The sequence below is a fragment of the Algoriphagus algorifonticola genome, from assembly GCF_007655305.1.
In the GTDB taxonomy this organism is placed as follows: domain Bacteria; phylum Bacteroidota; class Bacteroidia; order Cytophagales; family Cyclobacteriaceae; genus Algoriphagus; species Algoriphagus algorifonticola.
On record NZ_VLOG01000040.1, the window covers coordinates 57,672 to 115,342 of the forward strand.

Below are 57,671 nucleotides of genomic sequence, written 5' to 3' on the forward strand. Positions count from 1 at the left end.
AAGTTCCCATTCTCTAAAAGTCGGGATAACGACTGAAAGTATTATGTAATTTTGTTTCAATTTAAAATTGAATATTTTCCAATTGATAAATTTCATAAACCCGCGCTGATGCAGTTTGAATATCAATTGGATTTTTTATTCCCCACTGTTGCTTTTTTTCTGAATATGATCTTTTAAAATCCTCCTTTAGAAAAAAATTAACACTTGATTCTTCTCCAAATTGTTGAAGGGCAAAGGCTAATTCAAATCCAGGAGGATTATAATTAAAGCTATAAGGAGACTCTTGTATTTCTTTCTTAAATCCATCAGAATTTATTATGTCAATTGTAGATTTAAAAAGTTTCGTATTAAAAATTGGTAGGTTGGGGATTATTTTATGAATAATTCCTAGTGCATATAAATTAAATCCATGGTACCCCACTGATTTGAGATAGGTATATTTTTTTTGTTTTTTTGGTAATCTTAAAAACTTATACGCTGAAATAATCCTTTCTTTTTTATTTTTCAACAAGTACCCTGTAGGATGATGCATAATAACACCATTTGAATACGTTTTCATTGTGACCGGTAAAGCAGATAAAAAATCATCGACTGAGTTCTTAATAGATTCATCTCCGTGCCTTGACAATAAGCATCCTGACGCAGCAAACCACAATTGATGATTAAATGTAGGATCAAACCCTCTAATACTCCCATCTACATTTACTGTCTTCCAAGCCTTAAGCCCTGAATCATATGGATGAATTTGAAAGACGCTCTTTGCAACATTTAATATCTTCTCTTCCTGAAAAAATTGATATGCATATTCCAAAGCCTCTATAGTCCAGGCCTGTCCCATTAATCCGTTAGAAAAATCTTTTTTCGGGTTTTTCCTATGCCAAAAAGTAGCATTCATTGGCCTAGCATCCTCAGACAATAAATAAGCTAAGGATTTTTCAGCTGCTTCTTTGAATTTCTTTTCACCAGTTAATTCATAGGTTCTTAAAAAAGAAATTAGCCAATGAGAAGTATTTCTAACTGGTGTCTCTTCGTCATTATAAGGACCATTATGACCAGGAGGCATCCCTCCGTTTGAAAGTTGCAAATCTAAAGCTGATTCTGTAGATCGTACTAATACTTCGTTTGTATTCAACATCTCTATCGAATAAAGGCTACAATATTACCAATAAACACCTTAATAGAATCTTTGGGGTCAACTTTCATCATCCTCTTTATTAGATCTAGACTTTTGCCAATTTCCTTTTCCTTAGCATATATTCTAGATAGTTTTCTTTCGATACTATAGATTCTTTTATCGATGGACCTTTGTTGTTTTTGATTTTTGAAGTACCCTTTCATCTTAAAAAAGGTATCAAGCTGCATCTCAAATTGTCGAATCTCACTTTTACCTGACCATACTCCCTGATTATGGACGCGATAACAGCCTGAATTAAAATTCAAAAAACCTGCAGGTCCGTTTTCAGTAGCAATTGCACACAAGAAATTGTCTGTATTAAAAGTTTGAGAAAAAATATTAGGAAATCCATTTTTAAACGCACTTTTCCGAAACATAGAGGTCAAAATTTTAGGCTTATAATGTTCCAGAATCATCTCATGTGTAATAACTGGAGAAAGTCTAAACCCATCCCAGATATTTTCTTTCAGTAATTTTCCATCTTGATCTACTTCAGAGTAATTAGTACAACAAATAGTAAAATCCTGGTTTTCTTCTAAAAAATCTACTTGTTTTTGAAGTTTATCAGGATCTATCCAAAAGTCATCCCCTTCACAAAAAGCAATATACTTCCCGCGGCATCTTGGAAAATTAAATCGAGGCGCAATTCCACGGACTCCTTTAGAATATTGATTTTCTTTCTGAAAGAACACATTGAATAGATCAGGATATTTATGGATATATTCTTGGATAATTTCAATTGTCCCATCAGTTGAGGCATCATCATAAACCACTATTTCAAACGGAAAATTGGTTTTTTGAGCTAAAATCCCCTCAAAACACTGGCGAATGTAATTTGCGTGGTTAAAACTCAGACAAGAGACAGATACTAAAGGGTCAGAAATCATTTACTCTTTAGTATAAAAATTGGTCTATTTCTAAATTCACCCATAGAATCATCCCTTTGAAGATTTATTTCTGATAAAGGTCGGTATACAGTTTCTTCATTATCTATTTCTGAAATTCCAATTGATTGTACATCCCAATTACTTTCACAAGTACCTTGAATAAACGTAATCATTTCTTCTTTGGTACCATTTTCAAATAGTAGTTTTGTTCGATCTCCTTTCCAACAAAATCCCATTTGAAGGACCAATAAATCACATTTATCCGAAAAATAATTGATAGCACCACTCATTTGCTGTTTGGCTTCATCCATAGAGATTTCGGAATTCCCAAAGTCATCCCCAAGATGGTGTATCACATTAAATAGTAAGACGACATCAAACTTCTCCTTCGAAAAATCAGTACTAAAGTCAAAATAACGATTATAAACTTTAAGATTTTTATTAAGGAGCCTTGCAGCTTTTTCCACAAACTCTGCATGATTCTTATTTCCTTCCACATAAACCACCTCTCTTGCACCAAGGTCTAAAGTCTCGAATGAAAAATAACCTGTATTCCCTCCTATATCTAACACCCTCATCTTTGAAAAATCGACTTGAGCTTTTAACCAATCCAAACGTTGCGTTTCATATCTAGGAATAAATTGAGTTACATCTTCTTCAATAATTGACTTCAAGGAATTCGGTAAGATTTGATAACCAGAATGTTTACTGTTCCTTTTATATAAATCAACTAATATATCTTTATCAGTTATGTTCATTTAAGTAAATTTTTATAGTATCCTCTTTTAAGTAGATATCATGAGTCGTTAACTTTTCAAAGTCTTCAAAAAATTGAGACTTAGAATAATTATAAAACTTCGGTTGTTTTTGTTGTCTTTGATTTGCAACCAATCCTCCTGACCAAAAATAAAATTCATCTGACCGATAACCATGGTTTATAATTTTGTCTTTCAGACCATTATCCACAGCAAAAGCGTCGAATAAAGTCATATTTGAATCCAAAATTAATTGCGACGGCCCCCATAATCTTGGATTCGCCTCGATCATAACGAATTTTTCTCCGTCAAATTTGACCTCAACCATGACTAAGCCCGAAAAATTAATTTTTTTCAACGCAAAAATAAACTGCTGTGCTATTTCATGCTGATGAATGGTAGACGAACGCGCTAAGATCATTGATGCACCCTCATCTTGCTGAATCAAATTCTCCTGCGAAAAACATTCAACTTTTCCATTTTTAAAGAAATAGAAAAGTAAGTAGTAGCTCTTACCATCCACATATTCCTGAAAATAATAATCAGAAGAATTTCCGATCCATCCGGCCTTATTTAAATCATTTTTGGAAAAAACTAAAACTGGTTTTTCATTAATTTTCGACAGCCCTTTGCCATAATATTTAGGCTTCATCACATAGGGATATTTTTTGGGGGGGCTATCAAAATCTTCTGGAACGGGGATATTTTGAGATTTACAATATTCAGAAAATTCATATTTATCCGAAACCAGCGAGTACGTTACCTCATCACAAAGAGCAAATTCAATCTTTTTTTCTTTTAATTTTTCTTTGTGCTGCAACAAAAATCTATTCAAAAATTCAGTTGACGGTAATATTAAAACCTCGTCAACATCATATTTTCTTTTACAGATCTCACACAGATTAATAATAGAATCAAAATCAAGTTCATTTTTTCTCCTTGTAGCTATGACTTGATTAGCATAGGAACTTTCAAAAATTGTATCCTCTTTTCCATTAGCGACAATACAAAAGAGTATCCCTTCCTGTAAAACATATCTGCAAAAAGCGATAACAGCCCTTTGATTGTTACCAGAAAAAATTAAAACGACTTTACTTTTAATATGCAAGCCTAGTTTAATTAAAAGCGGTATGCATTATCCTACAAATCAAATCCACCTCTTCAAAAGAAAGTTCATAGTAAAGTGGCAGACACAATACTCTTTGAGATATATCATCACAAATTGGCACATTGGCCTTCTTTACATATGGCAAGGTATCTAATGATGGGTAAAAATATCTCCTTGGGAAAACTTGTGACCTATTTAGTTTTTCAAGACATTTTTTCATCATATCATGACTATCAAAGAGAATAGGGTAATAACCATAATTGTAGTCAATTCCATATTTTATTTTAGGCCTCTGAAGATTTAAATCTTTTAATCTATAATTATAGTGCTCGGTTAAGCTTTTTCGCTTGGCTATGATTTCGTCTATTTTTCTTAAATTAACTAAACCCATAGCGGCATGGAATTCAGAATTCTTTCCATTTATTCCCAGCCCACTAAATACCTCTGGTCCATCATGACCGAAATTTCTATTAAGAGTCATCTCCCTAAACAGCGCATTATCCTTAGTAAATACTCCTCCCCCTTCTATGGTATGAAACAGTTTAGTAGCATGAAAACTTACAGTTGAAATATCACCAAATTCAAAAATTGACTTTTTATTGACTCTAACCCCAAAGCAATGCGCAGCATCATAGATTACTTTAAGATTATGCTTTTGAGCGATTTGTTCAATTTTTTCAAGATCACAAGGAATTCCATAAACATGGGTAGCTAGGATCGCTGTTGTATTTGAAGTTATGGCTTTTTCAATTTTGTCAGGATCAATATTAAAAGTATCTGGATGAATGTCTACAAAAACAGGCTTACAGTTTTCCCATACAATGGCACTAGTGGTAGCAACGTAGGAGAAGGGTGTGGTTATAATTTCACCTGAGACTTTTAGGGCTTTAAGAGCAATTTGTAGTGCAATTGTTCCATTCCCCAAATACAAAAAATATTTTGTATTTAAGTACTCGTTGACTTTAATTTCAAGTTCATTTACAAGTGGGCCATTATTGGTGAGCCATTGCCTTTTCCATATACTTTGGAGGTATAAATTATACTCTTCGAGAGAAGGAAGGTATGGTTTAGTTACAGGAATCATCTTTTTAAAATCACTTTTCTAAAGTCTATAAAAGGTTGGATTTGGAATATCCAAGAAAAAAAAACATAAACACTTACTCCAAATATACCACCGATTATCAACTGCATGAAATCTACCCAAGAAGAGTTTATGGCCAAGCCTTTTCCAATCCACCCTAATAATCCAGCTATAGCTCCCATTAAAAAAATCGGTGAGATATCCTTAACTTGGTTCCAAACCGGATACCCAATGAACCTGCCACTGAAATAAGAATTGATCCCAAATGCTACAACATTCAATACCACCTGAGTCCAAAGTAAAGCAAAAACCCCATGAGGGAGAGCTATTAAAACCCCAAAAATTGTCAAAGATTTTTTGATAATTTCTAATCTCAAGAATAAATCACTTCTCCCTTTTACTTTAAGAATATTTAAATTGTAAGAATGAATAGGAAACATTAAACCTACAAAACATAAAATTTGGAAATAGGGAACAGCTGGCACCCATTTCTCGGTCAATACAAAGCGGAAAAGTGGTTCAGCTAAAACGGAAGAAAGTGCCATGACAGGAGTTAACCAAAATAGTACCTGCTGCATGATTCTTTTGTATGAAACCTTTAGTTTTTCTTCATCATCTTGGATCTCTGAAAACATTGGAAATGTAACCTTAGATAAAGTAGATGAAATATTTTTTACAGGAATTTGTTTTAAAGAATCAGCTTTGGTGTAGTAACCTAGTTGAGCAATTGAGAAATACTTACCTATAATCAGATGGTAAATATTTGAAAAAATTGAATTAATTATGCCAGCTAAGGTCAATTTAGCACCGAATTTAAAATGATAATGAAATCTCTCCCAATCTAAAACCCAAGAAGGCCTCCACTTGGAATAAAACCAAAATTGAAGACTTAAAAGTAAGTTTTGGATTAAATTCATCCAGATAAGTGCCCAAACACCAAAGCCATAAAAAGCAAAGGTCAACCCAACTATACTACCAATAACAATAGAAGGAATGGTAACTTTAAGCTCAGTCTTAAAGTCCATTAGTTTGACAAGCCTAGTACGCTGTACTGCAGAAAAAGGATAGATCAGAAATGTCAAACAATAAACTTTAATTATTTTTTCTAATAACGGTTGGTTGAAAAAGTCACTAATCAATTCAGAACTTACAAACATTATCAAATAGACTACAAAACCAATTCCTAGATTTATAAAGAACACTGTAGAAAAATCAACCTGATCTGCTTTTTTTGTTCGAATTAAGCTAGAAGTCATACCAGCATCTATAAGGCTATTGCCTAAGGCCATGAAAATCGCTAGCATGCCTAGAAGACCAAAGTCAGAAGGATCAAGAATTCTTGCTAGGAAAATGGTTACCACAATTGTAGTGATTTGAACTCCAAACTGTTGAGTCAAACTCCAAAAAAATCCTACTAAGGTTTTTTGTCTAAGAGTCATCTTGCAGGAATCCCCTTAACTAATTTGTTTGACTCTTGGTGTTTGGTAACTACTGCCCCTGCCCCGACAATAACATTATTACCCAAAACTACTCCCGGAAGTACAATAGCACCAGCACCGATTCTGCAATTTTCACCAATTCTAACAGCCCCCAAAATGATTGCAGCGGGGCCAATTTCAGTAAAATCACCAATTTCACACTCATGATGTATGTGAGCTCTTGTATTTATTAGAACTCCCTTCCCTAACTTTACTCCCGGGCCACAGAAAGCAAACTCCATTAAATCTGCATTGTCACAAGCACTTTGAGCGATGACAGATTTAGCCTTTATACCTATAATTAAGCCACCTGCATCATAGAGTTTATTCATTAAATTTCTTCTATGGATGGGATTTCCTACCCCCAAACAAAATAAAGGGGTTTTCTCAAAAATTAATCTTACATCCTCCATTGATGTAATTAACTGATTGGGATATATAAAAGTAGATTTTTTGGTATCATCCATATCATAAAAAAAAATTTCAGACTCAGAATAATTTAAAACCTTTAAGGTTTCAAAAACTTCCAATCCATGCCCACCAGCACCTGCAATTACCATTTAATTAAATTTTGAAAATAAAATAAATTGATTATCCGCAATCATGCCAGTTGCCATATTTTCTTTGTTTGACCAATTTGAAGACCGATCAAAGAAGACCCAGCCACGGCTGACAAGCGAAACTTCCGGATTCTGATCCTTTCAGCAGACAATAAGCCGTATATTTGTCAATACTGGTAAGAAAGCGGATATCCATATAAAATAATATCTCCCTTATTAAAAGGGAGATATTTATTACCATAAGGAAATTATTTGGACCCAATCCCATAATGTACATAGCCCAAGCTGTCTAAATATTTTTTATCGTAAATATTTCTTCCATCAAATACGACTTTATTTTTCAACAACTTACCTACGACTTCCCAGCTTGGTATTCTGAATTCTGACCATTCTGTCACCAACAACAACGCATCAGCATCAACCAAAGCATCATAGGCATCTTTACAATAAGTTACCTTATCGAAAATGTAATGCTCTTTCGCCTCTTCCATAGCTTTAGGATCATAGGCTTTTACTTTGGCACCAGCAGAACGAAGCTCATCAATTATCACAGCCGCGGGAGATTCGCGCATATCATCGGTATTAGGCTTGAAGCTTAATCCCCACATCGCGAAGGTCATTCCAGAAAGGTCCTCTCCAAAATGAGCTTTTACTTTTTTCGAAAGCACATACTTTTGATCATCATTCACATCTTCCACAGACTGAAGAACTCTCAAATTGTAGCCATATTCTCTGGCTGTTCTAATAATAGCTTTGACGTCTTTTGGAAAACATGAACCTCCATATCCTACTCCTGGATAAATAAATTTATTCCCGATTCTAGGGTCTGAACCAATTCCTTTGCGAACCATATTGGCATTAGCTCCTACCAACTCACATAGGTTGGCAATATCATTCATAAATGAAATCTTGGTTGCAAGCATAGCATTAGCAGCATATTTCGTCATTTCAGCAGATGGAATATCCATGTAAATAATCCGTTCCCCACTCAGTTGGAATGGCTTATACAAACGCTGCATGATCTTTTCAGCCCGCTCATCATCCACTCCAATCACAATTCTATCTGGTCTTAAAAAATCCTCTACTGCAGCACCTTCTTTTAAGAACTCAGGATTAGAGGCCACAGCAAATGGAAGATCTGAACCTCTTTTATCTAAAGCTGCCTGAAGCGTAGCCCTTACTTTTTCTCCTGTTGTAACTGGAACTGTACTTTTGGTGGCCACTACGATATAATCACTCATTTTCTGACCAATCTCATCTGCAACAGCCAGTACGTATTTCAAATCAGCAGATCCATCTTCACCTGGAGGGGTACCAACGGCTATGAAAGCAACTTCAGCACCTTGAATCGCCTCTCCCAAATCAGTGCTGAAATGTAATCTGCCACTTTTATAATTTCTGACCACAATTTCCTCTAGACCTGGCTCATAGATGGGCATGATGCCATTCTTCAATTTCTCAATTTTCTTTTGATCAATATCCACGCAGGTTACTTCTATACCTACATCTGCAAAACAAGCTCCAGATACTAGGCCTACATAGCCAGTACCCACTACTGCAATCTTCATATAATAATTTATTATTAGTTAGTTAATTAATCTCTCTACGAGGATCCCCAGAGTAGCAAGACTTGAGGCGATTCCTATCCAACTTGCTGCACTCATCCTTTCTCTTATTGGTTTTCGTGGCACCACAATTTCTGCTCCCGGCTCAATTGTAGGATAGTTTTTCAATCCTAAAAAGCTTCTGGTTTGGGCAGCATCTCCATTGGCATAAATGACATAAGCCTTAGTTTTTCTCGCGTTTTCTGTAAATCCTCCAGCCTTTGAAATATAATCTTTTAAGGATTTTCCACTTATAAATCGTGTAGTAGTTGGGAGTAACACTTCCCCAACCATTCTAACAGTCTGTAATTGTTTAGGAATCTGTAGAATATCCCCTTCAAACAAAATCAAATCTGCTTCTGATCCAGGGTTTTGAATAATATACTCTAAATCTATACCCACTAGATCTTGTTCCTTGTACCTAGAGGCATTTAGAGCAGAGTCAATAGAAATACTATCAGTAGGAACCGAGACTTTGAATAATTGACTCCTTAGTCTTTGTTGTTCCTCCTTTTGCTTTTCTTCTTCTATCTGAGCCAGTTTTTTTTCTATTCTTTCAAATAAAATCTGCTCAGCCTCATTAGTGTTTCTGTTTTTCTCAGGATCCAAATTTTCCTTAATTTCTCTTAACCTTTCTTCTCTAATTTCTTCTTCAGATTTCTCCTCAAAATAAATGGTTCTCCTAATTAAACTCGCTCCTTTGGGATAAGCAAAATCTGATAATCCTCCAGCTCTTTTTACGACATCGGAAATGCGTTCATTGGAGGAAGAAATAGCAAACTGACCTGGATATCTAACTTCACCCCTCAATGTCACTAACTGCTCCTTTTCGAAACCTGGACTTCTACGGATAAACACATGATCGAAGGGACTCAAAGGCATGTTTGCTTCCTCTGCCGAAAGTTGTAAGTTGGGATCTATAGTCAAGTTGGTGATTTCAGCGATTTTTCCGCCTTGTTGATCCCGAACTCTTCTTGCAATTTCTATAGAGGAATTGGTGGCTGACTCCAATAATCCACCTGCACGAAGAATAAGGTCTCCCACAGTCATAGAAGATGCATATGGGTATGTTCCTGGCAAATTCACCTCTCCTGAAATTTTCACATAATACTCTTCCTGAATATCATATCTACTTGGCACAAATAATAGGTCTTCGTTCTTGAGTATTATATCCTCAGCTGTTCCTTCTATAATTCCTTTTAAGTTCAATGGGACCGCAGCTAAAGTCAAATCATCGCTTGTTCTGTATAAAGTAGCTCGATTCGTAAAAGCTTCAGGCCTTAAACCTTCTGCCTTTTCAATTAGCTGCTTGATTGTTAAACCCGACTCACCGAGAGCAAATTCTCCTGGTCTATTTACACTTCCAGTTACCTGAACCCTATTAGAAAATCTGTCTAAGGCTTCACCAACTAAAATTTCATCCCCATCTTTGGGAGTAAAGGTATTAAAGTCAGTTTCAGCAACATCTAAAACTTTTCTCTGATTATTTTCTATTCTTCTGACAGTAACTCTGTCTTTATAGGCCTGAGCTGTGAAGCCACCTGTGTAGACAAACAAATCTGCTAAGGCTTCATTAGGCTTTACTTCAAAAAGACCTTCTCTTCTTACAGGTCCTGTGATTTCAACTCTTGCCTGCAAAGGCGGCACTATAATCACATCATTATCTTGAAGCAAAATATTTGCACTCTGGTCTCCTTTAGATAAAAACTCATAAATATCGACAGCAGCCACTAACTTCGAATTCCTATATACTTGAATATTTCTAAATGCTCCATTTTCATTAGGCCCTCCCGCAGCATACAGGGCATTAAAAACGGTAGCAAAGGAAGGCAGAGTATAAGTCCCCGGTTTTGTCAATTCTCCTACCATGGACACTTTAATAGATCGAATATTTCCTAACCGAACTTGCAAAAACGTGTTAGGATTTGCTCCATTAAGGCCGGAATAAATTCTCCCTAGACTATTCTTTATCCTAGCTGTAGCTGCCTCAATAGAAGCTCCGCCAACTTGAACAGGCCCAACATTAGGAACGAAAATTCTCCCCTCAGGAGTAACTGTCAAATCATAGGACTGCTGACTTGCCCCATAAACATCAATTAATAATTGATCTCCAGAACCAACTATGTATGAAAGTGGAGTTGGTAGATTTAAACTAGGACTAAAATTTAATTGCCTATTATGAAACAACTTAAATCCGAATATCTTTTTTTGAGTTGGAGTAAGATCATAATATGGATCTGATTTCCTCAAAGAGTCAAAAAGGTCTATCTCTTGGTCCATCAGATTCCTTCCTCCCTCCATTTTTCCAGAAGTACTGTTTGTCTGACCGGACATCCTCAAATCATTGATTCTTTGACCTAATTTATTAGCCTCAGATGCAGGCATACCCTTCTCTCTCGCCAAGGCTACCAATTGATTTGTGGTCAATCCATTGGCTTCAGCCCTTTTGATAAGTTGCTCTAATTGAGCATCTGACAGATTATCCACCTTAAGATTTTGAATATCTGACAGGCTTTGAGCCTGTAAAAAGACACTTAACATCATAGAAAAGATGAAAAGACAACAAACCTTCCAGTTTTCGATTAGCTCAGAAATCAGTATGTTTTTCAAGTTGAAGAATTTAGGAAAGAATAAATATGCAAATTTTTCTAAGATTGGCACAGCTTCGCCCTTTCAGTCACAATTTGTGCCTAGCTATTATTTTACTTTTTTGTTGATCTCTCGGAGTTAAACCCCTATTTTATTATCAAATAAAACCAATCCATAGCCTTCATGACGCTCATTTTTAAGCGTAAAAACTACTTTTCGGTCAATCATTTTTTCAATTCTTTTCTTTAAACCTTGGATGTAATCTTGGTTCAGATTATCTCCTGTAATCAACACATCGATTTTTCCTGAATCTATTCCCCTGGAAACATCTCCAACAAGCACGACCTGACCAACTTCCCCCATTCTTTCCAGAATCTGTTCCAAAAGCATGTCTAGGCCCAGATATTTTCTGATAATGTCCCTTATGTTCGTAAAAAAGGGATGTTCCGTATTTGCGTGGTATGAAATCTTATTTTTATCAGAGTGCTTCAATAGAATACCTGCTTGAGTAAGGTTATTCAATTCCTTACGAATAGCATTCGTAGATTCGCCAAATTCATCAGCCAATCCTCTTAAATGACTTTGATTTCGGTCATTCACAAAAAACTTAACCAGAAGCCTCAGACGAGTCTTGGATGTTATTAAAGATTCAAGCATAAAAAATCATGATCAAAATGAGTAACAAAGGTACTCATTAGAACGGACTGTAAAAATTTCAAACCTTATTTTTCAGGTTATAAACCCAATAATAAGGCATATAGCTTATCCACCCCTATACAAATTATCAGGACGTTTTTTAGTTATTTTTCGAAATAAACTTCCAGTTAAAGAAGAAAATGATCCGAAAAGAAAACCTAAAAGTCCAGTAATCCCAATTAATATAGTTCCTGATCCTACCCCGAAAATTGAAGCAATTTTCTCAGGAAGTGGGCTTCCTGTTTGAATGGAAAGATACAGACTCAATCCCAACCAGGATAAACCCATTCCAAGACCTCCACCCCAAAATGCAATAGCATTTCCTGGGTTTAATAAAATAGCTAATAATGCCAATGCCAACATGACTGCCCAATAAGGGATAAAGGGATTAGCAAAAACTACTATTAAAATTGTTAAAATTAAGAATCCGAAGAATTTCATGGCTTAGGTACAAATGTGGTAATAAATAATGAGGCATCTGAATCATCAGGTTTTCTCAAATTGAAATTTAAATATTCTCCATTGGCCCATTTTGAAATAAAATTAGCGTAAAACTTACTTCCGGGATTCCCTGACTGCCCTCCAGGATAAATTCCAAATGCTTGGATATCTGAGCCTAATTCAACTACCATTCTCCAACTTGCTCCATGTCGACTTCCTGTTGCATTCAAAATCCCAGAGCCTCCACCTGTGTATACATTTTCTACAGAAAATGAGTTGAATTGAGGTACAAGATGTTGAATTTTGGTACGCTTGAAATTTGCCCAGGCATAATCTCCTTCATCTTCCTCCCATTTTTTCATTTCCTCCACCATCAACTCAAACCCTTTCTTAACATGATCTGAGGCAGTTTCTATATTGGCTGAATTTCCCCAATCAAAAATTTGGGAAGCCGGCTCTTCTTTCAATAATTTGACTGTCTGATAATTGGAGGGTCTTACAACAGGAACTCCAAACTCAGCCCACTCTTTCCAAATCTCATTATAAGTTTTAGACCACCAGGAAGAAAACAGAGTTGGTCCTTTTTGATTTGGATCTGCATAAAAATCCCAAGACTTCAGTTCTTGCATATATTTTTTTGCGGATTCGTCATTAGGCAAATAGGAGCCTAACAAATTGATCATTACAGGAAGAGCCTCTGCAGCATGTAGATAATAATCATCAAATTGGAGAGCCTTCATATCATCCACCGTGATATTTTCCATTTCCCTTAGTCTTTTGTTGAGCCTCCTATTTCTGTAATGCTCGTAACTATTGTCAAACACATAATATGGGTAGGAAGGGTCTACTGGGTGTTGGTTCGCAGATGAAACAAACCCTCTTTCGGGATTTAATGTACTTGGATTATGTGCATTCGGAATGTATTCCTTCCATTCCATTCGTGGATCCGAGCCATCCATGAAAAATTTGCCTTGCTCTTTCCACTTTACTGCAAACTTTCCCTGAATCCTCATTGCTATATCTCCCGATTTGGAGGCAAAAACAAAATTCTGTGCGGGGGCAGTATAATTATCCAAGGCAGCATTGTAATCCGCATGATTCTTAGCCTTATTCATCATCAGAAAGGTTTTTTGCTCATTGGAACCTTCATGCACTGTCCATTTCAATGCAAAATTGATATCCTGCCTTTCTGATTTAAAAGTCTCATCATACACCACAGGGCCATAATGAGTATAAACGACCGTATCTATAAAACTTTCCTGACCTTTAATTTGAATCTCTTCAATCCGAAACTCTGAGTCGCGCCAAGATTCCCCATATTTATAGGATCCCCTAGTTTCATCCTTGAAAGTGATTTTATACCAATCCCTGGCATCTTTAGTGGCATTTGTCACACCCCAAGCTATATTTTCATTAAAGCCAGAAATCACCCCCAAGGCTCCGGGCAACGTAGCTCCTTTAACTGAATGTCCTGGAGTGCTTAATTGCATGCTGTACCAAAGTGATGGCAGGTTGAGACTTAAATGCGGATCATTTGCAAGAATTGGATAGCCATTCTTTGTTTTTTTTCCTGAAACTGCCCAGTTGTTAGAACCTGTTCCTTCTTCCGGCTGTGGAAGCGGATCAATCACCCATTCATCATTTGGAAAATTAAGACTATCGGGCTTGGTAACTTGAATAGGTTCAAAATCCCACACTTTATCTGCCTCTATGACTGGATCATTATCTACAGGAAACTCAGGAAAAAGCTTATTCAATAACTCTTCTCCAAGAATCTTTCGCAGGTTTGAATATTCCAAATCACGGTCTCCCACTAACATATCGGACATATATTTCAAAAGAAGAAGGGATTTGTATCCGGACCACTTTTCAGGTCTGTAGTTCAAAATTTTATATTCGACAGGTAATTGTGCGGAAGAAATTTGATCTATATAAGCATTTACACCTTCAGCATAGGCCTCTACAAGCTTTAAGGTTTCGGGGTCTTTTTCTTTCAAATAAGCTAGCCCTAATTCTGCTCCGTAAGCCAAGCCTTTCCTCCGGGTCATTCTATCAAGTTCCAATGCAATAGGGCCTACAATTTCCGAAATTCTCCCAGCTGCCGCCATGGTTTGGAATTCCATCTGCCACAACCTATGCTGAGCAGTCACATATCCCTGAACACGATATAAGTCCTCTTCATTTTGAGCAAAAATATGGGGTATTAGATTCTCATCATATGTAACTGTAACAGTCCCCTGAAGGCCAGGAATAGCTATTTCATCCTCGGCTATTTCATCCTCGCTGTACATGTTTTGCCAAAATCCATGGTTAGGATCCATCAAGGGCCCCATCGGGGGAGCCGGACCAATTGGAACAGAAGCAAAATACCCTAAAGCAAGAGTAATTAGAAGAACAAAAATAAAACTGAAGTATTTCATTCGGGCTTTTCTTGATGATGAGCGAATTTAAATTAAACTTTGAATTTTTCTTCAAAAGCTTAGGTAATTACCCATAAAAAAAGGCCCTGAAATAAATTCCAGAACCTTTTCACTTGAACTAATTGGTTTATTGAATAATTATTGGGAGCTGTAGCTTTTCCCATCTTATTACTAAACCAGGATTTTCAATATCAATTGAGAGCCTTTCCTGTAGACTTTCTCCCCAAACTGGAGCGACCTCCACCCGTAGCACATCATTTTTTTCATCGTACTGGAAATGCCCATGTTCAAGATCCCATTCGGAATTAAAAATCACAGTCCATTTTCCTGATTCTTTAGGAATAGTAAAAAGAGAATATTTACCAGCAGGTAAGCTTTTACCTTCTACAGTCATATCTTGACTCAATTCAACATAAGTAGCCTCATTGGCACCAGTTCTCCATACCACATTGTAAGGAACCAAATCTCCCCAAATCTCCCTTCCTTTTACTGCAGGAGAGCCATAATAAACCTTGAATGCTTTTCCTGCTATTTCTCCATCTTTTACCTCCAATGGACTTGGTCTGGAGGATTCCTCGGACGATTCTTCTACACTGGAACCAAGATCAGAAGAATTTGAATCACTCTCTGTTTTGGATGAACAAGAAATTAGGATGCCTGCAAACATGGCAAATACCCATAACCTTTTGAAAGTTGTCATATAGTGGAAATTTTATTTCGAAATAAATGCATAATAACGAACCTGCAAAATCCCTGCCCGTACTATTCTGATAATTTCTTTTCCAAGAAAATACTTATTCTTCAGTAGCTTCGTTTTTAGGCTTCTCTTTTGCTTCTTTACGCAACGATAGGCTTGAAAGGTTTAAAGCAAAACAAAAAATCAATACTACAAGCTACAATTATCTGAGCATCAGCGAATGAAATTTATTACCTGGCTTACATTTATTTTGACCCTTCTGGTTTTTGGCAGTGTTTATATTTCGCCTGAAAACTTTCCTTACGTTGGATTGCTTCCTTTTTTCATCCCTGTTGCCTGGCTTTTCAATCTTTTTTTATTCATAATTCTTGCGCTTTCATGGCGAAAATTATCATTTGTTCCTCTCAGCGCCTTATTAATTGGATATAGGTTTGCTGAAATAACTTTCCAATTGAATGATCAAAAAAAGGAGTCTGAAGGCCTACATGTACTCACCTACAATGCCCACCTTTTTGATTACAAAAGAAGAATCGGGGGAGAATTTGACCCGAATGTTTTTGCATGGCTTCAGGATCATCCGGCAGAGGTTAAAGTTTTTCAGGAGTTTTACCAAGATTATACAACACCTTCAAGAAATGCTGTTCAGCTATTGGGAAAAGATTCGGGGATGGAAATATCTTATCAGATTATAGAAGGAAACCCGCAAAAAAGATCTTACGGCTTAGCTATTTTTTCCAAATACCCAATTATCAACGAAGGAAAGGTATTCGATAACAACAAAACGAATGGTGCTATTTTTGCCGATATTCTTTATAATTCCGATACACTTAGAATCTATAATTGTCATTTGGAATCAATGAAAATAAATTCTGAAGCACTAGATAATCTAGATGGGGTAAGAGAGAATTACCGGCAAACATTAGGCAAACTTAATCGGGGCAGTTTGACCAGAAATAAGCAGTTGAATGTTTTGGAAGAACATATTTTGAATAGCCCTCACCCAGTTATTTTGATGGGGGATTTCAACGAAGTTCCTTATTCAAACACTTATTTTAGGCTTAATAAAATATTAACCAATGCCTTTGAAAGTGCCGGCAGGGGGTTTGGTTTTACCTACAATAAGGTATTATTCTTCTTGAGAATTGATCACATTTTTAGCTCTAAAGAACTCAAGGCTGTCGATTTTGATACTCATAGAGAGGTAGATTATTCTGATCATTACCCTGTCTCTGCAACCTTTATTTTAGACAAGGAAACCACAGATTAATCCTGCCCATTTTTCTTTTCCCAAACCTTTTTCATAGGAAGAAGGATCACGGGTAGCAAAATAAGGTCCGCTAACAAAGCAAAGACCAGAGCAGAAGAAATCAATAATCCCGTGTAATGAGTCACTCCAAACCTGCTAAAAATCAAGACTGCAAAACCGGAAACCAAAATAAGAGTAGTTAGAACTATAGCCTTTCCTGTTTCCAAAAAAGTCCTCTTGAGTGCATATAATAGATTTTTGCCATTACTCAATTCCATTTTCAACCGGGTCATAAAGTGTATACTATCGTCAACAGCAATACCAAATGCCACTGTAAATAGGATAGCCGTAGTTAGTTTAAATTCTACTCCCAAAAAATACATCAATCCTAACATCCAAAGCAATGGGATAATATTTGGAATTAAAAGAATGAAAGAAATACGCCAGGACTTGAATAAAAATCCTGCTATTATTCCAACCAACAAGAAAGCTACTCCAAGTCCTCTAGCCATTTGAATGGTAACTGACTCATGTCCTTTATCAATTAAATAGGAAGTCCCTGTCCATCTTACTTGAATAACATCCTCATTTATCTCCTCTTCAATATATTCCCTTACTTTCTCTCTTATTTGCCTCATTTGCAGGCTCCCTAAATCCGGAATTCTAGCTGAAATCCTCCCCTCCATCAAGTCCTCCGAAAGAACTAAAGCTCCTTGATTTTTAGAAACCCGGCCTAAAAACCTTTCCATCCTTCTAAATTGCCCTGGACTGGGGAAAACAAAGGCAGCATGATCACCTTGATTTTGTGCTTGATTTAGCGTTTTCACCAAGGTTACCGGAGATAATACACTGACCTCTCCAAACTCCTTTTTCAATTTCATTTCTAGCTTATCTATTTCTTTCAAGGCCTCATAATCGAGAAGATTTGTAGATCCATTACTTGATTTCAAATAGATTTCTAAAGGATTAGACCCTCCAAATTGCTCATTAAAAAAATTAAAGTCATTTTGGATAGGATGGTCTGAAGGTAGATTATCGAGAAGATATCCATTGATATCTATTTTACTGCCTAGATAAACAGATAAAATGCTGATGAAAAAAAAGAGAACTAAAACCTCTTTGCTTTTTATAAATATTTGCCTGAGAGCCTTGTGATAAAAATCAGGAGCTATTTTTTCAGAATCACTACTTACACTCAACTTTTTCCAGCGATATAATAGAAATGGAGTAATTAAACTCACTGAAAAAAACATCATCAGAATCCCTAAACCAGTGGTCAACCCAAAGTCCTTCAACGCTGGAATACTTGTGAAATAAAGAGAAAAGAATCCTAAAGAGGTGGTCAAAATTGTCAATGTCACAGGAACCCATAACTCTTTAAAAACCTTCGAAATGGCTTCATCTTTTGACTGGGTTAATTTTAAAGCTTTGATAAGGTGTGTGAAAAAATGGATTAAAGCACTCAGTCCTACGATCAGAAAAATAGTAGGCTGCATCACTGACATGAGCGCCAGTTTTTTCCCTATCAACAAAATGACTGCGAAAGCCCAAACTACTCCGAAAATCAAAACTATAATCGGAATGACCACCCCCCACCAGCTCCTGAAAATCAAAATTAAAATCAACAGCATCAAAATGAGGGATGCCCCAAAAAACATCCCAAATTCGTTTTGCATCAAATCCACAAAATCACCTTGTGTCTGTATTTTGCCTGCCACTGCTTTGGGGGCTAGGCCTTGAGACTTCCATAAATCTTGAATCTCTCCATAAAGTAGGTCTCCATCCTCTTTGGAAAGATTATCCTCATTTTTAATCAAAACCAAGAGACTTTTCCCATCCTTGGAAATAAGGTTGCCTTGATATTTCTTCTCGTCCCCTTGAAAGCTTACTTTATCTTTCTCCAAATCCCAAGACAAGACAGCACGTTCTCTTACGCCAAATAGACTAATGATAGGTTCCTTGACTGTTAAAATCGAAAAGACTGAATCCACTCTTTCCAAACTTGTAACGGATTCCTGAAACTGATCTATCTCCGATAAAAAAGAAGCATCAAACAACTGCCCTTGTGAATTTTCAAAAGCTAGTAGCAGATAATCATTATCGCTGCCAAAAACTTCCTCATACTCCCTGTAAAAGGCCAAATTCTCATCATCTTGAGGGAAAAACTGTTCGAAATCATAATCAAAAACCGGCTTTGGCTGAAGAAAACCCAAGATCAGACAAAAAATCACTGCAATGGAAAATGAAAAATTAGCACCTGATTTAGTAAACATCCAATAGCAGTTTAAATATATCTCCGACTCCAAATGTCACACAATTATAATCAGTTTGTGTCTTCTTTGTTTGATAGCAATTCCGATATTTGTCTGAAGCTATTATCTTGTTGATTAGAAAAAAACCAAAACAACCATGGAGCAATATCATGACCTGATGAGAAAAATATTAAAAGAGGGGGTGAAAAAATCTGACAGAACAGGTACTGGAACGATCAGTATTTTTGGACATCAGATGAGGTTTAATTTGTCAGAGGGATTTCCGGTTGTGACTACCAAAAAACTTCATTTAAGGAGTATAATAATAGAACTTCTCTGGTTTTTGAACGGTGATAGCAATATCAAATGGCTGAAGGAAAATGGCGTTTCCATTTGGGATGAATGGGCAGATGAAAATGGAGACCTTGGACCTGTATATGGGTATCAATGGAGACATTGGCCTGATGGCAAAGGTGGCGAGATTGACCAGATTAAGAACTTGATCCATCAAATTAAAACCAAACCTGATAGCAGGCGCCACATCGTTAGCGCTTGGAATGTCGCCGATGTAGATCACATGGCACTTCCTCCTTGCCATACGATTTTTCAGTTTTATGTGGCAGATGGGAAATTATCCTGTCAACTGTATCAAAGAAGTGCGGATGTGTTTTTGGGTGTTCCTTTTAATATTGCGTCCTATGCCCTATTTACAATGATGGTGGCCCAGGTATGTGATCTTCAGCCGGGTGAGTTTGTACACACTTTTGGAGATGCTCACTTGTATTTAAATCATTTGGAACAAACCGAGCTGCAGCTAAGTAGAGAGTGTAGACCTTTGCCCACCATGAAAATTAATCCGGAGGTAAAAGATATTTTCAGTTTCAAATACGAGGATTTTGAATTGGTCAATTATGATCCCCATCCCCATATCAAAGCCCCAGTTGCTGTATAAAAAATTAGCCCCGAATTTCAGAAAATCCGGGGCTATTTTATTATTGACCTAATTCATATTTTAAGGTTCTTCCTTTCTCGACCGCTGGAAGACCTTCAGTCATCCAGAGCGGAGCCGGAGCACCTTTCAAATAATGATCAAAGAATTGACTGAGTCTAATTGACAAGTCCTTTCTATTTTTTCTCTGACGCAAGTTATGATCTTCACCATTGTATTGAAGCAACCAAGCTGGCTGGTTCAAACGCTTCAGAGCCATAAACATCTCAATACCTTGATACCACGGAACTGCTCCGTCTTCATCATTATGCATGATCAATACTGGGGTATTTACTCTATCCATGAAAAACAAAGGTGAGTTTTCTATGTAATAAAGTGGCTTCTCCCAAAGAGTTCCTCCTATTCTAGATTGAGTTTGCTCGTATTGGAACATACGGCTCATTCCTGTACCCCATCTGATTCCTCCATAAGCAGAAGTCATATTTACTACAGGAGCTCCAGCTCCTGCTGCTTTAAACATATTGGTTTGCGTGATCAAATATGCCACTTGATATCCACCCCAGCTTTGCCCCTGAATAGCCATATTCTCGGCATCCACAAAGCCTTTGGCTACGATCGATTGTACACCTGGGATGATACAGTTGTAGGCACTTGGTCCCGGTAATCCCAGATCATATTTTATATCTGGCACGAATACCAAATAATCATTGCTTACAAAAAACGGAATATTAATCGTTGAAGCTGAAGGTGCAGGGCTTCTGTAATTATGCAATCCGTCACTATTCCTCTCATAGAAGTAAACCATCATTGGATACTTCTTATTGGGATCAAAATATTCTGGTTTGAAGAGAAGACCTTGAAGTGGAGTTCCGTCATTAGCCAGATAACTAACCAATTCTACAGAGCCCCATTTCACATTTGCTTGCTGCGGATTGAGATTAGAAGCTTTTCTTAGATTCTTGAACTTCAAATCACCTAAATACAAATCAGGAGATTCTTTATAGGTACTTCTCTGAACCAATATTTCATCTGAATCTTCAGCTTTCGTCAATCCATAATACCTGTGAGCAGTCATCAGAATTGATTTAGGAGCAGAGCCATTCATTGAACCTTCAGCTATGCCACTTTCTTTTGACATTTCATTGAAGGCTGTAAAGTAAAGTTTTTCTTTTGGATCAATGCTTTTCTCTTCTCTATCAAGAGTAATTCTTCTGTACTCGATTTTATTTTTTCTTCCTTCTCCGGCTGTGACATTAACAGCAGCATTTGGATTTCTAGGATCAATTTTCCAGATATCATATCTATCGTTGATCAAAATTGCCTCGTCTCCAGCCAGCCAACCTGCAACTCCGTAAGAACCAGGAAGAGAAGGTGAGTCATGCAATTCTTCATAAAAGACGACGTTTCCGATTCCAGAAGTTAGGTTGATTTTCTTTTGGGCAACGATATCGTATGCAACCCAGGCACTATCGGTACTTGCATACCAGGTTACATAGTTCCCTTCAGGTGAAACGCTTGGGTACCCTGGCGCATTTTTTTCGATCAAAGTTCTTTCACCGCTTTCAAAATCAACCAAGTATAAATCCCTTCCAATCTGAATATCCCAGCTATAAGCTCTTCTATATGGTGCATCAGTCCAAGCTATTCCAAAATCTCTCTCTATTTTGTTTTCAAGAATGACATTGTTGACTTCCCTATCCTCCAACTGTGCAATGCTTCTATCAGTGAGGTCCATTGCAGCTGTGTAAGACCGCTTTTCCTCTCTGGACTTATTTCTCAACTGCATAGGCTGAATTTCAGCATCTTGCCAGCCCCAGATATCCAAGCTTACTCTTTCATCATCCAAAATAGTAGTATCGGATTCGTAAGCATAATCCACATAGTCTTCAGCTACGCCAAAAAACAATCTGTTTTCATTTTCAGAAAAACGGATAGAGCCATCATTACTGATTCTTCCATTTTCCAATATGCCCTGACTATTTCTTGTGGCAATCTCCTCTACCTTAGGATTAGATGTAGCAGTGAGGTACAGATTATAATACGGCTTTTTAGATTTGGCTGAATCATTTGTACTCAAAAATGCCAGATATCTGGATTTTGGAGAAAAAGTCACTCGCTCGTAAGCTGTATTCCCTTCATGTAAGACTGTGGATTGTCCGGAATTTAAGTTGAGTAAATGAATTGCAGCATTATCCAACGTATCCTCTTCAGCTAATACATAATGAAGGAAATCACCATTTCTGGAGAACCCGTAAGATTTCACTCTGGCGAATTCATAGGATTTGGAGCCATCAAGGGATCTTACCATCAATTTTGTACCATCCGTTTTCTTAGGCTTTTCTGCTTTTGCGGTGGAATCAGCAGGATCTTTTTTCGCTGGCTTTTCCTTTTCAAATTGAATAGCAATCCAACTTCCTCCTTTTTCAGGAATTGCAAAAGACTTAACCTCTGCCATTTTTTCCAGTTTGCCAGTTTTCATTTCATAGATGAACAAACTATCCTTAGGCATGTCTTCCTTTTTGGTCTTTTTCAACTTCAAAACGCGAATAGAATCTTCTTGTGGAACAATCTTTCCGACCGCGTAAGTATCGTCAGGTGTGAAGTTCCAACCCTGAGCTCTAGGGATCACAAACTTTTTACTGACATCTTTAAAAGGTAAAATCTCTAATCTTCCATCTCCATCCTGTGGAGAAATCATATACCCTACCCAAATTCCATTTTTTGTAATTCGATCTGATGATAGGTTCTCCCAGCCATCATAATCATCATGTGTAAGGGAACGCTTTTGCTGTGCCTGTAAACCTGAAATGGTCAACATCACAGAAAGCATCAGTATTCCGCTTATTCTTCTCAGCATAATTGATTGGTTTAGAATGTATTATTTCAATGTAAATTCCTGTACAAATAATCCTCCTCTTGTAGACGAGAGCTTAATTTTTCCTTTTACCTCTTCGGCACTATTTACTTTCACTTTAAAAATGATCGTTTTCCTCTCACCTTTTCCGGTGTGGCCCGCATAAATAGTTTTGTCATACAAGTCAGGACTGGTTATTTGAACTTTCGCGTTCTCGTATCCCTCAGTCAATGCTTTGGCAAATTCCAAGGAAACCCTGTCTTCCTGAACAATCTTTACTAGTTTGGCTTGCTCCAGTGCTACTGGAAGCCCCCCCACGTTTTCCCAAGTAAGGGAAATCTCATATTCTCCATCTTTGATTTTTTTAACAGCTGGCTTTTCTGCTTTGATCTCAGGAAGCTTTTTTGCCATTGCTAAATTGAACAAAGCCTGTTTCTTGGCCCAATTTTCCAATTGCCAAGGCGGACCGTTTTGTCCGAAAAACTTCGGATGAAATCCACCAATTTCCACTTCACCTAACTCAGGGTGATTAAATGGAGTCCAAGACTTAAAGCCTTTCCCTCCATTTTCTTCTTCATCCCAAACTAAAGCATCATAATCATCATAAATGCCATCATTATTATAATCCTTCATGGCTCCGTTGTTCCACAACTCATCACCATACCAAATACTTCCAAAATAGAAGTAGCCAAAATCAGGTCCATGTCCAAATAATGGTGATGGCTTTAAGGGATCACCTGTCATTCTATTGACTTTATATCGAGTAGAATAGGTTTCATACACATCCCCAGCCCATGGATAAGCTGTGTAAGAAAGTCCTAACTCATCCATCTCTTTATAAATAGCCAAATCTTCCGGATACATTCGCTCTTCGCTTTTAGAAGTTGAAGGAGGTCTTAAATGCATGGGAACCCTGGTATCCATAGAATTGACCACAGAAATATTGGCATGACTTAACATCCAAAGGACAGTAGATCGAGTTTCTGGCTCACTCAAAGGATACTCACCAGCACCATATTGTGTATAACCTCTTCCAGTCAAGTCACCACCTATATCAGGTCTCCAGTTTTCAGGATAATTTCTATGGAGATCTAGACCTCCTACGCCGTCTTCATTATAATCTCCATCCCCATCATTGTCGATCCCTTCTGTGTATAGTAGATAATCACCTTTGCCCGGAAAAACTCTTTTCATCAACTTCCCTGAAGGATGATCTGGATCTATGATATAATTCGCCTTTTTCTTTTCTTCGTCAGTAGTAGCCTTTTTTCGCATTTGATAGATTACTCCATCTCCGTCCAAATCTTCCTCAGGATCTTCATCTATTAGTCCATCTCTATCATTGTCGTGGGGTTTTACCGTACTTCTGTTTCTTTGCTCGGTATATAAATAAAGATTGGAGCCATCCGGATTGTTTTGAGGTCTTAAGTAGATGGCTTTGGTGTCAATCAGATGAGTAATCTCTTTGTCCTTGCCATAATTCTCCAGCAAATGTTGAGTCAACCAAAGTACTGATTCACTAGCAGTGATCTCGCCTGAATGTCTTCCCCCTTCGAAATACGCGGCTGGTTTTTCGGTGTCTTTTCCAGTCTTTTTATTGGTAAGCGTCATTTGATAGATTGGTCTTCCTTCAAATGACTCTCCTATTATATACAGGTCAACTATTTCAGGATAGAGCTCTGCCCATTTCTCATACCAATGATACATGACATTGACCGTATGGTACTTGTCAAAAGTCAGCTTCTCTCCCGGCACATATTCGACTTCAGGAAATTGGTGTTTTTTAAAAAAAGAGGGGCCATGACGCTCACCCGATACTGTATGGAATTTGGCGCTGGTATCACTTTCAGTAAAGACTTTGGCTTTTTGAAAAGTATCAATTTGGCCATAACTCATCACAGAAAGTAACATCAAACTTGATAAGCTTGCTATTTTCTTCATGATTCGGTGGTTTTTAGAATGGCTAAAAGTAAAAAAGGTGATACATCTCTGTATCACCGTTTACAAAAAAAGCCGGAAATTTCCGGCTTCTATTTTCTAATTGTCAGTTCGAATGTTTCTGGAGAATAATTTGCAAACCCAGGAACAGGTTTACATTTTGGAAGCTGTCTCACCAAATAATCAATCCTTTCTCTAAGGCCTTTATCAGTCTCAGTCAATAATTCATAGCCTGAAAGTTTTCCTTTAGAATCCACCATCAATAAAACTTTTACTTCCTCCACGTCTCTTGACTTTTTTGTTCTAAAAAGAAAAGGTGAATAGGAATCAATCATATCCAGCGTATTTTCCGGCCAAGCCCAATGGGAATCTAAATTCGAAGCCATGTTTTCTTCTGTGTTTGTCAAGGGCTTTAATTCCAAATCCTTTGAAATTGTAATCTCCTCACCGTTTGAGGATTTATTTGGAACAGACTTCAAGCTTAATCTATTGTATTTAACAATAGGGCTTTCAATTTTATCCTCCTTTGATTCATCCCCATTCATTTGTGCGGCAGCAGAAACAGAAAGCTGAACAGCTAGAAAAATCATTACTGTCGCGATAGGGCCAAAAGTCTTTATTTTGAATGAATTCATCATATTCAAAGTATTTGTAACAAAAATACACTTTAAATTTTATCAAATGCAAAAATTTGTATTTTAAATTTTAAAAAAAGCAATAAAAAAGTCTTGCCAGCAGCAAGACCCTTTTCAGAATATAAACCCAAATATAACTTTAGAGATTAAAAGTTTTCTTTTTCAACTGAATGTTTGGAGTTTAACCCTTTTTCCAATTTTAAAATTTCGCCTTTATTCTAAAAACAAAATAAACTGAAAGACATTCATTTCGATTCCAAAGTAAATGCATTTTGAATATAATTACAAATTGAAAAAATAATTTTGCAATATTTTGAACAATCTTTAATTTACATGCGATTTCATTAACAATCATCTAAATCCAATCAAAAAAAATGGATAAAATTTTAGATATCGATAACATAGACCTCAAGATTATCTCCTTGCTGAACGAAGATGCAAAAACACCTTATACTGAAATTGCCAAGAAGGTATTCGTGTCTTCCGGGACTGTCCACGTGAGAATGAAGAAATTGGAAGACATGGGCATTGTTAAAAGTGCAACTCTTAATATCGACTTCTCCAAACTAGGTTATGACATCTCTGCATTTTTAGGAATTTATTTGGAAAAAAGCTCTCTATACGATACAGTCATTGAAAAATTAAAGGCAATCTCTGAGGTAGTAAGTGCTTATTATACTACCGGTAACTATTCCATTTTTGCAAAAATCATCTGCCGAGACACCAATCACCTTAGACTTGTATTGGATAAAATTCAAAAGGTAGAGGGTATTGACAGAACAGAAACATTAATTGTTTTGGAAGAAAGTATAAACAGACCAATTCAATTTTTTGATAAAGAAAAAGGATAAAAATATCTATTTGGATCAAATCTAAATAAAGAAAAAACGATATTATCGCAAATAGCCTGGCATTGTCAGGCTTTTTTTATTTCCGAGAAAATATTCCCAAATTTGAACCTGAAGGGCATTTTTAATCGAAGAATTGTATCTCCAATAGATTTTTCGAATGTGATTGAACATAATATTTTGATTATATGTTGTACCTTCGCAGTCAAAATGTAATTAGTCTAAATAACTCACCAATAATGAGCAAAGACAACGAAATTTTAGAAGAATTCACCTCAAAAGAATACGAACATGGTTGGTCAGTCAATTATGAGGCTGATGAGGCTCCCGTAGGCTTAAATGAGGAAATCATAAAGTGGATCTCTGCAAAGAAAGAAGAGCCATCTTGGCTATTAGAGTGGAGACTCAAAGCTTTTAGAACTTGGCAGGAAATGGCTGAGCCCAATTGGGCCAACGTTACTTATCCAAAAATTGACTTTGATAAGTTAAGATATTACTCTGCACCTAAGCAATCTAATAAGCCAAAAAACTTAAACGAGGTTGATCCGGAGTTATTAGCGATCTACGAGAGACTCGGTATTTCTTTAAACGAGCAAAAAAGACTTCAAGGTATTGCTGTAGATGCAGTCCTTGATTCAGTTTCTGTTGCTACTACATTTAAAGGTACACTTAGCAAACTTGGAATCATTTTCTGCTCCTTCAGTGAAGCGGTGAAAGAGCACCCTGAATTAGTTAAAAAGTATTTGGGATCAGTGGTCCCAATGACAGATAATTATTATGCAGCTCTTAACTCGGCTGTCTTCTCTGATGGATCATTCTGCTACATTCCAAAAGGTGTAAGATGTCCTATGGAGCTTTCCACCTACTTCCGAATCAATGCTGCTAATACGGGTCAATTTGAAAGAACCTTGATCGTTGCGGAAGAAGAGTCATATGTATCTTATTTGGAAGGCTGTACAGCACCTCAAAGAGATGAAAATCAACTTCATGCGGCTGTAGTGGAAATTTACGCAGCAGCACATGCAGAGGTGAAGTACTCTACCGTTCAAAACTGGTTCCCAGGAGACAAAAACGGTAAAGGAGGGATTTACAATTTTGTGACAAAGCGAGGAATCTGCGCTGGAGATCATTCCAAGATTTCTTGGACTCAAGTGGAAACTGGATCTGCAGTGACATGGAAATATCCATCCTGTATATTAAAAGGAGACTATTCTGTAGGCGAATTCTATTCAGTAGCAGTAACCAACAATTACCAGCAAGCTGATACCGGTACTAAAATGATTCACATCGGTAAAAACACCAAATCAAGAATCGTATCCAAAGGTATCTCAGCTGGTAAATCCCAAAACTCCTACAGAGGTCAGGTACAGGTGATGAAGAGGGCAGACAATGCCAGAAATTTCTCCCAGTGCGACTCCTTATTAATGGGGGATCGATGTGGAGCTCACACTTTCCCATATATCGATATCAATAATCCAAGCGCCAAAGTAGAGCATGAAGCTACAACTTCAAAAATTGGAGAAGACCAGATTTTCTATTGCAACCAGAGAGGTATAGCCACGGAAGATGCTGTTGCTTTGATTGTCAATGGGTATGCAAAAGAAGTTCTGAACCAACTTCCAATGGAATTTGCAGTGGAAGCGCAAAAACTATTAGCCTTAACCCTAGAAGGATCTGTAGGTTAAGCGCCTGAGTTAAAATTTGAAATTGAAAATCTAGAACCATGTTATCAATAAAAAACCTACACGCATCAATTGAAGGCACTCCTATCTTGAGAGGCATCAATTTGGAAGTAAAAGCAGGTGAAGTGCACGCTATCATGGGACCTAATGGGTCCGGAAAATCTACTCTAGCCTCAGTTTTGGCTGGAAGAGAAGAATATGAAGTAACTGAAGGAGAAGTGACTTTCAAAGGCAAAGACCTCTTGGATCTTGCACCAGAAGACAGAGCTAGAGAGGGCGTATTCCTTGCATTTCAATATCCTGTAGAAATTCCTGGTGTATCTTCCACTAACTTCCTCAGAACTGCCGTGAATCAGGTAAGAGAATATAGAGGTTTGGAGCCTTTGGATGCGGTGAAGTTTCTTTCTTTGATGAAAGAAAAAATGAAATTGGTTGAGATTGACCAAAAGCTTTTGAGCAGAGCCTTAAATGAAGGTTTTTCTGGAGGGGAGAAAAAGAGAAATGAAATCTTCCAGATGGCAATGTTGGAGCCAACATTATCCATTTTGGACGAAACTGACTCCGGATTAGATATTGATGCACTTAAAATCGTATCCAACGGAGTTAATCAATTGAAATCAGCAGATAATGCTACCATAGTAGTAACTCACTATCAGCGACTTTTAGATTACATCGTACCAGATTATGTACATGTATTATATAAAGGAAGAATAGTGAAATCAGGAACCAAGGAATTGGCCTTGGAACTGGAAGAAAAAGGTTACGACTGGATCAAAGAAGAAATTGATTCGGCTGCCACTGTCTGATTTATAAAAAAACTACCATGAGTACCTTGACAAAACAAGATACCTTCTCTCCTTTATTGGAAGCAGCAACTGACAATTTTAATGAGCAGAGAACTCTGGGTAAAGAGAGTTTTCTTTCTCAAGGTCTGCCGGCTGTGAAGGAAGAGGAATATAAATTCACTCAGATATCCAGAAAACTGGAAAAAGAAATTTCAGACTTTCAATCTGCAAAACCAATTGAGTTGACCAAAGAACTTGTCGACCAATCTATTTATGAAGGTTTTGAGGGAAATGTCCTTGTATTCAACAACGGACACTTTATTCCTGAACTTTCTGACTTGCCTGAGGGTGTAGAGATTTCTTCTATTACAAAAAAGGAAGATTTGAATTTAGGAAGCATTGCCAAGCCTGAAAAGGATACTTTTGCTGCTTTAAATTTAGCTTCTTTTCAAGACGGTGCTTTTATTTCTGTTCCAAAGAAAACTCAAATAACTGCCCCAATTCTCTTACTTTCATTTTTCAAAGCCAATTTTGGACAGGTTGTACAGCCTAGAATATGGATTGAATCTGGTGATTTTGCTGAAGTAACTTTCATTGAGCAGTCTGTCCTTCTAGGAGAAGAAATTGTCTTTGCCAATAAAGTGGTTGAGATCAAAGGAGGATTGAACACTAAGATCAATTACTATAGACTTCAGAATGAAGGCAAGCAATTCATCGAAGTAAGCAATATTGAAACTGATATTCATCAAGACTCTCAGTTTTCAGCAGTTACCATATCACTTTCAGGAAATTTGGTTAGAAATAACCTCAACCTGAATATTCTGGGAAGTAATTCCGTTGGGAACATGTACGGCATTTACCTATTGAACGGTAAAACACACGTGGATAATCACACAAACGTAGATCACACTGTGCCTCATGCAGAATCTAATGAATTGTACAAAGGAATCTTGGCTGACCATTCAAGAGGGGTTTTCAATGGGAAAATCTTTGTAAGACAAGATGCCCAGAAGACCAATGCTTTTCAGCAGAACAATAACATCTTGCTTTCTGAAGATGCGGTAATCAATACCAAGCCACAATTAGAAATTTGGGCAGACGATGTGAAATGTTCTCATGGATGTACGACAGGCCAGTTGGATGAAGAGGCTTTGTTCTATTTGCAGGCGAGAGGGATAGATAAAATGCAGGCAAAAGGTTTGCTTTTGTATGCATTTGCAGGAGAAGTATTAGAACATATAGAAACCGAAAGCTTCCAAGCATACTGTACTAATTTGGTGCAGGAGAGACTTGGAAGTAAATTCTAAAATCCATTCATGAATTTTGATGTGAACCAAATCAGGGGCTTGTTTCCTGTGCTTCACCAAGAAGTACACGGCAAGCCCTTGATTTATTTTGATAATGCAGCAACTACACAAAAACCGAAGCAGGTTCTTGAGGCTTTAACCTCCTACTATGAAAAGGATAATTCTAATATTCATAGGGGTGCTCATGCTTTAGCTGACAGAGCTACTCAATATTTTGAAAATACCCGCGAGTCCGTCAGAAGATTTATCAATGCCAAAGAGAGTGCTGAAATAATCTTTACAAAAGGAACTACTGAGTCAATTAACTTGGTTGCGCAGACCTTTGGTAGGAAATTTATCGGTAAAGGTGATGAAATCATCATCTCGACCATGGAGCACCATTCTAATATTGTTCCTTGGCAAATGCTCTGCGAAGCAACGGGAGCAGTCCTGAAAATCATCCCCGTTCACGAAAATGGAGAGCTAGACTTTCAGGAATTCGAGAAACTTCTTACTTCCAAAACCAAACTTCTAAGTGTAGTTCATGCATCTAATGCACTGGGAACGATCAATCCAGTAAAGAAAATGATTGATGCAGCGCATGCTGTAGGAGCCAAGGTGTTATTGGACGGAGCCCAGTCTACCAGTCATTTGGAAATAGATGTAGTGGAGTTGGATTGCGATTTTATGGTGTTTTCTGCTCATAAATTATACGGTCCTACCGGATTGGGAGTGTTATATGGAAAAAGGGAAATCCTTGAAGCCATGCCACCATTTTTGGGTGGTGGAGAAATGATCAAGGAGGTTACCTTCGAAAAAACCACTTACAATGACATCCCTTTCAAATTCGAAGCAGGAACTCCCAATATAGCTGACGTAATTGCATTCGACGCTGCAATAGAGTTTATTGACTCCTTAGGTAAAAAGGCAATTAAGGAGCACGAAGATGAGCTTTTGAGCTATGCCAATGAATTGACGGCTGATATCAAAGGTTTTCAACCGATAGGTACGGCAAAACAAAAAGTATCTGTTCTATCTTTCAATATCAACGGCATGCACCCATTCGATGTAGGTCAAATGCTGGACGCTAGAGGTATCGCTGTGAGAACAGGTCACCATTGTACTCAGCCTTTGATGAAACGATTTGGAATAGAAGGAACTGTTAGGGCTAGCTTTGCTGTTTACAATACCAAATCTGAAATTGAGCAAATGGCAGAAGGAATTGCCAGAATAGCCAAAATCAAAAATAAATGAGCAGCATCAACGAAATTCAAGACGAAATCGTATCAGAATTTGAGATCTTGGGAGATGATAGAGAGTCCACCATTTTCTACATAATGGAACTTGGAGGAAACTTAGAGGATTTTCCCGTTGAGGAGCAAAAAGAAGATAATATCATTAAAGGATGTCAATCTAAAGTGTGGTTGATTGCAGATGAAAATGATGGTAAAGTACACTTCAAAGCTGATTCAAATACGGACATTACCAAAGGATTGATTTCGCTTTTAATTCGTGTTTTGAATGACAGAACTCCAGAGGAAATCATCCATGCTGATCTCAATTTTATTAACAGAATAGGCATGGGAAGCATCATAGGGAGTCAAAGATCCAATGGATTGGCTTCAATGATTAAGCAGATGAAGTTGTATGCCATTGCCTTCCAAACCAAGCTAAACGCCTAATTATGGAAACTGAAAATAATACAGTGGGACAGGTTACTAATTTGAAGGAAAAAGTGGTTCAGGCCATTAAGTTGGTTTATGATCCTGAAATTCCAGTAGATGTTTATGAATTAGGATTGATCTATGAGATCACTGTTTATCCTGTCAATAACGTCTATGTTTTAATGACCTTAACCTCACCGAACTGTCCATCGGCGGAATTCATACCCTCTGAGGTAAAAGATAAAATACAGCAGATTCAGGGCATTAATAATGTCGAAGTAGAAGTGACATTTGATCCTCCCTACTCTCAGGATATGATGTCCGAAGCTGCAAAACTTGAATTAGGATTTCTATAAAGAACTATAAATAATAAGACAATATGTACCCTGAAGAATTAATTGCTCCTATGAGAGCTGAACTCTCAGATGTAGGATTTGAAGAGTTTAGAACAGCAGAACAAGTTGCTACACACCTTGGACCAGACCATAAAGGGACCACTTTCGTTGTGGTGAATTCTGTTTGTGGCTGTGCTGCAGGTGCAGCAAGACCGGGCGTAAGATATGCTTTGGAGAATGCTTCGAAGAAACCGACTACTCTTGCAACAGTATTTGCCGGAAACGATCGTGAAGCTGTGGATAAAGTGAGAGAAATCGTATTACCTTATCCTCCATCCTCTCCTGCTATGGCTTTGTTCAAAGATGGAGAACTGGTTCATTTCATCGAGCGTCATCACATTGAAGGAAGAAATGCTAAAATGATCGGTGACCACTTAGTAGAGGTTTTCGAACATTTTTGTGATTAAAAAAAGCCCTTCGGGGCTTTTTTCATGAAAATTTTGTGAGAGCAATCTTTTTCGAAAAGAAATTTTAAGGATTTATTGAATTTCCAATATCCAATTTAAAATTCCCTTGCTTTTCAAACGGTAAAAAGAGCATTTTTGCAAAATTATATTACCCATCGCATAATAAAACCTTAAAAAATATGGGATTTTAGTAACTTAAGGCCATCTTTTACGGTTTTTATAAAAACGCAATCCAAAAACAAGTTATATGTCTGATTCCGCCAAGTTGTCCTACAACGGACAAGATTTTGAGTTTCCGATTATAGTCGGAACCGAACAAGAACCTGCAATCGATATTGCAAAATTAAGAGGAGCTACTGGTCTAATCACCTTAGATCCAGGTTATAAAAATACTGGATCAACCACTAGTGCAATCACATTTTTAGATGGAGAAGAAGGAATTCTTCGATATAGAGGATACAGAATTGAAGATTTGGCTGAGAAGTCAACTTTCTTGGAGGTAGCATACCTTCTTATCTACGGTGAACTTCCTACCCAGGCTGAATTTGAAAACTTCTCTAAAGAAATCACTCATCACACTTTGGTTCACGAAGACATCAAGAAGATTCTAGATGGCTTCCCTTCCAACGCCCACCCAATGGGCGTGCTATCTTCTTTGATTTGTTCTCTATCTGCTTTCTACCCTGATTCATTAAATCCAAATAGAAGCAAAGAAGAGGTGAACATGAGCATCATCCGTCTTATTGCCAAAATGCCAACTTTCGCTGCATGGGCTTATAAGAATGAAATGGGACATCCCGTGAATTATCCGGATAATACATTGGATTATTGCTCCAATTTCCTGAAGATGATGTTTGCCCTTCCGGCAGAGAAGTATGATGTAGATCCTGTAGTATCTAAAGCTTTGGATAAATTGTTGATCCTTCATGCCGATCACGAACAAAACTGTTCTACTTCTACAGTTAGAATAGTCGGGTCTTCTCAAGCAAGTATCTATGCTTCTATTTCTGCAGGTATCAATGCGCTATGGGGACCACTTCACGGAGGAGCAAACCAATCAGTGATCGAAATGCTAGAAGCTATCAAAGCTGATGGTGGAGATGCTAAGAAATACCTAGACAAAGCAAAAGACAAGAATGATCCTTTCAGATTGATGGGATTTGGACACAGAGTGTATAAAAACTTTGACCCGAGAGCAAAAATCATCAAGAAAGCAGCTGACGATGTATTGGAAAAATTAGGAGTAAATGATCCAGTATTAGAAATCGCCAAAGAATTGGAATACGCTGCATTGAATGATCAGTATTTCGTAGACAGAAAGCTATATCCAAATGTGGATTTCTACTCTGGAATTATCTACCGTGCATTGGGTATACCTACTGATATGTTCACGGTAATGTTTGCTTTGGGTCGTCTCCCAGGTTGGATCGCACAATGGAAAGAAATGCGTGAAAACGGTGAACCAATCGGTAGACCAAGACAAGTATATACTGGTGCAAATGAAAGAGATTATGTTTCTATGAATAGAAGATAATTTGATTTAAGCTAAAATATGAAAGCCAGCCTTTCTAAGGTTGGCTTTTTTATTGACATATCTCATCCAAACCGGATTTTTAGCGGATATTTGGAAACTGAAAACACCAATTAGAGTTTACATGAAACCTACCACACTGGATGAGGCAATGGCCTTAACCAAAAAATTTACAGAAAGACCCAGTAATGAAGAATTATTGAAACTTTATGGCCTTTACAAACAAGCCACTGAGGGAGATAATACAGGAGAAAGACCGGGGGGATTTGACTTCAAAGCTGCTGCTAAATATAATAGCTGGTTGAGTTTAAAGGGAAAAAGTCAGGAAGAGGCTACCCAAGAATACATCGATTTTGTCGGCAATTTGTCCGAAAAGTACATCTAAATAGAAAGAGGATAGAATTCAGCAGAGAGATCTATCCTCTTTTTGGCTTATTTTTCAACAAGTTTTTTTGACAAAAGCCTATCGTTCTTGTCTTGAAAATCGTTGGGCTAAAATAGATCCGACAATCAATTGCTGAATGTGATATAGCATCACGGGAAGTAGTACTAATCCCAGAATAGCAGGATCGGGGAATATTACTTTTCCAATTACAACTCCATGCACCAAAGATTTTTTGGAACCACAGAAAAGAGCCGTAATCCTATCTTCTACTGAAAAGGAAAGTACATTCGAAAGGAAGTATGTAATCATGCATATCAAGGCGAAGAGCCCTAACATGATCGCAGCTAACTGAAAAAGAGTAGATAAGGAATATGGCGCAAATATTTTTTGAGTAAATGACTCTGAAAAGGCCGTAAAAACAATAATCATTATAACGCTTTGATCTACATATTTCAGTCGTTGCAGATGTTCGTGGATTTTAGAAAAAAGCCATTTATGAAGAAATATTCCTAAGCAAACCGGGAGTATGACCTTATAAGTTAATTCCAAAAGAGTAGGCAAAAAGTCCACCTCTACTCCTAGGCTAGCTTCCCCTAGAACATCCATCCAGAGAGGAGTGACTACCACTCCGATCAAGCTGGAAATACTTGCGTTAAATATAGCAGCAGGAATATTCCCCCTTGCGATTGAAACCATTACCACCGATGCACTAACGGTTGAAGGCAAAGCCGATAAATAACTAATTCCCAAAACAAAATCCTGTTTGATTGAAGGAATCAATTGAAGTCCCAAAAATACTAGCAAAGGAAAAAGCAGAAACGTAGTTAATTGAATCAAAAGGTGCAATTTCCAGTTGGAAAGACCTTGTCGTAACTGATTCGGATCGAGCTTCACTCCATAAAAGAAGAAAACTAATGCAATTCCTACATTGATGACCGGTTTCCAAGGAACCGGGCTGGATGCTGCCCCCCATTCTGGAAATAGATAGCCCAAAGCAATAGCTCCAAATAGTCCTAAAAGAAAACCATTGAGACCAACTCTCTCCAGAAGACTCCAGATTTTTTTCACTTAGCCAATCAATCTTTTAAAATTATCACAAAGGACTGCAGTCGCTATCGCAACATTCAATGACTCTGCAGAGCCAAAGGCTGGAATGGTTATTTTGCTTGAAACTAATCGCTCTACCTCAGGAGAAATTCCTTTTGATTCATTCCCCATCAAAATCACCCCCGGCTTTACTTTTGACAAACCATGCAGATTTTCCCCGTCCAGAAATGCTCCATAAACCGGCAAATTCCAGGAAGAGAGGACTGTAGGTAAGTCTCCGTAAAAAAATTGAATCCTGGTAAATGACCCCATACTAGCTTGAATAACCTTGGGGTTATAGAAATCAGCCGTTTGAGAGGAAAAAAGAAGTTTTTTGATTCCATACCAATCCGCAATACGGATAATGGTGCCTAGGTTCCCGGGATCTCTTACATCATCCAGCGCAACGACAAGCTCATTTTGATCGGGTGTAAAAGCTTCATTGACTTTTTGCTTTACCACTGCTAAAGCCGAATTATTGCTTTGATATTGACCCAAGCTTTCCAATTGATTTTTTGTTGCTTGGATAATTTCGAAACTGCATTTTTTTAAAAGGGCTTCATGCCTTTCGATAAAATCAGGAGTAGCCACCAAAAAATCAATAATGAAGTCTGAGTTAATCACCTCCACAACACTTTTTTCACCTTCTACAAAGAACTTTTGATGTTCGGCACGGTATTTCTTCTGATGTAAGGATTTTATAAACTTAACCGTATTTTTGCTAAGCATTGTGATTGAATCTTTCGATTTGAAATTCTCCAAATATATACTTTTTCTTTCTCTGCTAGGGCTTGCTTCAGCTTGTTCCTTGACTAAAAATCTCCAAGAAGGGGAATATGTAGTCTATGAATCTGATATAGAAGGGGTAGAAAAAGCGAACGAAGAAGAAATAGCTGGTTTAATCCAGCAGGAACCCAATTTTAGAATTCCTGTTTTTAATTTTTCTCCAGGAGTCACTATTTACAGATTTGGGAAATCATTCTTTGACAGTGTCGCAGTCAGTGAAAAAAGAGTTGAAATTGAAAAAGAGCTAAAGCAAATAGAGCAACAGCTTGACTCTATTCCAGGGGACAGAAAACTTCAGAAAAAATCCGATAAGCTCAATACCAAAATCGAGAATCTCAAAGAGAAAGAAGAGTATGGAAATGGGTTTATGCGCACTGGCAATCCGGTAACAGTTCTGGATAGCAGCCTTTTGGAATCAACAAACAGGAATATTTCTGCTTACCTCCAGAATAATGGTTTTTTTGATTCAAGGAGCTCTTTTGAAGTTGAAACAAAAGGAAAAAAGGCATATGTAACTTATAGTATTGTAGAAAATACACCTTATAGAGTCGACTCAATTTATACCAGAACTGACAACGAGGATATCCAGATTATTCTCAATCAGAACAAATCAAAATCCAACCTAGCCAAAGGGAAAATCTATGCCCAAAATGATATCATAGCTGAAAGAAATCAAGTAGAAGAATTATTGAAAAACAATGGGTTTTACATGTTTTCCAAATCCTACTTGGAGTACAATGTGTATCAGGATACTGCTAAGAAAAATGTACAAATTGAACAAATCATCAGGAAACCCACATTTGCTGAACAGCATGAAATCTATACGATTGAAAATATTAATTTTAGAATTAATCCTCCCTCGGATGGATTTAGCGACGGCAGAGTTTCAGGTCAATATGACGGTATAAATTTCAATTTTTATAGAGATAGATATTCAGAGAAAATTCTTGCTTCGAGAATTCTATTTGATAAAAATGATCGATACAGCCGAAATAAAGTAATTGAAAGCCAAAGGCAACTAAGCAATCTGGACCTTTTCAGGTTTGTCAATATTTCCTTTGATACCTTAGGCACCTCATTAACTGCAAATATTTTTACTCAGCCAGCTCAAAAATACCAATTGACAAATCAGTTGGGTTTGAGTGTAACAGAACAGTTGCCTGGACCTTTTTTCAGTACCTCATTAAGAAATAGAAACTTTTTCAGAGCTGGAGAAATCTTGGAATTCAACTTTAGAGCCGGTCTGGAAGGTGTGGCATCTGCGACTAATCAAGGGGTGTATCAAAGTCAGGAATTAGGAGTCTCAGCTTCTATCATTTACCCTAGATTTTTGATTCCGTTTGTTCCAAATACGCTGAAAAAATACGGGAAATACAATCCCAATACACGAACCCAAATCGGTTATAACTATACTAATCGACCAGAATATACCCGAAAGGGTTTGAATGGTTTGCTAGCATATACTTGGGCTACCACGAATCAAAGACAGCAATTCACTATTAATCTTGCTGACATCAACTATATCAGGACTCCAAATATCACAGATGATTTTTTGGAAGTTTTGCAGAATTTGGCCAATCAGGGAAATAATTTGATCTGGTCCTTCCTTCCTTCTTTTGTAAGTAGCATTTCTGGCCAATCCGTCATCAACTTTAATCGGTACGGAGACTGGAAAAGAAGACCCTCTTCCCTTCTTCGATTGTTTGTAGAAAGTGGCGGTACTTCGCTCAACTTATTTAATGTACAAAGCAACAATAATGAAAACCTTCAGTTTGCTAATTTCCAGTGGCTTAAGTTTCAGGCAGATTTTAGGAGATATTATCCAGTCGATCAAAAACAGACTTTTGCCTATCGTTTAAATTTCGGAATCGCCCAACCTTATGGAGTGAGTGCTGGAATTCTTCCTTACGAAAAATATTTCTTTGCGGGTGGAGGTACGAGTATCAGAGCATGGCAAGCAAGACGATTAGGTCCTGGAAGCTCTGTACCAACCATAGGTGATGGAGGGCGCTATGATTATAATTTCGAGCAACCTTCGGAAATGATCATAGAATCCATGCTGGAATATAGAAGAAAGCTTTATGGCTACTTTGACATGGCCTTGTTCATCGATGTGGGGAATTCATGGATGATAGGCGTAGATGCCAGTAGACCCGGAGCAGATTTTAGATTTGATCGATTCTACAAAGAGTTTGCTGTAGGTTCTGGCATAGGTTTGAGAATGGATTTTGACTTTTTGATTATCAGGCTAGACTTAGCTACGAAAGCAATTGACCCATCTCAACCAGAAGGAGAACGATGGGTGTTGGACAATATTAATTTCAGAAGACCATTTGGCCTAAGAGGTCAAACTGTACTTAACTTTGGGATTGGATATCCCTTCTAAACAAATGGCTAGAGCGAGTAAAGAGGAAATAGCAGAATTATATCAAAAAATTCAGGATCATATATGCTCAGAATTAGAGCAATATGATGGGACGGGAAAATTCAAAGAGGACAAATGGGAAAGAGCTGCAGGCGGCGGAGGGAGAACCCGGATTTTTGAAAATGGCCAAGTGATAGAAAAAGGTGGCGTTGCTTTTTCAGCTGTTCATGGTCCAACACCTGAAAAAATCCTGAATAAACTGGGTTTGGAAAAAGCAGATTTCTACGCTACAGGTGTTTCGATTGTACTGCATCCTATTAACCCACATGTCCCCATTATCCATATGAATATTCGTTATTTTGAAATGGAAAATGGCGTTTATTGGTTTGGAGGCGGTATTGATTTAACCCCTCACTATATAGTACCTGACGATGCTCGGTATTTTCATCAGCAATTAAAGTCGGTTTGTGATCAATTTGACGATACTTATTATCCAAAGTTTAAAAACTGGGCCGACGATTATTTTTACCTCAAACACAGAGATGAGACAAGAGGAGTTGGAGGAATATTTTATGACCGCTTAGCCGGTAAAAATGATGAGCAATTTTCAAGCATACTTGAATTTAGTTTAGCATTAGGAAGACTATTTCCGAAAATTTACGGGCACTTCATGATGAAAAATGCCGGAAATCCAGTAACTGTGGAAGAGAAAGCCTGGCAAAATTTGAGAAGAGGAAGGTATGTGGAATTCAACTTGGTATGGGATGCAGGCACTAAGTTTGGTCTGGACACAAATGGCAGAACTGAAAGCATCCTGATGAGCATGCCTCCTCAGGCAGAATGGACTTATATGCACGAGCCAAAATCTGGGAGTCGGGAGGAATTTACGCTCAAGCATCTTAAAAAAGGAATAGACTGGCTTAATTTTCACCCATGATAGAGCAAATCAAAAAATGGGATGAGGATTTATTCCTCTGGCTCAATTCTTTCCACACAGACTGGTTGGATCCAGTCATGTACCAAGCCACAGAAACAATTACTTGGATTCCACTATATGCTTTTTTGATCTATAAGATTTATAAATCCAACCCCTCCAATAGTTGGTGGGTATTTGGAGGTGTGGCGCTAACTATTTTGGTTTCGGACCAATTTACTTCTGGATTTATGAAACCATTTTTTGAAAGATTAAGACCCTGTCATGACGAAAGATGGACTGATGTCATTCATAATTATGGGAGATGCGGAGGCTTGTATGGATTCGCATCTTCACACGCCGCGAATACTTTTGGCTTAGCAGTTTTTCTCAATAAAAAATTAGGAAAATCCATTAAAGGACTGGGCTGGTTATTTTTATATGCAATTTTAGTCAGTTACACCCGGATTTATTTGGGAGTTCACTATCCAGTAGACATCCTGATTGGAGCAAGTATCGGAACAGCAGCAGCCTTTATCAGCTGGTTTTTGATAGTATTTGTGAAAAGAGAGTTCTTGAAGAAATTTTTGAAATGAACTTAAACAGAACATCAAATGAGCTGGAAACAATTTTGAAATTCTTAAAGGAAATTCAATCCTACTCTCCTTTAGCAGACCATTCTGAGAAAGCTCTCGCAAATATTTGTTTTACCCAAAAAGTAGGGAAAAATGAGGTCCTTCAAGAAATAGGAAAAACTTGTAAAACTATATATTTTGTAATGGAAGGGTCTGCCAGAATCTTTTACCTAAAAGACGGGCTTGAGATTACAGAGTATTTCGCTTTTAAAAATGATTTAATAGTCAGAGCAGAAAGTTTGTTTAAATCTTTACCAAGTAACAAGGGGATTGTATCGATAGAAGAGACCCTATTTGTGGGAATTCCTTCAAATGCACTTTTTTCATTATTTGACGAGTTCCATGATATTGAAAGACTTTTTAGGATACTTATTCAAACAGTCTATCTCGAAACTATAAAACGGCTTGAATCCATTCAATTTCAAACTGCAGAAGAAAGATATAAAGGCCTTTTAGAAAACCATCCTGAATTCATTCAAAAGATACCCTTAAAACACATTGCTTCATACTTAGGTATTACCCAGGTAAGTCTCAGTCGAATTAGAGCGGGGATTTCCTGATTTTTTTAACATTTGTAAAAAGAATACTTCCTTGAAAACTCCAGTTTTGAAACATGAATTCAATTCATTATCAAGCTGTTCAAGGACTAAAGGAAAATTGGAAACAATTCAGTCTTTTAGTAGTCATAAATGCTTTGGTGGGAAGTATGATTGGCTTGGAACGATCAATTTTTCCTGAATATGCGTCCACCATTTTTGGAATTGAGTCAAATTCAGCTTTTCTGACATTTATCATAGTATTCGGAATCAGTAAAGCTATTTCCAATTATTATGCGGGAAAATATGCCAATCGGTTAGGGCGTAAGAATTTATTAGTCCTTGGATGGATAATTGTCCTGCCCGTACCATTGATTTTAGCTTTTACAGATTCATGGCTAATAGTCTTGTTAGCAAACCTATTACTTGGTGTTAGTCAGGGTTTAACCTGGAGTAGTACAGTCATTATGAAAATCGACTTAGTTGGGCCAAAAAATAGAGGCTTAGCGATGGGTTTGAATGAATTTGCGGGATATCTTGCAATTGGTATTACGGCCTATTTCACAGCTAATTTAGCATCAAACTTTGGAGTGAGACCTATTCCATTCTTAATAGGTTTTGGAATAGCTCTCCTAGGGCTATACCTTTCTTTCTTTTTTTTAAAAGACACTACTCGTTTTATCAGGGTAGAGAAAACCGATTCCAAAAAGGAAGAGAAGAATAACGTTTTATGGAATACCACCTTACGCAGCCCAAATTTATCTTCAATAACGCATGCTGGATTAGTCAACAATCTGAATGACGGAATGATCTGGGGCTTGTTACCTTTATTATTGATTCAAAAGGAATTTTCTTTAAATGAAATTGGAAAACTGATTGCTATTTATCCTTTGGTTTGGGGAATGGGCCAATTATTCTCAGGGAAAATAGCTGACATTATTTCAAAGAAATTCTTGATTGTTTTTGGGATGATTATTCAAGGGTTTGCAATAATAATTTTAGCATACTCAAATTCCTTTAGTCAATTTTCTTTTACCTCTATTGTATTGGGAATTGGAACTGCAATAGTTTATCCTACCTTTCTAGCTGCGATTTCAGACGAAACCCATCCGGAAGTCAGAGCGGAAAGTGTTGGAGTATTTCGACTTTGGAGAGATTTGGGCTATGCTTTTGGAGCAATTTTATCTGGATGGATCGCTGATAATTTTGGACTTGAATTAGCAATTGTCTCCGTAGGTATGTTGACAATAGCATCTGGAATAATCACTCAATTAAGAATGACTCGAGAGGCATTTTTCAGAAAAATTGAGATAAATAATTAAGTCATTCCAGGAAATTTTCATTCATAGTGATTTTATGCTTTAATTAGTGACATCACACCAAACCTTAAACAAAATGAAAAAATTGAAATCAATTTTCACCCTAGCCTTAGCGTTTAGCTTTTTAGCAGCAGTAACATTTACTTCTTGCGGTGGCAAGAAAGAGGAAAGCAGTGAAACAGAAACTGAACAGGTTGAAAGTGAGCACCCAGATGGAGGTGAGCATCCAGCAGGAGACAGCACAGAACATCCAGCAGGAGGTGAGCATCCAAGTAGTGACTCAACTTCTGAAAGCTAAAAATCAAAAAAGGCTATCGAATTCGATAGCCTTTATTTTTTAGGAATTTACTTTTCTTTGAAAGGTGAATTTGGATGGTGCCTTTATCTCTTTTCCATTGATCTCTAAATAGGGATATGCAATGAAATTAATTGGGCCCGCATTAGGTCCTGGATTAACTTCCAAATCCCTACCTCTGCTTAACTCAATTCTATTGGCAGGGTGCCTTCCGAAATAATAAGTAGCTAAAGCAGTATATTTATTAGCCTCCGAAATATCAACTGGCCACCATTTCCCATCTGCATAAAACTCTGCCCAGCAGTGGTAACCATCAATTCCACCTTCATTCCTATCCGAAGGAATAGATGCTCCAATCGCAAATCTTGCTGGTATATCTACTGATCTGGCCAAGGAAATGAAGAAGGAGTGGAATTCAGAACAATTCCCGGTTTTTGAATCACAGGCGTAATTTGAGTCTCCATTGCCATAATCGCCAAATTTCATATAGCGCATATTGTCTATGATATAATCATATAAAGCTCTGGCTTGAATTAAATGAGACTCTTTCAGCTTTTCTCCCAAAACCTCCTTAGCGATCTCTTCAAACCTCCCTCCTTTTGGCATGAGTCTGTTCGAAGCTAAATACACCTTGGGGTCTGGAGCAGAAGCCTCATAAGGACCTTTTTCTTTCCTTTTTACCTCGTAGCTGATTTGGATTTCTTTACCGGAATCTTCTGGCTTTAATTCATAATAAAGCAAAGTATTGCCAAAAACCTTCTCTTCAATTTTTCTGGACTCTATATCAGATTTCGTCTCTAACAGTTTCACATCCTGAAAAGGGTCTGACTCAGGAACAGGAATCCACATCCGCGCAGGACCTTCCAAACTAGGAATTTGAACAGTATAATAGAATTCAAAATGATCAGTCCCTTCGACTACTCCTAACAGGTTATTGTTTGATTGTTCCAAAGCCACTCTATACCAAGTTTTATCTTCCTTATTTTGCTTCCAACTGTAAAAAGGTTTCCCATTCAACTTATGCACCGTGGTCTGAGTGACATTCATTGCCCCAGGCTTCCCTTCCATGAAGAAATCTACATCGTATACATCTCCACTTTCATCCACCAAGTCAACACAGGCAAAATGACTATCGGGGCCTAGGTTGGATAGGTATTCGGTATGTACCCGAACCAACTTCATTTTGAGATCATGATTTTCATCTTTTACCGGAAAAACTCCATCATTTTCACCTGTTTTGACTGCAATGAAGTCTTTTATTCCTTGTTCTATTTCAGGTATGGAAACAGCAGGACTTGAAGGACTTTCAGTTACTGTATCTTCCTCCTTGGGATTACAAAAGGTTAGGGCCAAAAGTCCTGAAACTAATACCGTTCTTGAAATTGCGAGAATATAACTTTTCATGCTTCTAAAATACACATACCGTTTCAAAAGGACTTCAAATACAGGAATAAAGAATATTTTTTACTTAATTGGATAAAACACCAGTAATACTATGAAACTATCCATTCTAAAAACCAGAATCTTATCTCTTTTGGCTTTACTCCTTTTTTGCGGGGTAATATTTATTTCATGCGGAGAAAAGAAGGAAGAGAAATCTGGAAACAATACCGAGCAAATAGAAAAGATGGAGAACCCGGACGACGAGCCGGCTATCACTCATTAATTTTTCTGATTATCCGCAATCATGCCAGTTGCCATATTTTCTTTGTTTTACCGATTGGAAGACCGATGACCGAAGACCGAAGCTTCCGTGATTCTGATCCATTTAGCTGAAAATAAGCCGTATTTGGTTTTTAGGCTTCATTATAATTCAAGACACTCAAAAACATGCATAAATATTTTAAACTCTTACTGCTTCTTTTAGCTATTTCTTTTACAGCTTATCTAATAGTTATTTTAGACTTGCTTTTGCTCTATGAGATTTTCATAGACATAATCCTTATTTTGACACTTTGGGGAGCCATAGGACTCTTAGCAGTAACAATTATTGAAATATTTAAACATAAACAACTGCCCAATACACTTTTATCTATCACATTTATTATACTGACAGGTTCTTACATCTTGACATATGCAATACGAAATGGAGCGTTTGCTGGACCAAAATATTTAGATGCAGCTTTTCTTGACGACAGAAGTCGAATGGACTTAACTCTTTATGAGAACGGAAAATTTGTAATCTACTCAAACTGGTTATTTGGGGAAGACCAATATGCTGGAACCTATCAACTTAAGGGAGACACTATAGTATTTGACAAATATCCTGTACTGGGCAACGACTTCATTTCGAAAGAGATTTTGATAAATTGTACAGAGAAGAAAATATATTTTAGGAAAAATAAAGACGGAATTTATGATGAGTCATTCTATTACTTTCAAATCGACTAATAGAATAACGAACGCCTAACAACACGGGTTTTGCGTCATCCGGGGTGATGTGCAAATTTGGGGCTTTGTGCTTCTATTCAAGTTCAGTGCTGGTTGACAGTTTTATGCTCCGAAACCCGCCCGAACGCAAAGCCCGAAAATGTAACTGGTAAGAAAGCGGATATACATATTAATTTTTTCAAAATCTAGATCGAAAATTTGCTTTTGTAATTTTATTCATCGTAATATTGCAATATATTATTATTACGATGGGAATTACTCAAACGCACCTTTTCACTGACGCTCAAAATGAATTGGCCAATGTCGCCAAAGCTTTGGCACATCCAGCTCGAATTGCAATCATACAATATTTGATCAAAACGAATACTTGTATCAATGGGGATTTGGTGCAAGAACTGGGACTGGCGCAAGCAACTATAAGCCAGCATCTTCGTGAATTGAAAGAAATTGATATAATTCAGGGAACCATTGAAGGGACAAAAGTGAATTACTGCATCAATCCTGAAAAATGGAACTCCATCAAGAGCTTGTTTCTAGGCCTCTTTGATCAATTCAATTCAAATAATCCCTCAACCTGCTGTTAAAACCATATCACTATGAAACTTTCAGAAATTAAGTCCATCTTAAAAAACTCCCAAACCATCGAGTTTCAACTCCCCAATGGAGAATTGGTTCCTAGTCATTTTCATGTGACAGAAATCGGAAAAATATCTAAAAATTTCATTGACTGTGGGGGGACTATTAGACAAGAGGAGAAAGTCAACTTCCAATTATGGAATGAAAATGACTACGATCACCGACTTCATCCAGAAAAACTACTGAAAATCATAGAACTATCTGAATCGAAACTGGGAATACCAGATTGGGAAATTGAAGTGGAGTACCAAGGTGAAACCATAGGAAAATATGGTTTAGACTATAATGGAAAGTCATTTCTCCTTACCACAAAAATGACAGACTGCTTGGCTAAAAGCGAATGTGGCATTCCTTCAAAACCCAAAGTTAGACTCTCATCATTGCAATTAAATACTAACTCCTGTAATCCCGGCAGCGGTTGCTGCTAAATTTTAGCCATGGAAAATACAAAACTCACCTTTTTACCAAAGCTTGAGGACTCCATCAAGCAAATTCTCAATATCCCAATCACCGATGAAAGGAAGGAAGTGTTGAGCCCTTTGATTCATTATATCAGAGAAAAGCAGGATAAAAATGAAGCTATCAACCTGAATTTTATTTGCACACATAATTCTAGACGAAGCCAATTTTCACAAATTTGGGCAAAGGTAGCGGCCAGCTACTTCGGAGTAGAGGCCAATTGCTACTCCGGAGGAATAGAGATCACTGCTTTTAATGAGAGGGCTGTAGCTTCATTGCAAAGAATTGGGTTTCGTACCATTTCGGATAATGCAACTGAAAATCCGAAGTATGAAGTCTTTTATTCAGAAATGAAGCCAGGCATTAAAGCTTTTTCAAAACTGGTTGACGATCTGTCCAACCCAGCTTCGAACTTTGCTGCAATAATGACCTGCGATCATGCAGATGAGAATTGTCCTATTATTTCAGGAGCAGAAATACGAATACCCGTCAGGTTTGAAGACCCCAAAAAATTCGATGATACTGTATTAGAACAAAAAATGTATGATGAAAGAAGTCTTCAAATAGCTTCCGAAATGTTTTATGTGTTTTCAAGGGCTAATGATTAAGAAATTCATTATAAAACTTTTCTATAAGGCTCAATGAGACCAACCTTCACCTTACCAATCCTCTATTTTTATCAAAATTTTTTATTGAATTATTAGAATATTCAAAATTTTATTATATATTCTATTGGATTTAGGCGCGAATACCTACTAATTATTCGAAACCCAGTAACGGAAGAAAAAGCTAAGTCCTCCTAAATCCTATCCATCTGACGCTCAACTAATTGAATAAAGAAAGGTGATACCAATACCTTAAATACCTTCAGTTAGAATAGGTAGTAAAGCCGAAAATCTAGGATTCTTTTGAACATTCACTAGTTCAAAGGATTTATAACTAAAAGTACTCAGAAATCTTGTTTGAGATTAACACTTTCATTTTGTCATAATTATGCAAATACATTTTATGAAAAAAAATATACTATCCTTAGTCTTCACTTTGTGGTTTGGGATTGTGGCCTATTCGCAAGAAGCTATTACGTCAATTAACCTGGACCTCATTCAAAATGAGATCAATGGCGGAAAACCACTTCCCGCTGAAGAAAAATTCTATTTCAGAGGGGCCATCCCTCAGGATGTGGAAATGGTTAAACTTTACATATATCAGTCAAAAAAATCTCCAAAGGCAGGTGATAGTTATTTTTGGAAAGCCCCATTTGGATACAAGGAACTTTCTTTTCAAATCTTGGTAGACAATCCTTTAAGATCTACAGAGGAGTTTAATCTTGAATTTGGATTTTATAAGAAAGCTGGAGAAAAAGAGTTGGAAGAGCTCCGAAGACTTATTCAAACCAACCTAGCAACTTATCTCAACACCATTTCTTCCGTGAGAAGAGGAGGAATCAAATTCGAAGATTCTGACGAGCAAATCCTTTCCAATATGGATCAAATTGTTCAATCAGGAGCTTATTATTTCGAATTACCTGATGGAAAACCTTTCCCAGGTTTTTCTGATATCACTCGTAAGAAACTAGAGCAAAGAAAACGCCTGAAATTGGGTAAGGCAAAATTCAACATTATCAAAAAATCTGAAAACGAGAACGAGCGGGCTGTTTATGCCCAACAATATTTACAGGAGTTAGAAACCATCGTTTTTGCTGAATTAGATCAATTTCTCAGTCCTAACATGCTTGTCCGAGTAGATCAGATTCAATTTCAAAATTATAGAAGTGAGAAAACCCCTAACTCTATTCCCATCAATTTTGGCTTTGGTGCCATCTCACTTTCACAGGATTTATCCTCTCAAGAGTTTGTATACAGTCCATACCTTGGTTTTTCATTTCCTCTTGGCAACAGGACCTTTACTCGTTTCATGAGTAATTTATCGATCAGCACAGGAGTGTTTATTTCCGGAAGCATGGAAAATTCTTTGGGAGAAGCTATCAGAGGGCCAGTTTTAGACCGACCAGTATTCGTGGGATTGGGATATAACTTCTTCCGATTCATAAGACTCAATGCTGGAGGCACATATCTAACTACCAACAAACTGGATGGGAGTAAAGCGGACAGAATTCAACCCTATGTTGGATTAAGTGCCGAAATCAATTTGTGGTTAGGATTTGGAAACAAAAAATGAAAATTATGAAAAAGCTAAGCTTGATTTTCATTTTATCACTGATTATCAATTCTGTAAACGCCCAGCTTTACGGGTACAAGTGGAGAGTTGGAGCAAGTGTCGGGACTACCAATTACATTGGGGATATCCGTCCTTTTGGACTCAATAGTCTGAGTGATGTAGGTAGACTCTATCAACGATCAACTGTCTATTCTGAAGACCTTTCTTATCAATTTTCTCTGGAATATGCACTTGGCAACTCCGTTGGAATTATGCTTACGGCAGGAAGCTATCAATTTGGCTCAAGCGATAGATATATCGAAAATGATGGCACTTTATACAGGGAAAGTAACAGATTCGATAGGGCTTTAAATTTCAGAACGGATTTAATTGATGCTGGGCTTTCCTTTGTTTTAAAGCCTGATAACAACTGGTTGCTTTCTGGTAAATCCTTCCTTGCTCCATATTTGGTTGTGGGCATGGGAGTTCAAAAATTCGATGTGTTTGGAGACCTATTGGATGAAAACGGAAACAGATATGATTACAGCAATCCCAATTTAATCCCAGATGGAAGTTTTGAGACAAGATTAAGGGATGTTGAAACAGAAATTCCAGGTGGGTATAAAAAAGCTACTCTTTATGCTCATTTGGGCATGGGAATCAGATTTCGGATTACCAAAGGAATTGAACTTTTCGCACAATCAGATTTTAAAAGGGCGGCAACTGATTATTTGGACGATGTGTCTGGAAGATATAGAAATCGATATGACAACTCTTTTCAGCGCTATGCAGCATTGCCAGGAACTAATACCCCAACACCAGGCAACCCCTATCGAGGAGATGTAAACTCGAAAGCAGATTGGTATATCTATCATGGGATGGGCATCAAGTTCAGCTTAGGAGCAAACAAGGAAAGTTTCAATCCTCCTACCGTATCCCAGCGCTATACTTTCACCCCTAAAGTTTTGAGCGAAAAAACTGAAGCAACTGCTGACTCAATTCAAAAAACTGAAGAACCAAAAGTTAATCTGCCAGCCTCTGTTACAAATAATTATTTTACGATTGTTCAGTTACCTGGATTAGAAAAATCAGCACCGATCATTGACACGGTAAGACTGGATTCTATTCAAAAAGCCAATATTGACAGGAAAATTGATTCATTGAAGAATACCAGAGCGTTGGTACAAGCAAATAAGGATTCGCTTCAAAATAGGCTTTCAGAACTCAGCGAGAAGATTAATGAGTTGCAGATTGACAGTCTCAGTTCAAAGGATTCTATACAGATATTGATCAATCAGTTTGAGAATCAAACTTTGGATTATCAAAAGGAGATTAGCAGAATTGACTCTTTGGATAAGATTTTGGTTATTAAGGGAGATTCGCTATTGGGAGCGAAAAACACGCTAATCATCTCTAAAGTTGATACAGCCCAATTCATTGAAAAAATCTTGCTTTATCCGGGGAAAGTCAATACAATCATTTACTCTCCTAAAGGATTTAGCGAGTTCGAGCTGGACTCTCTTTCAAATTCACAAATGAGAATCAGCAATCAGCAAACTCCAGATACAGTAAAAAGTACAAAGGCAGTGACTCCGGAAATTGAGAAATCAAAAACCGTCACCAAACCAGTCGAAAATGCTCAATGGATAAGCCGAGAAGATTTTGAAAAAGAAATTTCAAAATATAGGGAAGAAATGCTCAAGGCGCAGGCGATTAGAGACTCCGCAATGCTCATGGCTTTTTCTTCCAGACTATCAAGCATCCAAGCTCAAAATAGTAATCAAGAAGAAAGAACGGCACCTCAACAGATAATAGTTAATCCTCAATCTGATAATACGAATACATCCAAAGAATTAGAAAGGTTAAGAAGTAGACAAGAAATACTAGAGAGGAGAAATCGGGAACTATTAAGAGATGCAGCAATCATCAGTGGCACGGCTACAACAACTTCTGCTTTAAACAAAAATAAAACAGACGAAAGTCAAATTCTATATATACAGGATAGCACCCTTTTGGATAGAATTACTCAAGATGCTATTCTGATAGATAGCCTTCGAAAAGAGGCCTCCAAAGAAAAAGTAAGGATAGACACCGTGGAGGTTGAGAAAGTGGTTGAAAATACTAAGCCTGTCCTTCTAGAGGAAAGTAAACTTGAGGTCTATTTTGGAATCAACCAATCAGAGTTGAGTGAAGAAGAAAAAGCAAAGTTGCTTCGATTGAAAGAGATCTTGGAAACAAATCCCCAATTAGGCTTGGAGCTAATTGGTTTTGCTGATAACACGGGAAGCGTTTCCTACAACCTCAGACTAGTAGAAAAGCGGGTTAATTCCGTCAAAAAACAGCTAATAGACCTAGGAATTGACCACAAGAGAATTTTCAAAAATTCTGGAGGTTTGATTTTACGTGGAGCCTCCAAAGGTTCGGTTGACAAGGACCGAAAAGTAGAAATACGTCTAACACCTCTTGTTACAGCCAAGGATTAATCTTCAAATGCTTTTTAAGTATTCTTTTCATTTTTAACAGGAGCCAAAGAATCCTGCTAAATTTAAAGAATGAAGAAAGCATTTCTAGCCAGCATTGTCTTGTTCTTAGGCGGTATTGCCTTTGGACAAGAAAGTAAAGTCTATGAATCGAATAAAGTTCAGGATTTTAAACTTGTACCCTTACCAGCCATAGCTTATAATCCTGCCAATGGTTGGATGTTTGGGCTAGCTCCTTCTGCTACTTGGTATATGGGAAATCCCACTACTACCAAAATGTCCAATTTTGTAGGGAACCTACTATACACAACTAAAAAACAGTGGATTTTTAGCTCTAGAAGTAATATTTTCTTAGATGAAAACAGCTTGATCTTAGTGGGAGACTGGAGATATTTTGTCACTTCCCAGCCAACCTATGGTCTAGGTAGTTCTACCCCGAATGCCCCCTCCCCTAACCCCAATCAAAACTCAAGCTTTTGGGGAGCGCAACAAATGGATTTTAGACTGATTCGCTTTCATGAAACTATTTTAAAACGAATCTCTGACAGCAATTTTTACTTGGGATTAGGATATCACCTGGATATACATTCGAAGATTGACAATTTTTTCTTAGATGAAGATACGATTGAGCCTATTTTGGATTTTGCTCATAATCAATACAATGAATCATTAGGCTTTGATACGGATAGATATGCATTATCCGGAATTACCTTAAATGCAGTTTATGAAAATCGAGACAGGGCGGTTGCTCCATATGAGAAAAACTTTGCCTTGCTTTCTTATAAAATCAACCCTTCATTTTTAGGGTCTGACCAATCTTCCTCCACGCTATTGTTGGATTATAGACATTATATCAACCTCAATGAACAAAGAAAAAGGCATTTAGTCGCTTTTTGGGCATATGGCAACTTTCTAGTCTCTGGAAATTTACCCTATATGAACTTACCTTCCCTTGGTTGGGATATGTTTGGCAGAACGGGAAGAGGCTATGCACAAGGAAGGTTCAGAGGAGAAAACATGGTTTATTCAGAAGTAGAGTATCGGTTTCCACTACAAAGGTCCAAAGAAACCTTCGGAGGAACTGTGTTCGTGAATGCCAACTCCTTCAGCAGCAAATACAATTCTGAAAAGCTATTTGAGCAAGTCAATCCAGGATATGGCTTAGGATTGAGAGTCATGATAAACAAAGAAAACAGAACCATAATTTCAGCAGATTATGGCTTTGGAAGAAGCGGTAACTCAGGTTTTTATCTCAACATCAACGAGTCCTTTTGATTTCGCTTAGTTCTAAAAATAATTAGGCTATCTCAAAGTTGATGAATGTCACAATGAGCGGTCAGTTAAAGGTCTCCAATAAATTTTCTAGTATCCATTAGCCTTTGACTCCACTCAGGCGGACAAAACAACGCCTTTAAGATAGCCCCTTAATTAGTGCTCATGGCATCATGCAGCATTTCTGGCTGCATTGATAATTCCGAACATACTTCTTAAAATTAATCGCTGTAGCACCTCATTGCTCTTCCCATCTTCCAGCATACTCTGAATAGCATATTGTTGTATGGTAATGAGTGGTAAAACTATCCTTTCCCGAATGGCAATTGAAGTTTTGATCACTTTATTATCTCCCATCAACTCCTCCATTTGAGAAACTTTTTTAAGTTTTTCTACAGAGCGCTCATATTCTTGGAACATGAGTTTCCAAAATCCCCCATACTCTTCATTATTTTTTAGGTAGGAAGTTGCTGGATAGAAACACTTATTCAAAGACTGCATGGAGTTACCCAGAAGTGTCCTGAAAAATAAACTGTTTTGATACAATTCCTTTAATTCATCTACCCGGTTTTCCTTTTCCATCTCTGCAATAGCCGCACCTACTCCGTAATAGCCGGGAATATTTTGCTTCATTTGAGCCCAAGAACCAACAAATGGAATCGCTCTTAAATCCTCAAACTTCAAGCCTTCGCCCTTTCCTCTTTTCAAAGGCCGACTGCCTATATTCGTCATTCCAAAGTACTTAAGTGGAGTTACATGCTCCAAATATGGGACAAACTTAGGATGATTCTTAAAGGCCTTGTAAGATTCATAACCTCTATTGGCCAACTCTTCAATCAAAGCCCGCTGATCTTCAGAAAGGTTTCTTTCAGAGTCAGAATAAAGATGGTTTTCAAGACCCGCACTTAGCAGCTGTTCAAAATTATAAGTACAAGAAGCCTGCTTTCCATAGTTTGCAGAAATAGTCTGGCCCTGTATAGTGACCTGTATTTCCGCATTTTCAACGCGCTCTCCCAGTGATGCATAGAAATTATGCATATTTCCCCCACCTCTTGCAGGAGGCCCACCTCTACCGTCGAAAAAGACTACCTCGATTCCATTTTCACGGGAAACCCGAGTCATTTCCTCTTTTGCTCTTAATATGGACCAGTTTGCCTTCAGATACCCTCCATCTTTGGTTCCGTCTGAAAAGCCTAACATGATGGTTTGTTTATTTCCTCTACTGGCTAAATGCTTTTGATAAGCAGGCAAGCGATATAGGTAGGTCATAATCTCAGGTGCCTCAGCCAAATCATCAATTGTTTCAAAAAGCGGAACGACATCCAAAGGAAGATTCTCTTTTCCTTTACCTAATGTGAGTTTGGCTAATTGGAATACTTCTAAAAGATGCTTAGCAGATTGACAATTGGAAATAATATAGCGATGCAAAACATCCTCCCCATTGGATTCATGGATTTTTTCAATCGTTCCGAAGGACTTCAGCATTTCCTGATGAAACTCATCCTGAATTCTTTCAATCTCAGGAAGGGAATCTACTGCCAATAATTGCTGGATTTGCTCCTCCTCAGTTGCTTTCCATTCTATACCTTTCACTTCAAAAATCTCTTCCCAAAGCGCATCATGTTTTCGACTATCCTGACGCATATCCATGTAGGCAAAATGGAATCCGAAAATTCTGACTTTAAGAATAAATTCATCCAAGAGTTCCAAGAATAAGCCGTCATGATGTTCAATCAAAGCTTCCCTTGCATTCAAAAGATCCGCTAATAATTCTTCTTTGTTGGAGTAAACAGGTTGATCTTCAAAAAGCGTAGAATAAATCCCTTTTTCAACTTTCAGAATTACATTTTCTACGTGTTTGAAAGTAAGTCTTCTCCTCAACTTTCTTACATCCCGGTAGTAACAGCGTAAAATCCATTTTTTCAATCTTTCCGCTACCTGCATAGTGGTTTCATGAGTCACAAATGGATTTCCATCCCGATCTCCTCCCGGCCAAAAACCTACCTTCAGTAAACCTGGATTCTCCCAATCATGCAGCGGAATATTTAAGCGATTGAGCATTCTGATCATGATATCGGAGATACTTTGATAGAATACATTCTCCAAAAACCAAATCAAGCTGACCGCTTCCTCGTAAGGACTTGGCTTTTCTCTATTTATAAAACCTGTCTTTCCTAATTGCTGAAGCAATTGATTAATTCTCCCGATATCATCCTGCCGGATCGCATTTTCCAAGTCGGTGATAATTCCCAGCACATTTCCGGGATAGAATTGAGTTGGGTGAGCTGTCAATGTTAGCCTGACGGAAAAACTTTTGAGCTTTTCTATCAATGCTTCCTTTTTATGATCACTTTCCGCTCTGTTTATTAAGGCTTTAATAGAACCTTTCCCTCCCAAATCATTGATTTTTTCATACGCAGCATCTTCAATGGAGTCAAAAAGCACCACCTGTCTCTCCACATATTGAATCATTTGAAATAGCAGATCTGTTCTTTCCTTCTCAGAATTGGAAGGCATCATTTCTTCAAAAAAGCCTTCAATAATCTCTCGCGGAGTCTTCTCCGACTCAAATCCCTTTTGGCAGGCAGTTCCCAAAAGAGGCAACATGGTACCTGTTCTGAAAATATGATCGAAAGGAAGATCTAAAAAAAGTGAGTTATAAATTGTGAAGCGTTTTGCAACTTCGGTATCGTAGGTTTTATACATTAAGTAAAGAGGTTTAAAGCATTCTAAATTAATAAATTTCTTGTTTTTTACCGAGCAAATTGCCAATTCATTAAATAATTCATTCAATCATTTCTTTTTTTTCATTGATGACTAATGGAAAAACAATTCTTTGTAGCTTAAACTATTGATTCATCATCCTCATGAAAAACCTTCTGATCGTATCATTGATAATTGCCTTGTATGCCTGTAAACAAAAGGAATCCGATATGGAAAAATCCCTAGAGCTATTAAGTTATAAATTTTTAGTCGGAACTTACACAGATACCGAAGAACAGGGAATCGATCTTTTGACATTTTTCCCTGAAAAGGATTCTTTAAGCCTTGAAACTATTGCCAAAGGAATCTCCAATCCCTCTTTTATCCTGACAGGAAAAAATCAAGAATTCCTATACACAGTATCTGAAAATGCGGGAGAAAATGGCGGTCAAATCTTGAGTTTTGAACTCGAAGATTCAAGAACAGCATTACAGATTTTAGATTCAGCTTTTACTGCTGGAGACCATCCTTGTCATATTGCAATTTCACCTGATGAAAAATACATCCTTGTCAGTAATTACTCTGGAGGTAACCTTGCTGTTTTTAAGGTAACTAATGGGAATTTGGAACGGGTGCAGGTTCTACAGCATCAAGGATCAAGTGTCAATAAATCTAGACAGGAATCAGCGCATGTTCACAGCGCAACTTTCGATCCTTCCGGTGATTATGTTTGGGTTGCTGATTTAGGATCTGATGAACTGTATCGCTACAAATTTGAAAGTGGCCTTGAAAATCCACTTTCCTTTGAGGAAAAAATCCCCATGACTCCTGGAGATGGACCAAGACATTTGGCATTTTCGAAGGATCGAAAAGAACTTTTTGTTGTTCAGGAATTGACTGCCATTTTAGAAGTTTTCAGCTATCAGAATGGTCAAATGAAAAGTAAACAAAGACTCCCTCTTTTTTCTGAAGAATTCAAGGGTGCTTTAGGAGCGGCTGAAGTTAGGGTTTCGCCTGATGGCCAACATATTTATGCTTCAAATAGGGGTGATTCTAATAGTATTTCGGCTTTTAGAAAAAATGAATCTGGGATCTATGAATTGATCCAACACTACTCTTCCGGAGGAAAAATGCCTAGAAATTTCAATCTTACTTCCGATGGAAAATATCTCTTAGCTGCTCATCAGGAAAGTCATGAAATTGTGGTCTTTGAAAGAAATGCTGAAACGGGCGAATTAGCAAATACCGGAATAAGCATCCAAGGTCATAAACCTGTTTACTTACATCCCATTCAATGATTATTTGGGTTCTTCCCAAGGAATAACTGAATTATAGTGAATTTCTCCATTTTGAATTTGTAGAGGGGATTCAAGATTATTATGGTATAATTTCCCTGTTCCAAGGCCTTGATGAATGGAAGGTTGATATTGAGAAGCTAACTGGGCGATAGCGTTCAAACCAATATTACTTTCCAAGGCAGAGGTCATCCACCAACCTATTCCCCTTTCTTCTGCCTTTGCTATCCACTTTCTGCTCTCCAGAAAGCCTCCCAACAATGTTGGCTTCAAAATAATATGTTGAGGCCTGATAGTATCCAATAACAACTCCTTCTCCTTAACACCAATCAGTTCCTCATCCAAGGCAATTGGTAAGGGTGTTGACTTACACAGTAATCTCATGGTATCCCATTGACCAGCTTTGATGGGTTGCTCTATACTATGGATTCCAAGGTCTGCTAATTTCGCTAGTTTACTTTGCGCTTCTTCAGGAGAAAAAGCTCCATTTGCATCCACTCTCAAAATCATCTGATCAGGACTGAATTGCTTTCTGATAAATTCCAGCAATTCACATTCTTGCTTAAAATCAATGGCACCGATTTTCATTTTAATACAGGAAAATCCTGAATCCAGCTTTTCCTGGATTTGTTGCATCATGAATTCTCGATCACCCATCCAGATCAACCCGTTGATAGGGATGGCTTTCTGCTCTTCAAAAAACTGATTGGAAAAAAACTTTTTCTGTCCCCCATTGACAAAATCCAGCACAGCCATTTCTATAGCAAATCGGATAGAAGGAAAATCAAAGGACACATTTTTTTTAACAGTATCTAAGATTTCATCTTCCTCCAGCGACCACTCCACTTTCTCTAGTTTTTCAAGCGTATTCTTTACAACTTCCTCAAAATCCTGACGATCATCAATGCTCAGTTTTACCAATGGAGCAGCTTCACCCCATCCAATTTGATTAGGACTCTCCTCATTGTAAGCCTTGATCCACCAAATATTCCGAGTCTTTAATACACCACGGGAAGTCCCCGCTTCAAAGCGAAACTGGAGAGTTCTGGGAATCAATTGAAATTTCAGAGATAGCTGTGACATAAGACAGGCAGGGCTAAAAGATTAAAGAGACTATATTTGCGCTTTGAAATGAAACGCATGAAAGAGCCTCAGATTAACTTAAGAGACTACGAATATACACTTCCAGAAGATCGAATCGCCAAATACCCTTTAGAAAAAAGGGATGATTCAAAGTTGCTTCATTATAAAGCTGGAAATATTACACACCATCGTTTTTATAATCTTCCCGATCTCCTGGAAGAAGGAATGTTGCTTGTTTACAACGATACCAAAGTCATTCCTGCGCGATTAATTTTCCAACGGGAAACTGGAGCCAAAATTGAAATTTTCTTATTAGCGCCAGTATCTCCGAGCACAGTCATACCTGAAATCATGCTTGCCAAACATCCGGTATCTTGGGAAACCATGATAGGAAATGCCAAGAAATGGAAGGATGGCGAAATCCTGAAAGGGCGAGTTCAACATTTGGGAAAAGAAATCATCTTAGAAGCTAAGCTTCTGGATAGAGACAGGAAATTGGTAGAGTTTTCCTGGTCTCCATTCGATGTTGCATTTGTGGATATCGTAGAGTCTAGTGGAGAGGTTCCTTTACCTCCCTATCTCAATAGAAAAGCCGAAGAAGAAGATAAATCTAGATATCAGACTGTTTACTCAAAAAAAGAAGGCGCAGTCGCCGCACCAACTGCAGGACTTCATTTTACTGAAGAGGTTTTTTCAGCAATGAGAAAAAAAGGCGTGAAAGAATCAGAAGTCACGCTTCATGTCTCTGCAGGCACGTTTCAGCCAATTAAAGTTGACAAGGTTCAAGAACACCCCATGCACAGCGAACAAATTCATTTGCAAAGATCTGTGATTGAAAAATGTTTGGAACAAGAAGGGAAAACAGTCGCTGTGGGAACAACCTCAGTTAGAAGTTTGGAAAGCCTCTATTGGT

The 57,671-nt window shown here is 37.6% G+C and carries 51 protein-coding genes (2 of these 51 cut by a window edge); 28 read left to right on the forward strand and 23 right to left on the reverse strand.

What is annotated here, in order from left to right; genetic code table 11:
• The 14 genes from FL972_RS09890 to FL972_RS09955 all read right to left on the reverse strand — a co-directional run.
• A protein-coding gene (locus FL972_RS09890; protein WP_144605238.1) for a glycosyltransferase crosses the window boundary here: on the reverse strand, positions 1-96 show its start. 819 nt of this gene lie to the left of the window's left edge; the window shows 96 of its 915 coding nt (coding positions 1-96); it begins with the start codon at positions 94-96; the stop codon falls past the left edge of the window.
• Positions 62-1,135: a glycoside hydrolase family protein gene (locus FL972_RS09895; RefSeq protein ID WP_144605239.1), complete on the reverse strand. Its 1,074-nt coding sequence runs from the start codon at positions 1,133-1,135 to the stop codon at positions 62-64. The genes FL972_RS09890 and FL972_RS09895 overlap by 35 nt, the downstream gene beginning before the upstream one ends.
• A gap of 2 nt (positions 1,136-1,137) precedes the next feature.
• Positions 1,138-2,061: a glycosyltransferase gene (locus FL972_RS09900; protein ID WP_144605240.1), complete on the reverse strand. Its 924-nt coding sequence runs from the start codon at positions 2,059-2,061 to the stop codon at positions 1,138-1,140.
• Positions 2,058-2,819, reverse strand: coding sequence for a class I SAM-dependent methyltransferase (locus FL972_RS09905; RefSeq protein ID WP_144605241.1), 762 nt, complete (start codon positions 2,817-2,819; stop codon positions 2,058-2,060). Before FL972_RS09905 ends, FL972_RS09900 begins: the two co-directional genes overlap by 4 nt.
• On the reverse strand, positions 2,806-3,924 hold the full coding sequence (locus tag FL972_RS09910; protein ID WP_186300090.1) for an ATP-grasp domain-containing protein: 1,119 nt from the start codon (positions 3,922-3,924) through the stop codon (positions 2,806-2,808). Before FL972_RS09910 ends, FL972_RS09905 begins: the two co-directional genes overlap by 14 nt.
• A 7-nt stretch (positions 3,925-3,931) precedes the next feature.
• Positions 3,932-5,008 carry a DegT/DnrJ/EryC1/StrS family aminotransferase gene (locus tag FL972_RS09915; RefSeq protein ID WP_144605243.1) on the reverse strand — a complete coding sequence of 359 codons (1,077 nt, stop codon included), beginning with the start codon at positions 5,006-5,008 and terminating at the stop codon, positions 3,932-3,934.
• A complete protein-coding gene (locus FL972_RS09920; RefSeq protein WP_144605244.1) occupies positions 5,005-6,444 on the reverse strand; it encodes a lipopolysaccharide biosynthesis protein in 1,440 nt (479 codons plus the stop codon). The genes FL972_RS09915 and FL972_RS09920 overlap by 4 nt, the downstream gene beginning before the upstream one ends.
• The gene (locus FL972_RS09925) at positions 6,441-7,043 is read right to left on the reverse strand and encodes an acetyltransferase (RefSeq protein WP_144605245.1); all 603 of its coding nucleotides are present in this window, start codon (positions 7,041-7,043) and stop codon (positions 6,441-6,443) included. The genes FL972_RS09920 and FL972_RS09925 overlap by 4 nt, the downstream gene beginning before the upstream one ends.
• Before the next feature lie 248 nt (positions 7,044-7,291).
• Entirely contained in the window at positions 7,292-8,611 is a 1,320-nt protein-coding gene (locus FL972_RS09930; protein WP_144605246.1) for a UDP-glucose dehydrogenase family protein, read from the reverse strand.
• An 18-nt stretch (positions 8,612-8,629) separates the two neighbouring features.
• The gene (locus tag FL972_RS09935) at positions 8,630-11,191 is read right to left on the reverse strand and encodes an SLBB domain-containing protein (protein ID WP_144605287.1); all 2,562 of its coding nucleotides are present in this window, start codon (positions 11,189-11,191) and stop codon (positions 8,630-8,632) included.
• A 183-nt stretch (positions 11,192-11,374) separates the two neighbouring features.
• Entirely contained in the window at positions 11,375-11,893 is a 519-nt protein-coding gene (locus tag FL972_RS09940; RefSeq protein WP_144605247.1) for an ArsR family transcriptional regulator, read from the reverse strand.
• A 105-nt stretch (positions 11,894-11,998) separates the two neighbouring features.
• Positions 11,999-12,373 (reverse strand): hypothetical protein, encoded by a 375-nt coding sequence (locus FL972_RS09945; protein ID WP_144605248.1) that lies wholly within the window; start codon positions 12,371-12,373, stop codon positions 11,999-12,001.
• Entirely contained in the window at positions 12,370-14,793 is a 2,424-nt protein-coding gene (locus FL972_RS09950) for a penicillin acylase family protein (protein WP_144605249.1), read from the reverse strand. Before FL972_RS09950 ends, FL972_RS09945 begins: the two co-directional genes overlap by 4 nt.
• Before the next feature lie 127 nt (positions 14,794-14,920).
• Positions 14,921-15,493, reverse strand: a complete 573-nt coding sequence (locus tag FL972_RS09955) for a DUF2911 domain-containing protein (RefSeq protein WP_144605250.1) — start codon at positions 15,491-15,493, stop codon at positions 14,921-14,923.
• A gap of 448 nt (positions 15,494-15,941) precedes the next feature.
• Between FL972_RS09955 and FL972_RS09960 the strand changes: the two genes are divergently transcribed.
• Complete coding sequence (locus FL972_RS09960) at positions 15,942-16,757, forward strand: endonuclease/exonuclease/phosphatase family protein (protein WP_317129939.1); 816 nt, start codon at positions 15,942-15,944, stop codon at positions 16,755-16,757.
• On the opposite strand, the gene FL972_RS09965 is transcribed toward FL972_RS09960, so the two are convergent.
• Positions 16,754-19,009 carry an efflux RND transporter permease subunit gene (locus tag FL972_RS09965; RefSeq protein WP_144605252.1) on the reverse strand — a complete coding sequence of 752 codons (2,256 nt, stop codon included), beginning with the start codon at positions 19,007-19,009 and terminating at the stop codon, positions 16,754-16,756. The genes FL972_RS09960 and FL972_RS09965 overlap by 4 nt on opposite strands.
• A 136-nt stretch (positions 19,010-19,145) precedes the next feature.
• On the opposite strand from FL972_RS09965, the gene FL972_RS09970 reads away from it, so the two are divergent.
• Positions 19,146-19,940 carry a thymidylate synthase gene (locus FL972_RS09970; protein WP_144605253.1) on the forward strand — a complete coding sequence of 265 codons (795 nt, stop codon included), beginning with the start codon at positions 19,146-19,148 and terminating at the stop codon, positions 19,938-19,940.
• Positions 19,941-19,980: 40 nt separating this feature from the next.
• On the opposite strand, the gene FL972_RS09975 is transcribed toward FL972_RS09970, so the two are convergent.
• The 3 genes from FL972_RS09975 to FL972_RS09985 all read right to left on the reverse strand — a co-directional run bounded on the left by FL972_RS09975 (position 19,981) and on the right by FL972_RS09985 (position 25,367).
• Complete coding sequence (locus tag FL972_RS09975) at positions 19,981-22,794, reverse strand: alpha/beta hydrolase family protein (protein WP_144605254.1); 2,814 nt, start codon at positions 22,792-22,794, stop codon at positions 19,981-19,983.
• 21 nt (positions 22,795-22,815) lie between these two features.
• The gene (locus FL972_RS09980; protein ID WP_144605255.1) at positions 22,816-24,732 is read right to left on the reverse strand and encodes a M14 family metallopeptidase; all 1,917 of its coding nucleotides are present in this window, start codon (positions 24,730-24,732) and stop codon (positions 22,816-22,818) included.
• Positions 24,733-24,821: 89 nt separating this feature from the next.
• A complete protein-coding gene (locus tag FL972_RS09985) occupies positions 24,822-25,367 on the reverse strand; it encodes a hypothetical protein (RefSeq protein WP_144605256.1) in 546 nt (181 codons plus the stop codon).
• A gap of 371 nt (positions 25,368-25,738) precedes the next feature.
• Between FL972_RS09985 and FL972_RS09990 the strand changes: the two genes are divergently transcribed.
• The 10 genes from FL972_RS09990 (at position 25,739) to FL972_RS10035 (ending at position 34,347) form a co-directional block, all read left to right on the forward strand.
• Positions 25,739-26,215: an Lrp/AsnC ligand binding domain-containing protein gene (locus tag FL972_RS09990; protein WP_091654549.1), complete on the forward strand. Its 477-nt coding sequence runs from the start codon at positions 25,739-25,741 to the stop codon at positions 26,213-26,215.
• Positions 26,216-26,451: 236 nt separating this feature from the next.
• Complete coding sequence (sufB, locus tag FL972_RS09995) at positions 26,452-27,897, forward strand: Fe-S cluster assembly protein SufB (RefSeq protein WP_144605257.1); 1,446 nt, start codon at positions 26,452-26,454, stop codon at positions 27,895-27,897.
• 38 nt (positions 27,898-27,935) lie between these two features.
• Positions 27,936-28,700 (forward strand): Fe-S cluster assembly ATPase SufC, encoded by a 765-nt coding sequence (sufC, locus tag FL972_RS10000; RefSeq protein WP_144605258.1) that lies wholly within the window; start codon positions 27,936-27,938, stop codon positions 28,698-28,700.
• Positions 28,701-28,717: 17 nt separating this feature from the next.
• Positions 28,718-29,986 carry a Fe-S cluster assembly protein SufD gene (gene sufD / locus FL972_RS10005; RefSeq protein ID WP_144605259.1) on the forward strand — a complete coding sequence of 423 codons (1,269 nt, stop codon included), beginning with the start codon at positions 28,718-28,720 and terminating at the stop codon, positions 29,984-29,986.
• Between the two features lie 9 nt (positions 29,987-29,995).
• On the forward strand, positions 29,996-31,219 hold the full coding sequence (locus FL972_RS10010; protein ID WP_144605260.1) for a cysteine desulfurase: 1,224 nt from the start codon (positions 29,996-29,998) through the stop codon (positions 31,217-31,219).
• Positions 31,216-31,647 (forward strand): SufE family protein, encoded by a 432-nt coding sequence (locus FL972_RS10015; RefSeq protein ID WP_091654554.1) that lies wholly within the window; start codon positions 31,216-31,218, stop codon positions 31,645-31,647. Before FL972_RS10010 ends, FL972_RS10015 begins: the two co-directional genes overlap by 4 nt.
• Positions 31,648-31,649: 2 nt before the next feature.
• Complete coding sequence (locus FL972_RS10020) at positions 31,650-31,985, forward strand: iron-sulfur cluster assembly protein (protein ID WP_091654555.1); 336 nt, start codon at positions 31,650-31,652, stop codon at positions 31,983-31,985.
• Between the two features lie 23 nt (positions 31,986-32,008).
• Entirely contained in the window at positions 32,009-32,431 is a 423-nt protein-coding gene (locus FL972_RS10025) for a BrxA/BrxB family bacilliredoxin (protein ID WP_091654556.1), read from the forward strand.
• 247 nt (positions 32,432-32,678) lie between these two features.
• Positions 32,679-33,965, forward strand: a complete 1,287-nt coding sequence (locus FL972_RS10030; protein WP_091654558.1) for a citrate synthase — start codon at positions 32,679-32,681, stop codon at positions 33,963-33,965.
• 121 nt (positions 33,966-34,086) lie between these two features.
• Positions 34,087-34,347, forward strand: a complete 261-nt coding sequence (locus tag FL972_RS10035; protein ID WP_091654560.1) for an acyl-CoA-binding protein — start codon at positions 34,087-34,089, stop codon at positions 34,345-34,347.
• 78 nt (positions 34,348-34,425) lie between these two features.
• Here the strand turns inward: FL972_RS10035 and FL972_RS10040 are convergent, their stop codons facing one another.
• Complete coding sequence (locus FL972_RS10040; protein WP_144605261.1) at positions 34,426-35,415, reverse strand: bile acid:sodium symporter family protein; 990 nt, start codon at positions 35,413-35,415, stop codon at positions 34,426-34,428.
• Positions 35,416-36,162, reverse strand: a complete 747-nt coding sequence (locus FL972_RS10045; RefSeq protein ID WP_144605262.1) for a TrmH family RNA methyltransferase — start codon at positions 36,160-36,162, stop codon at positions 35,416-35,418. It lies immediately after the preceding gene.
• A gap of 19 nt (positions 36,163-36,181) precedes the next feature.
• Between FL972_RS10045 and tamL the strand changes: the two genes are divergently transcribed.
• The 6 genes from tamL (at position 36,182) to FL972_RS10075 (ending at position 42,285) form a co-directional block, all read left to right on the forward strand.
• Complete coding sequence (gene tamL, locus FL972_RS10050; RefSeq protein WP_144605263.1) at positions 36,182-38,605, forward strand: translocation and assembly module lipoprotein TamL; 2,424 nt, start codon at positions 36,182-36,184, stop codon at positions 38,603-38,605.
• A 4-nt stretch (positions 38,606-38,609) separates the two neighbouring features.
• On the forward strand, positions 38,610-39,521 hold the full coding sequence (gene hemF, locus FL972_RS10055; protein ID WP_144605264.1) for an oxygen-dependent coproporphyrinogen oxidase: 912 nt from the start codon (positions 38,610-38,612) through the stop codon (positions 39,519-39,521).
• Positions 39,518-40,093: a phosphatase PAP2 family protein gene (locus tag FL972_RS10060; protein ID WP_144605265.1), complete on the forward strand. Its 576-nt coding sequence runs from the start codon at positions 39,518-39,520 to the stop codon at positions 40,091-40,093. The genes hemF and FL972_RS10060 overlap by 4 nt, the downstream gene beginning before the upstream one ends.
• Positions 40,090-40,692 (forward strand): Crp/Fnr family transcriptional regulator, encoded by a 603-nt coding sequence (locus FL972_RS10065; RefSeq protein ID WP_144605266.1) that lies wholly within the window; start codon positions 40,090-40,092, stop codon positions 40,690-40,692. Before FL972_RS10060 ends, FL972_RS10065 begins: the two co-directional genes overlap by 4 nt.
• A gap of 53 nt (positions 40,693-40,745) precedes the next feature.
• On the forward strand, positions 40,746-41,990 hold the full coding sequence (locus tag FL972_RS10070) for an MFS transporter (RefSeq protein WP_144605267.1): 1,245 nt from the start codon (positions 40,746-40,748) through the stop codon (positions 41,988-41,990).
• A gap of 73 nt (positions 41,991-42,063) precedes the next feature.
• On the forward strand, positions 42,064-42,285 hold the full coding sequence (locus FL972_RS10075) for a hypothetical protein (RefSeq protein ID WP_144605268.1): 222 nt from the start codon (positions 42,064-42,066) through the stop codon (positions 42,283-42,285).
• 39 nt (positions 42,286-42,324) lie between these two features.
• Here the strand turns inward: FL972_RS10075 and FL972_RS10080 are convergent, their stop codons facing one another.
• On the reverse strand, positions 42,325-43,686 hold the full coding sequence (locus tag FL972_RS10080; protein WP_144605269.1) for a transglutaminase-like domain-containing protein: 1,362 nt from the start codon (positions 43,684-43,686) through the stop codon (positions 42,325-42,327).
• Positions 43,687-43,777: 91 nt separating this feature from the next.
• Between FL972_RS10080 and FL972_RS19430 the strand changes: the two genes are divergently transcribed.
• From FL972_RS19430 to FL972_RS10115, 8 genes are all read left to right on the forward strand, one after another.
• Positions 43,778-43,948 carry a hypothetical protein gene (locus FL972_RS19430; RefSeq protein WP_186300092.1) on the forward strand — a complete coding sequence of 57 codons (171 nt, stop codon included), beginning with the start codon at positions 43,778-43,780 and terminating at the stop codon, positions 43,946-43,948.
• A gap of 164 nt (positions 43,949-44,112) precedes the next feature.
• Complete coding sequence (locus FL972_RS10085) at positions 44,113-44,673, forward strand: hypothetical protein (RefSeq protein ID WP_144605270.1); 561 nt, start codon at positions 44,113-44,115, stop codon at positions 44,671-44,673.
• Between the two features lie 248 nt (positions 44,674-44,921).
• Positions 44,922-45,257, forward strand: a complete 336-nt coding sequence (locus FL972_RS10090; RefSeq protein WP_144605271.1) for an ArsR/SmtB family transcription factor — start codon at positions 44,922-44,924, stop codon at positions 45,255-45,257.
• Positions 45,258-45,269: 12 nt separating this feature from the next.
• Positions 45,270-45,737: a DUF6428 family protein gene (locus tag FL972_RS10095; RefSeq protein WP_144605272.1), complete on the forward strand. Its 468-nt coding sequence runs from the start codon at positions 45,270-45,272 to the stop codon at positions 45,735-45,737.
• 9 nt (positions 45,738-45,746) lie between these two features.
• Positions 45,747-46,376: a low molecular weight phosphatase family protein gene (locus tag FL972_RS10100; RefSeq protein WP_144605273.1), complete on the forward strand. Its 630-nt coding sequence runs from the start codon at positions 45,747-45,749 to the stop codon at positions 46,374-46,376.
• Positions 46,377-46,776: 400 nt separating this feature from the next.
• On the forward strand, positions 46,777-47,946 hold the full coding sequence (locus FL972_RS10105; protein WP_144605274.1) for a hypothetical protein: 1,170 nt from the start codon (positions 46,777-46,779) through the stop codon (positions 47,944-47,946).
• Positions 47,947-47,951: 5 nt separating this feature from the next.
• A complete protein-coding gene (locus tag FL972_RS10110) occupies positions 47,952-50,408 on the forward strand; it encodes an OmpA family protein (protein ID WP_186300093.1) in 2,457 nt (818 codons plus the stop codon).
• A 69-nt stretch (positions 50,409-50,477) separates the two neighbouring features.
• A complete protein-coding gene (locus tag FL972_RS10115) occupies positions 50,478-51,680 on the forward strand; it encodes a BamA/TamA family outer membrane protein (RefSeq protein WP_144605276.1) in 1,203 nt (400 codons plus the stop codon).
• A gap of 168 nt (positions 51,681-51,848) precedes the next feature.
• Here the strand turns inward: FL972_RS10115 and FL972_RS10120 are convergent, their stop codons facing one another.
• A complete protein-coding gene (locus FL972_RS10120) occupies positions 51,849-54,383 on the reverse strand; it encodes a phosphoenolpyruvate carboxylase (protein WP_144605277.1) in 2,535 nt (844 codons plus the stop codon).
• 161 nt (positions 54,384-54,544) lie between these two features.
• Here FL972_RS10120 and FL972_RS10125 point away from each other — a divergent pair, with 161 nt between their 5' ends.
• The gene (locus FL972_RS10125; RefSeq protein WP_144605278.1) at positions 54,545-55,678 is read left to right on the forward strand and encodes a lactonase family protein; all 1,134 of its coding nucleotides are present in this window, start codon (positions 54,545-54,547) and stop codon (positions 55,676-55,678) included.
• Here the strand turns inward: FL972_RS10125 and menC are convergent, their stop codons facing one another.
• A complete protein-coding gene (menC, locus tag FL972_RS10130; RefSeq protein WP_144605279.1) occupies positions 55,679-56,758 on the reverse strand; it encodes an o-succinylbenzoate synthase in 1,080 nt (359 codons plus the stop codon).
• Positions 56,759-56,815: 57 nt separating this feature from the next.
• On the opposite strand from menC, the gene FL972_RS10135 reads away from it, so the two are divergent.
• Positions 56,816-57,671, forward strand: the 5' portion of a protein-coding gene (locus FL972_RS10135) for an S-adenosylmethionine:tRNA ribosyltransferase-isomerase (protein WP_317129940.1). 356 nt of this gene lie beyond the right edge of the window; the window shows 856 of its 1,212 coding nt (coding positions 1-856); it begins with the start codon at positions 56,816-56,818; the stop codon falls past the right edge of the window.

Excerpts from the sequence above, each read along its gene's own strand:
- FL972_RS09915 (WP_144605243.1), bottom strand. The coding sequence starts at position 5,008 with ATGATTCCTGTAACTAAACCATACCTTCCTTCTCTCGAAGAGTATAAT.
- FL972_RS09940 (WP_144605247.1), bottom strand. The coding sequence starts at position 11,893 with ATGCTTGAATCTTTAATAACATCCAAGACTCGTCTGAGGCTTCTGGTT.
- FL972_RS09975 (WP_144605254.1), bottom strand. The coding sequence starts at position 22,794 with ATGCTGAGAAGAATAAGCGGAATACTGATGCTTTCTGTGATGTTGACC.
- FL972_RS09935 (WP_144605287.1), bottom strand. The coding sequence starts at position 11,191 with ATGATGTTAAGTGTCTTTTTACAGGCTCAAAGCCTGTCAGATATTCAA.
- FL972_RS10030 (WP_091654558.1), top strand. The coding sequence starts at position 32,679 with ATGTCTGATTCCGCCAAGTTGTCCTACAACGGACAAGATTTTGAGTTT.
- FL972_RS10100 (WP_144605273.1), top strand. The coding sequence starts at position 45,747 with ATGGAAAATACAAAACTCACCTTTTTACCAAAGCTTGAGGACTCCATC.
- FL972_RS09900 (WP_144605240.1), bottom strand. The coding sequence starts at position 2,061 with ATGATTTCTGACCCTTTAGTATCTGTCTCTTGTCTGAGTTTTAACCAC.
- FL972_RS09970 (WP_144605253.1), top strand. The coding sequence starts at position 19,146 with ATGGAGCAATATCATGACCTGATGAGAAAAATATTAAAAGAGGGGGTG.
- FL972_RS10095 (WP_144605272.1), top strand. The coding sequence starts at position 45,270 with ATGAAACTTTCAGAAATTAAGTCCATCTTAAAAAACTCCCAAACCATC.
- FL972_RS10060 (WP_144605265.1), top strand. The coding sequence starts at position 39,518 with ATGATAGAGCAAATCAAAAAATGGGATGAGGATTTATTCCTCTGGCTC.
- FL972_RS09945 (WP_144605248.1), bottom strand. The coding sequence starts at position 12,373 with ATGAAATTCTTCGGATTCTTAATTTTAACAATTTTAATAGTAGTTTTT.
- FL972_RS09980 (WP_144605255.1), bottom strand. The coding sequence starts at position 24,732 with ATGAAGAAAATAGCAAGCTTATCAAGTTTGATGTTACTTTCTGTGATG.
- FL972_RS09925 (WP_144605245.1), bottom strand. The coding sequence starts at position 7,043 with ATGGTAATTGCAGGTGCTGGTGGGCATGGATTGGAAGTTTTTGAAACC.
- FL972_RS10110 (WP_186300093.1), top strand. The coding sequence starts at position 47,952 with ATGAAAAAGCTAAGCTTGATTTTCATTTTATCACTGATTATCAATTCT.
- FL972_RS09955 (WP_144605250.1), bottom strand. The coding sequence starts at position 15,493 with ATGACAACTTTCAAAAGGTTATGGGTATTTGCCATGTTTGCAGGCATC.
- FL972_RS09905 (WP_144605241.1), bottom strand. The coding sequence starts at position 2,819 with ATGAACATAACTGATAAAGATATATTAGTTGATTTATATAAAAGGAAC.
- FL972_RS10085 (WP_144605270.1), top strand. The coding sequence starts at position 44,113 with ATGCATAAATATTTTAAACTCTTACTGCTTCTTTTAGCTATTTCTTTT.
- FL972_RS09920 (WP_144605244.1), bottom strand. The coding sequence starts at position 6,444 with ATGACTCTTAGACAAAAAACCTTAGTAGGATTTTTTTGGAGTTTGACT.
- sufC (WP_144605258.1), top strand. The coding sequence starts at position 27,936 with ATGTTATCAATAAAAAACCTACACGCATCAATTGAAGGCACTCCTATC.
- hemF (WP_144605264.1), top strand. The coding sequence starts at position 38,610 with ATGGCTAGAGCGAGTAAAGAGGAAATAGCAGAATTATATCAAAAAATT.
- sufB (WP_144605257.1), top strand. The coding sequence starts at position 26,452 with ATGAGCAAAGACAACGAAATTTTAGAAGAATTCACCTCAAAAGAATAC.
- FL972_RS10080 (WP_144605269.1), bottom strand. The coding sequence starts at position 43,686 with ATGAAAAGTTATATTCTCGCAATTTCAAGAACGGTATTAGTTTCAGGA.
- FL972_RS10070 (WP_144605267.1), top strand. The coding sequence starts at position 40,746 with ATGAATTCAATTCATTATCAAGCTGTTCAAGGACTAAAGGAAAATTGG.
- FL972_RS10045 (WP_144605262.1), bottom strand. The coding sequence starts at position 36,162 with ATGCTTAGCAAAAATACGGTTAAGTTTATAAAATCCTTACATCAGAAG.
- FL972_RS10065 (WP_144605266.1), top strand. The coding sequence starts at position 40,090 with ATGAACTTAAACAGAACATCAAATGAGCTGGAAACAATTTTGAAATTC.
- FL972_RS10125 (WP_144605278.1), top strand. The coding sequence starts at position 54,545 with ATGAAAAACCTTCTGATCGTATCATTGATAATTGCCTTGTATGCCTGT.
- FL972_RS09895 (WP_144605239.1), bottom strand. The coding sequence starts at position 1,135 with ATGTTGAATACAAACGAAGTATTAGTACGATCTACAGAATCAGCTTTA.
- FL972_RS10105 (WP_144605274.1), top strand. The coding sequence starts at position 46,777 with ATGAAAAAAAATATACTATCCTTAGTCTTCACTTTGTGGTTTGGGATT.
- FL972_RS10015 (WP_091654554.1), top strand. The coding sequence starts at position 31,216 with ATGAGCAGCATCAACGAAATTCAAGACGAAATCGTATCAGAATTTGAG.
- FL972_RS09930 (WP_144605246.1), bottom strand. The coding sequence starts at position 8,611 with ATGAAGATTGCAGTAGTGGGTACTGGCTATGTAGGCCTAGTATCTGGA.
- FL972_RS09985 (WP_144605256.1), bottom strand. The coding sequence starts at position 25,367 with ATGATGAATTCATTCAAAATAAAGACTTTTGGCCCTATCGCGACAGTA.
- FL972_RS10025 (WP_091654556.1), top strand. The coding sequence starts at position 32,009 with ATGTACCCTGAAGAATTAATTGCTCCTATGAGAGCTGAACTCTCAGAT.
- FL972_RS10035 (WP_091654560.1), top strand. The coding sequence starts at position 34,087 with ATGAAACCTACCACACTGGATGAGGCAATGGCCTTAACCAAAAAATTT.
- FL972_RS10120 (WP_144605277.1), bottom strand. The coding sequence starts at position 54,383 with ATGTATAAAACCTACGATACCGAAGTTGCAAAACGCTTCACAATTTAT.
- FL972_RS10010 (WP_144605260.1), top strand. The coding sequence starts at position 29,996 with ATGAATTTTGATGTGAACCAAATCAGGGGCTTGTTTCCTGTGCTTCAC.
- FL972_RS10075 (WP_144605268.1), top strand. The coding sequence starts at position 42,064 with ATGAAAAAATTGAAATCAATTTTCACCCTAGCCTTAGCGTTTAGCTTT.
- FL972_RS09950 (WP_144605249.1), bottom strand. The coding sequence starts at position 14,793 with ATGAAATACTTCAGTTTTATTTTTGTTCTTCTAATTACTCTTGCTTTA.
- FL972_RS10090 (WP_144605271.1), top strand. The coding sequence starts at position 44,922 with ATGGGAATTACTCAAACGCACCTTTTCACTGACGCTCAAAATGAATTG.
- menC (WP_144605279.1), bottom strand. The coding sequence starts at position 56,758 with ATGTCACAGCTATCTCTGAAATTTCAATTGATTCCCAGAACTCTCCAG.
- FL972_RS09965 (WP_144605252.1), bottom strand. The coding sequence starts at position 19,009 with ATGTTTACTAAATCAGGTGCTAATTTTTCATTTTCCATTGCAGTGATT.
- FL972_RS10115 (WP_144605276.1), top strand. The coding sequence starts at position 50,478 with ATGAAGAAAGCATTTCTAGCCAGCATTGTCTTGTTCTTAGGCGGTATT.
- FL972_RS19430 (WP_186300092.1), top strand. The coding sequence starts at position 43,778 with ATGAAACTATCCATTCTAAAAACCAGAATCTTATCTCTTTTGGCTTTA.
- FL972_RS10020 (WP_091654555.1), top strand. The coding sequence starts at position 31,650 with ATGGAAACTGAAAATAATACAGTGGGACAGGTTACTAATTTGAAGGAA.
- FL972_RS09990 (WP_091654549.1), top strand. The coding sequence starts at position 25,739 with ATGGATAAAATTTTAGATATCGATAACATAGACCTCAAGATTATCTCC.
- sufD (WP_144605259.1), top strand. The coding sequence starts at position 28,718 with ATGAGTACCTTGACAAAACAAGATACCTTCTCTCCTTTATTGGAAGCA.